At 71.1% G+C, this 57,284-nt stretch carries 52 protein-coding genes (2 of these 52 running past the window's edge); 26 read left to right on the top strand and 26 right to left on the bottom strand.

Annotation, left to right across the window (positions count from 1 at the left end; genetic code table 11):
* The 5 genes from DFR69_RS00515 to DFR69_RS00495 all read right to left on the bottom strand — a co-directional run.
* Positions 1-82: the beginning of a M56 family metallopeptidase gene (locus DFR69_RS00515; RefSeq protein ID WP_110035414.1), read on the bottom strand. 857 nt of this gene lie to the left of the window's left edge; the window shows 82 of its 939 coding nt (coding positions 1-82); it begins with the start codon at positions 80-82; its stop codon lies off the left edge, out of view.
* Between the two features lie 63 nt (positions 83-145).
* Positions 146-526: a BlaI/MecI/CopY family transcriptional regulator gene (locus tag DFR69_RS00510; RefSeq protein ID WP_110035413.1), complete on the bottom strand. Its 381-nt coding sequence runs from the start codon at positions 524-526 to the stop codon at positions 146-148.
* Between the two features lie 71 nt (positions 527-597).
* Positions 598-1,422: an ABC transporter ATP-binding protein gene (locus DFR69_RS00505; protein WP_110035412.1), complete on the bottom strand. Its 825-nt coding sequence runs from the start codon at positions 1,420-1,422 to the stop codon at positions 598-600.
* Positions 1,419-2,528: a FecCD family ABC transporter permease gene (locus DFR69_RS00500; protein ID WP_110035411.1), complete on the bottom strand. Its 1,110-nt coding sequence runs from the start codon at positions 2,526-2,528 to the stop codon at positions 1,419-1,421. Before DFR69_RS00500 ends, DFR69_RS00505 begins: the two co-directional genes overlap by 4 nt.
* Complete coding sequence (locus DFR69_RS00495; RefSeq protein ID WP_244198014.1) at positions 2,525-3,502, bottom strand: FecCD family ABC transporter permease; 978 nt, start codon at positions 3,500-3,502, stop codon at positions 2,525-2,527. The genes DFR69_RS00500 and DFR69_RS00495 overlap by 4 nt, the downstream gene beginning before the upstream one ends.
* 181 nt (positions 3,503-3,683) lie before the next feature.
* Here DFR69_RS00495 and DFR69_RS00490 point away from each other — a divergent pair, with 181 nt between their 5' ends.
* Entirely contained in the window at positions 3,684-4,394 is a 711-nt protein-coding gene (locus DFR69_RS00490; protein ID WP_110035409.1) for a hypothetical protein, read from the top strand.
* Here DFR69_RS00490 and DFR69_RS00485 read toward each other — a convergent pair.
* The 3 genes from DFR69_RS00485 to DFR69_RS00475 all read right to left on the bottom strand — a co-directional run bounded on the left by DFR69_RS00485 (position 4,391) and on the right by DFR69_RS00475 (position 9,283).
* A complete protein-coding gene (locus tag DFR69_RS00485; protein WP_110035408.1) occupies positions 4,391-5,821 on the bottom strand; it encodes a wax ester/triacylglycerol synthase family O-acyltransferase in 1,431 nt (476 codons plus the stop codon). The genes DFR69_RS00490 and DFR69_RS00485 overlap by 4 nt on opposite strands.
* Positions 5,818-6,855 (bottom strand): alpha/beta hydrolase, encoded by a 1,038-nt coding sequence (locus DFR69_RS00480; RefSeq protein WP_244198013.1) that lies wholly within the window; start codon positions 6,853-6,855, stop codon positions 5,818-5,820. Before DFR69_RS00480 ends, DFR69_RS00485 begins: the two co-directional genes overlap by 4 nt.
* Positions 6,856-8,881: 2,026 nt before the next feature.
* On the bottom strand, positions 8,882-9,283 hold the full coding sequence (locus DFR69_RS00475) for a MerR family transcriptional regulator (RefSeq protein WP_110035407.1): 402 nt from the start codon (positions 9,281-9,283) through the stop codon (positions 8,882-8,884).
* Positions 9,284-9,330: 47 nt separating this feature from the next.
* Between DFR69_RS00475 and DFR69_RS00470 the strand changes: the two genes are divergently transcribed.
* Positions 9,331-10,215 (top strand): NAD(P)-dependent oxidoreductase, encoded by an 885-nt coding sequence (locus tag DFR69_RS00470; protein ID WP_110035406.1) that lies wholly within the window; start codon positions 9,331-9,333, stop codon positions 10,213-10,215.
* Positions 10,216-10,378: 163 nt separating this feature from the next.
* On the opposite strand, the gene DFR69_RS00465 is transcribed toward DFR69_RS00470, so the two are convergent.
* Entirely contained in the window at positions 10,379-10,984 is a 606-nt protein-coding gene (locus DFR69_RS00465) for a maleylpyruvate isomerase family mycothiol-dependent enzyme (protein WP_110036043.1), read from the bottom strand.
* A 68-nt stretch (positions 10,985-11,052) separates the two neighbouring features.
* Here DFR69_RS00465 and DFR69_RS00460 point away from each other — a divergent pair, with 68 nt between their 5' ends.
* On the top strand, positions 11,053-12,036 hold the full coding sequence (locus DFR69_RS00460) for a MerR family transcriptional regulator (protein ID WP_110035405.1): 984 nt from the start codon (positions 11,053-11,055) through the stop codon (positions 12,034-12,036).
* On the opposite strand, the gene DFR69_RS00455 is transcribed toward DFR69_RS00460, so the two are convergent.
* A complete protein-coding gene (locus DFR69_RS00455; RefSeq protein WP_244198012.1) occupies positions 11,991-12,503 on the bottom strand; it encodes a L,D-transpeptidase in 513 nt (170 codons plus the stop codon). The two genes, DFR69_RS00460 and DFR69_RS00455, sit on opposite strands and share 46 nt — an antisense overlap.
* Positions 12,504-12,820: 317 nt before the next feature.
* Between DFR69_RS00455 and DFR69_RS00450 the strand changes: the two genes are divergently transcribed.
* The 5 genes from DFR69_RS00450 (at position 12,821) to DFR69_RS00430 (ending at position 17,124) form a co-directional block, all read left to right on the top strand.
* Positions 12,821-13,249, top strand: coding sequence for a PaaI family thioesterase (locus DFR69_RS00450; protein ID WP_110035403.1), 429 nt, complete (start codon positions 12,821-12,823; stop codon positions 13,247-13,249).
* Positions 13,250-13,462: 213 nt separating this feature from the next.
* Positions 13,463-14,614 (top strand): alpha/beta hydrolase, encoded by a 1,152-nt coding sequence (locus tag DFR69_RS00445; protein WP_167456119.1) that lies wholly within the window; start codon positions 13,463-13,465, stop codon positions 14,612-14,614.
* A gap of 153 nt (positions 14,615-14,767) precedes the next feature.
* Positions 14,768-15,070, top strand: a complete 303-nt coding sequence (locus DFR69_RS00440) for an urease subunit gamma (protein ID WP_110035401.1) — start codon at positions 14,768-14,770, stop codon at positions 15,068-15,070.
* A 9-nt stretch (positions 15,071-15,079) separates the two neighbouring features.
* Complete coding sequence (locus DFR69_RS00435; protein ID WP_110035400.1) at positions 15,080-15,406, top strand: urease subunit beta; 327 nt, start codon at positions 15,080-15,082, stop codon at positions 15,404-15,406.
* Positions 15,403-17,124, top strand: a complete 1,722-nt coding sequence (locus tag DFR69_RS00430) for an urease subunit alpha (protein WP_110035399.1) — start codon at positions 15,403-15,405, stop codon at positions 17,122-17,124. The genes DFR69_RS00435 and DFR69_RS00430 overlap by 4 nt, the downstream gene beginning before the upstream one ends.
* Positions 17,125-17,173: 49 nt before the next feature.
* Here the strand turns inward: DFR69_RS00430 and DFR69_RS00425 are convergent, their stop codons facing one another.
* A complete protein-coding gene (locus tag DFR69_RS00425) occupies positions 17,174-18,481 on the bottom strand; it encodes a lipase family protein (protein ID WP_110035398.1) in 1,308 nt (435 codons plus the stop codon).
* Between the two features lie 263 nt (positions 18,482-18,744).
* On the opposite strand from DFR69_RS00425, the gene DFR69_RS00420 reads away from it, so the two are divergent.
* The 14 genes from DFR69_RS00420 (at position 18,745) to DFR69_RS00355 (ending at position 40,268) form a co-directional block, all read left to right on the top strand.
* Positions 18,745-19,287: a YbaB/EbfC family nucleoid-associated protein gene (locus tag DFR69_RS00420; protein WP_110035397.1), complete on the top strand. Its 543-nt coding sequence runs from the start codon at positions 18,745-18,747 to the stop codon at positions 19,285-19,287.
* Between the two features lie 113 nt (positions 19,288-19,400).
* Positions 19,401-19,730: a type VII secretion target gene (locus DFR69_RS00415; RefSeq protein ID WP_146229173.1), complete on the top strand. Its 330-nt coding sequence runs from the start codon at positions 19,401-19,403 to the stop codon at positions 19,728-19,730.
* Positions 19,731-19,732: 2 nt separating this feature from the next.
* Positions 19,733-20,713 carry a WXG100 family type VII secretion target gene (locus tag DFR69_RS00410; RefSeq protein ID WP_110035395.1) on the top strand — a complete coding sequence of 327 codons (981 nt, stop codon included), beginning with the start codon at positions 19,733-19,735 and terminating at the stop codon, positions 20,711-20,713.
* A 27-nt stretch (positions 20,714-20,740) separates the two neighbouring features.
* Complete coding sequence (locus DFR69_RS00405) at positions 20,741-21,412, top strand: O-methyltransferase (RefSeq protein ID WP_110035394.1); 672 nt, start codon at positions 20,741-20,743, stop codon at positions 21,410-21,412.
* Positions 21,413-21,628: 216 nt separating this feature from the next.
* Positions 21,629-22,552, top strand: a complete 924-nt coding sequence (locus tag DFR69_RS00400) for a LysR family transcriptional regulator (RefSeq protein WP_110035393.1) — start codon at positions 21,629-21,631, stop codon at positions 22,550-22,552.
* An 87-nt stretch (positions 22,553-22,639) separates the two neighbouring features.
* Positions 22,640-24,304: an AMP-dependent synthetase/ligase gene (locus DFR69_RS00395; protein WP_341867790.1), complete on the top strand. Its 1,665-nt coding sequence runs from the start codon at positions 22,640-22,642 to the stop codon at positions 24,302-24,304.
* A gap of 142 nt (positions 24,305-24,446) precedes the next feature.
* Complete coding sequence (locus DFR69_RS00390; protein WP_110035391.1) at positions 24,447-25,697, top strand: NAD(P)/FAD-dependent oxidoreductase; 1,251 nt, start codon at positions 24,447-24,449, stop codon at positions 25,695-25,697.
* A complete protein-coding gene (locus DFR69_RS00385; protein ID WP_110035390.1) occupies positions 25,694-26,302 on the top strand; it encodes an SGNH/GDSL hydrolase family protein in 609 nt (202 codons plus the stop codon). The genes DFR69_RS00390 and DFR69_RS00385 overlap by 4 nt, the downstream gene beginning before the upstream one ends.
* Positions 26,303-26,314: 12 nt before the next feature.
* Positions 26,315-32,794 (top strand): type I polyketide synthase, encoded by a 6,480-nt coding sequence (locus DFR69_RS00380; RefSeq protein WP_110035389.1) that lies wholly within the window; start codon positions 26,315-26,317, stop codon positions 32,792-32,794.
* The gene (locus tag DFR69_RS00375; protein ID WP_244198011.1) at positions 32,791-35,016 is read left to right on the top strand and encodes a beta-ketoacyl synthase; all 2,226 of its coding nucleotides are present in this window, start codon (positions 32,791-32,793) and stop codon (positions 35,014-35,016) included. The genes DFR69_RS00380 and DFR69_RS00375 overlap by 4 nt, the downstream gene beginning before the upstream one ends.
* The gene (locus DFR69_RS00370) at positions 35,016-36,584 is read left to right on the top strand and encodes a PfaD family polyunsaturated fatty acid/polyketide biosynthesis protein (RefSeq protein WP_110035388.1); all 1,569 of its coding nucleotides are present in this window, start codon (positions 35,016-35,018) and stop codon (positions 36,582-36,584) included. The genes DFR69_RS00375 and DFR69_RS00370 overlap by 1 nt, the downstream gene beginning before the upstream one ends.
* Complete coding sequence (gene accD / locus DFR69_RS00365) at positions 36,581-38,275, top strand: acetyl-CoA carboxylase, carboxyltransferase subunit beta (RefSeq protein WP_110035387.1); 1,695 nt, start codon at positions 36,581-36,583, stop codon at positions 38,273-38,275. The genes DFR69_RS00370 and accD overlap by 4 nt, the downstream gene beginning before the upstream one ends.
* A 92-nt stretch (positions 38,276-38,367) precedes the next feature.
* Positions 38,368-38,907 carry an acetyl-CoA carboxylase biotin carboxyl carrier protein gene (locus tag DFR69_RS00360; protein ID WP_208643880.1) on the top strand — a complete coding sequence of 180 codons (540 nt, stop codon included), beginning with the start codon at positions 38,368-38,370 and terminating at the stop codon, positions 38,905-38,907.
* Positions 38,904-40,268, top strand: coding sequence for an acetyl-CoA carboxylase biotin carboxylase subunit (locus tag DFR69_RS00355; RefSeq protein ID WP_110035386.1), 1,365 nt, complete (start codon positions 38,904-38,906; stop codon positions 40,266-40,268). Before DFR69_RS00360 ends, DFR69_RS00355 begins: the two co-directional genes overlap by 4 nt.
* A 173-nt stretch (positions 40,269-40,441) precedes the next feature.
* Here DFR69_RS00355 and DFR69_RS00350 read toward each other — a convergent pair whose 3' ends face one another.
* The 11 genes from DFR69_RS00350 to DFR69_RS00300 form a co-directional block, all read right to left on the bottom strand.
* The gene (locus tag DFR69_RS00350; RefSeq protein WP_110035385.1) at positions 40,442-41,062 is read right to left on the bottom strand and encodes a hypothetical protein; all 621 of its coding nucleotides are present in this window, start codon (positions 41,060-41,062) and stop codon (positions 40,442-40,444) included.
* Positions 41,062-41,943, bottom strand: a complete 882-nt coding sequence (locus DFR69_RS00345; RefSeq protein ID WP_146229172.1) for a hypothetical protein — start codon at positions 41,941-41,943, stop codon at positions 41,062-41,064. Before DFR69_RS00345 ends, DFR69_RS00350 begins: the two co-directional genes overlap by 1 nt.
* Before the next feature lie 149 nt (positions 41,944-42,092).
* Positions 42,093-42,677: a hypothetical protein gene (locus tag DFR69_RS00340; RefSeq protein ID WP_110035383.1), complete on the bottom strand. Its 585-nt coding sequence runs from the start codon at positions 42,675-42,677 to the stop codon at positions 42,093-42,095.
* Positions 42,678-42,704: 27 nt separating this feature from the next.
* Positions 42,705-43,517, bottom strand: coding sequence for a carbohydrate ABC transporter permease (locus DFR69_RS00335; protein WP_110035382.1), 813 nt, complete (start codon positions 43,515-43,517; stop codon positions 42,705-42,707).
* Positions 43,507-44,460 carry a carbohydrate ABC transporter permease gene (locus DFR69_RS00330; RefSeq protein WP_186817401.1) on the bottom strand — a complete coding sequence of 318 codons (954 nt, stop codon included), beginning with the start codon at positions 44,458-44,460 and terminating at the stop codon, positions 43,507-43,509. Before DFR69_RS00330 ends, DFR69_RS00335 begins: the two co-directional genes overlap by 11 nt.
* 1 nt (position 44,461) lies before the next feature.
* Positions 44,462-45,319 carry a metallophosphoesterase gene (locus DFR69_RS00325; protein WP_186817402.1) on the bottom strand — a complete coding sequence of 286 codons (858 nt, stop codon included), beginning with the start codon at positions 45,317-45,319 and terminating at the stop codon, positions 44,462-44,464.
* Complete coding sequence (locus DFR69_RS00320) at positions 45,319-46,686, bottom strand: ABC transporter substrate-binding protein (protein WP_186817400.1); 1,368 nt, start codon at positions 46,684-46,686, stop codon at positions 45,319-45,321. Before DFR69_RS00320 ends, DFR69_RS00325 begins: the two co-directional genes overlap by 1 nt.
* A gap of 32 nt (positions 46,687-46,718) precedes the next feature.
* Positions 46,719-47,849, bottom strand: a complete 1,131-nt coding sequence (locus tag DFR69_RS00315) for an ABC transporter ATP-binding protein (protein WP_110035379.1) — start codon at positions 47,847-47,849, stop codon at positions 46,719-46,721.
* An 8-nt stretch (positions 47,850-47,857) separates the two neighbouring features.
* Positions 47,858-48,724, bottom strand: a complete 867-nt coding sequence (locus tag DFR69_RS00310) for an alpha/beta hydrolase family protein (RefSeq protein WP_244198010.1) — start codon at positions 48,722-48,724, stop codon at positions 47,858-47,860.
* Positions 48,721-49,245, bottom strand: coding sequence for a YiiD C-terminal domain-containing protein (locus DFR69_RS00305; RefSeq protein ID WP_110035377.1), 525 nt, complete (start codon positions 49,243-49,245; stop codon positions 48,721-48,723). Before DFR69_RS00305 ends, DFR69_RS00310 begins: the two co-directional genes overlap by 4 nt.
* Positions 49,246-49,257: 12 nt before the next feature.
* The gene (locus tag DFR69_RS00300; RefSeq protein WP_110035376.1) at positions 49,258-50,418 is read right to left on the bottom strand and encodes an acyl-CoA dehydrogenase family protein; all 1,161 of its coding nucleotides are present in this window, start codon (positions 50,416-50,418) and stop codon (positions 49,258-49,260) included.
* Positions 50,419-50,581: 163 nt separating this feature from the next.
* Here DFR69_RS00300 and DFR69_RS00295 point away from each other — a divergent pair, with 163 nt between their 5' ends.
* From DFR69_RS00295 to DFR69_RS00285, 3 genes are all read left to right on the top strand, one after another.
* Entirely contained in the window at positions 50,582-51,517 is a 936-nt protein-coding gene (locus DFR69_RS00295; RefSeq protein WP_244198009.1) for a PDR/VanB family oxidoreductase, read from the top strand.
* A 39-nt stretch (positions 51,518-51,556) separates the two neighbouring features.
* Positions 51,557-52,453, top strand: coding sequence for an aminoglycoside phosphotransferase family protein (locus DFR69_RS00290; RefSeq protein ID WP_110035374.1), 897 nt, complete (start codon positions 51,557-51,559; stop codon positions 52,451-52,453).
* A 342-nt stretch (positions 52,454-52,795) separates the two neighbouring features.
* Positions 52,796-53,494, top strand: a complete 699-nt coding sequence (locus tag DFR69_RS00285; protein WP_341867789.1) for a hypothetical protein — start codon at positions 52,796-52,798, stop codon at positions 53,492-53,494.
* An 18-nt stretch (positions 53,495-53,512) separates the two neighbouring features.
* Here DFR69_RS00285 and DFR69_RS00280 read toward each other — a convergent pair whose 3' ends face one another.
* Both DFR69_RS00280 and DFR69_RS00275 read right to left on the bottom strand, forming a co-directional pair.
* Positions 53,513-53,722 carry a hypothetical protein gene (locus DFR69_RS00280; protein WP_146229171.1) on the bottom strand — a complete coding sequence of 70 codons (210 nt, stop codon included), beginning with the start codon at positions 53,720-53,722 and terminating at the stop codon, positions 53,513-53,515.
* A gap of 271 nt (positions 53,723-53,993) precedes the next feature.
* Positions 53,994-55,220 (bottom strand): cytochrome P450 family protein, encoded by a 1,227-nt coding sequence (locus tag DFR69_RS00275; RefSeq protein ID WP_110035371.1) that lies wholly within the window; start codon positions 55,218-55,220, stop codon positions 53,994-53,996.
* Positions 55,221-55,372: 152 nt separating this feature from the next.
* Between DFR69_RS00275 and DFR69_RS00270 the strand changes: the two genes are divergently transcribed.
* Positions 55,373-55,840 (top strand): PaaI family thioesterase, encoded by a 468-nt coding sequence (locus tag DFR69_RS00270; RefSeq protein ID WP_110035370.1) that lies wholly within the window; start codon positions 55,373-55,375, stop codon positions 55,838-55,840.
* Between the two features lie 50 nt (positions 55,841-55,890).
* Here the strand turns inward: DFR69_RS00270 and DFR69_RS00265 are convergent, their stop codons facing one another.
* Positions 55,891-56,733, bottom strand: a complete 843-nt coding sequence (locus DFR69_RS00265) for an acyl-ACP desaturase (RefSeq protein ID WP_110035369.1) — start codon at positions 56,731-56,733, stop codon at positions 55,891-55,893.
* A 3-nt stretch (positions 56,734-56,736) separates the two neighbouring features.
* Positions 56,737-57,284, bottom strand: partial view of an SAM-dependent methyltransferase gene (locus DFR69_RS00260; RefSeq protein ID WP_110035368.1) — the 3' portion only. Its footprint extends 286 nt past the window's final position; only the last 548 of its 834 coding nucleotides appear in the window; the start codon falls outside the window, past its right edge — the gene reads right to left on this strand; the stop codon is at positions 56,737-56,739.

Raw genomic sequence — 57,284 nt, 5'->3', positions numbered from 1 at the left:
AGGTCGCGCGGCTGAGCAGTGCGGGCACCGGCCCTGCGAGAAGCAAGGCGAGACCTGCGAAGACTGCCGCGGTTGCGTTCATCGACTCTGCTCACTGCGTTGTGGGGCGAGGGGCGCTCACGTCGTTGTGAGAGCCGCCAGGAGTCTAGCTGCTCTGCTCGTCGGATTCGAGCTTGGCGAGGGCCTCCCGGAGGGCGTCGGCCTCGTCCTTGCCGACCTGTTCGACGAAGTGCACGAGCGCGGCGGCGCGGCTGCCCGCGGCGTCGGCCTGCTGCAACGCGTCGACCATCAAGCTCGCGACCAGTTCGTCACGGGTGTGCACCGGTGCGTATCGATGCGCGCGGTCATCGCGGCGCTGCACCACCAGATTCTTCTTCGCCAGTCGCTGCAGCACCGTCATGACCGTGGTGTACGCGAGCTCGCGCCGCGCGGCCAGTGCTTCGTGGACCTGCCGCACCGTCTGCGGTTCGTCGGCCGACCACAACTGGTCCATGACCGCTTTTTCGAGTTCGCCGAGTCCTGCCATTCCACAATTTTACGGACTCAACGACAAAGATGCGTACTACAGATTGTCGTAACGGGGGGTTTGCTGGTGTGTCATTCGTCATACCCGTCGGCGCCGTGCACGTGCCTGGTGCCGATCGGGACGATGAGCGGGCGCCCCGAGACCGGGTCGGTGAGCACGGTCGCCTCGAGCCCGAACACCTCGGCGAGCAGCTCGGCGGTGACGATCTCGGCGGGCTTGCCCTGCGCCACGATCCGGCCCTGCGCCATCACCACGAGCTCGTCGCTGTAGCGGATGGCGAGGTTGAGATCGTGCAGCACCATCACGACCGTGCGGCCGAGATCGGCGTGCAGGCGGTCGACGAGGTCGAGGACCTCGAGGCTGTGCGCGAGGTCGAGATAGGTGGTCGGCTCGTCGAGCAGCAGGATGTCGGTGCCCTGGGCCAGGGCCATCGAGATCCAGGCGCGCTGGCGCTGGCCGCCGGAGAGCTCGTCGAGGGTGCGGTCGGCCAGGTCGGCGATGCCGGTCTGGGCCAGCGCGGCCGCGACCTCGGTCTCGTCGTCGGCCGACCACTGCCGCAGCCAGGACTGGTGCGGGTGGCGGCCGCGGGCGACCAGGTCGGCGACGGTCAGGCCCTCCGGCGCCATCGGAGTCTGTGGGAGCATGCCGACGACCCTGGCCACGTCCTTGGTCTTCATCGTCGAGATGGCCTTGCCGTCGAGCACGACCTGGCCCGCGCGCGGGCGCAGCAGACGACCGAGCGACTTGAGCAGCGTGGACTTGCCGCAGCCGTTGGGCCCGATGACGGTGGTGACCACGCCGGGCGCGATGTCGAGGCTGAGCTCGTCGACGATCACCCGCTCGCCGTAGCCGAGGGAGACGCTGTCGGCGGCGAGGCGGTGGGCGGGGCTGGTCATGAGAGCGTGGCCTTCCGGTTCATGCGGACGAGCAGATAGAGCAGGAACGGTCCGCCGAGCGCGGCGGTGACGATACCGACCGGCAGCTCGACGGGCAGCAGCGTGCGCGAGACGATGTCGGCCCCGGCGACCAGCCCCGCGCCGGTGAGCGCGGACGCGATGAGCGGTTCGCCCGGCGTGCGCAGCGCCATCCGCGCGATCTGCGGCGCCGCCAGCGCCACGAAACCGACCGGCCCGACCGCCGCCGTCGCGACCGAGGCCGCCACCACCGACGCGCCGATCAGCAGCGCCTGCTGGGACTGGATCCGCACGCCGAGCACCCGCGTCGACTCCTCGCCGAGGCGCAGCGCCGCCAAGGTGCGGGCCGAGATCAGGGCCACCACGGTGACCACGGTGAGCGCGATCGCCGCGGGCACCACGCGCGCCGTGTCGGCGGCGGCGAGCGAGCCGTTGAGCCAGACCTGGGCCCTGGCGGCGTCGGTGAGGGTGGCCCGGGTCAGCAGCCAGCTGATCACCGACATGAGCACGGCGTTGACCCCGATGCCGATGAGCACGAGCCGGAACCCGGTGACACCCTGTTCCCCGGACCGGCCGCGTCCCCAGGCGAGCACATAGATGAGCACCGCGGTGAGCAGCCCGCCCAGCAGCGCGGCCAGCGGAGCGCCGACGGTCGCGATCAGCCCGGTGGTCACGCCACCGCTGCCGACCAGCACCGCGACCGCGCCCACGCTGGCGCCGGTGGTGATGCCGAGCACGTCCGGCCCGGCCAGGGGATTGTGCAGGATGGACTGCATCAGCGCGCCGGAGAGCCCGAGCGCGGCGCCGACCACCACGGCCGTGAGCGCGCGCGGCAGCCGGGATTCCATGATGATGAAGCGCTGCGATCGGGTGCCGCCGCCCCCGAGCACCTCGAGCACCCGGCCCAGCGGGATCCGGGTGTCGCCCACGGCGATGTCGAGGCAGAACAGGCCGAACACCAGCACCGCCAGTGCCAGGACCACGCCGAACAGCACAGGCCGCAGGACCAGCGACACCGGTCCCACCCGCAGCGCCGGTCGCACCCGGGCCAGGGTCTCCCCGGGCGGGTCGGTCTCGATCGTGCTCACAGACTCACCAACTTCTTGCGGCGTACGAGCGCGATGAAGAACGGGGCGCCGATCGCGGCCAGCATCACCCCGACCTGCAGCTCGCCCGGCCGGGCGACCACCCGTCCGGCGATGTCGGCCACCAGCAGCAACAGCCCGCCCAGCAGCGCCGAGTACGGGATCAGCCACCGATTGTCCGGTCCGGTGATCGTGCGCGCGAGATGGGGCACCACCAGACCCAGGAACGCGATCGGCCCGACCGCGGCGGTGGCCGCGCCGCTGAGCAGCACGATCGCGAACAGGCCGAAGGCGCGCGCCCGGCCCAGATCGACGCCGAGCCCGCGCGCGACGTCGTCACCGAGGCCGAGCAGGTTCAGGTTCGGCGCGGCCGCGACCGCCATCGCCATGCCGACGACGAGGAACGGCAGCACCTGCCAGAACACGTCGGCCTCGCGGCCGTTCACGGTGCCCACCACCCAGAAGCGGTAGGTGTCGAGGGCCGCGTTGTCGAGCACGACCACCGCGTTCGTCATGGCCTGCAGAAACGCGGTCAGGGCGGCGCCGGCGAGCACCAGGCTCAGCGGGCTGGCCTTGCCGCCGCCGATCGAGGACACGCCGAACACGACGACGCCCGCGATCGCCGATCCGGCGAAGGCGAACCAGATGTACTGGCTGGGCATCGTGAAGCCGAACAGATAGATGCTCAGCGCGGCCAGGAAGCCGGCACCGGCATTGAGTCCCAACAAACCGGCATCAGCGAGCGGATTCCGGGTATACCCCTGGATGAGCGCGCCCGCGCTGCCCAGCGCCATGCCGGTGATCAGGGCCAGTGCGGTGCGCGGTAGACGCAGCTCACGCACGATTTCCTCGGCGGTGGAGCCGGCCGCGCAGCGGAACGGGCCGCCGTCGCAGCCGAGAGCGTGCACGACGGCGTCTAGCACCGTGGTGGGTGCGAGCGAGCGGGTGCCGATGGCGACACTCGCGAGCACCGCCACGGCGAGCAGTACCGCGAGCAGAAGAAGCCCGGTCAGACGACGGCGTCTGACACTGCCAGGGTGGATCACGGCGACGAACTTCTCCTGCCTCGATACCGGACACGACTTGTGAAGTCTGGTAAGCCTAACCTATGTTTCGTGACATCATCGTCACGGGAGCCCCACCGTCCGAGGAGGTTCGATGCCCGAGCCCGTCACCACCACCGCCATGACCCGCACCACCGCCGCGTTCGACCGCGCGTGCGCCAGGTTGCAATCGCTGCAACCCGAACATCCGCGGGTCTATGCCGTGGCGGCGATGGCAGGTCAGGGCAAACGTCGCTGGTGGCACGTCCCCAACGGCCTGTCCGAGGGCCGCGTCGAACTCATGTACCGCAGGCACGCCGCGGAGATGATCAACGACGACATCGCCGCCGAGGTGGTCGCGACCGCGCTCATCCACGCCGTCGTCGGCCGGGTGACCGCCCTGTTCGTGCTCGACGCGCAGGCCTGGGATCCGGGCCGCGACAACCTGTGGATCCATCACGACAACGACGGCGGCATCGACTGGGCGGGCTTGTCCGACACCACGATTCGCGTCGTCGACGGTGATCCCGACGCCGCCGAACCCGGCACGCTCGCGCTGCCGTGCGAGGCCGCGATGGCGGTCTGGCTGGCCCAGCGGTGCGCCTCGGCGCTGATCCCGTTGCAGTCGGTGCTCACCCGCTGCTCCGGACTGCCCGCGCGCCGGTTCTGGTCGCTGGTCGGCGAATCCGTCATCGGCGCCGCGACCTATGTGCCCGACCTGGCCCGCGTCGACGGCGCCGCCGGGGCCCGTCGCGGCCAGCTGCTGCTCGGCGCGCTCACCGATCGCGGTCTCCCGGTCCGGCGCACCGGCTGCCTGCAACGCTAGGACGCCGGCGCGGGCACGTCCCGGCCCAGCGCCGCGGCGAGCTCGCGGAACGACCACACCAGCAGGTCGCCGTAGTGGTCCGGGTCCGGCATCATCGCGGCATCGGTCGTCACGGCGATCACGATCTCGTCGCCCTGTGAGGTGATCAGATGGCGCAGGCCGTCGCCGTCGAGGATCGGCAGCGAACCCACCACGCGCCGGATCGGCCGACCGAGGAAGACCAGGCTGTCGGTCACCGGCGGCACATTGCTGATGGTGGTGTTGCACAGCGGCACCGTCGCCGCGTCGTCGAAACGCCGCTGCGCCCTTGCCCATCCGGCGGCACGCAACAGCAGCGCGGGCGCCGTCTCGACCCGCCGATCGCCGCGCAACACAACCGGGTTCGCGGTGCGCTCCTTGGCCCGGCTCGCCGATCGCTTGATCGCCGCGAGCCGCTCGGCCGGGTCGGCGAGGTCGGTGTGCAGGTCGACGATCATCTGGGTGAGCTGATTGGCCGAATCCCAGTCGGCGACACCGCGCATCGACATCGGGACCATCGCGGCCAGGGAGCCGTCCGGGGTCTCGCCGCGTTCGGCGAGGTAGGCCGCGAGCGCGCCGGCGATCGTCGTCAGCATCAGGTCGTTGACGGTGACCCGGTACGGCGCCGCGGCTTTGGCGGCCAGCACCTCGGCCATCGGGATCGGTAGCAGGTGAAAGATCAACGCGGCGTGGACGTCCCGGTTGAACCGGGTCGCCGGGCGCAGCGCGACCGGTTCGTGGATCGTGCCCGCCTCCACCAGTTCCCGCAGCTCTTCGCCCGCCGCCGCGGCGCGGCGCAACCCGCCGACGAAGCGAAGGGGCGCGGCGAGGAACGCGCCGGTCGTCCGCACGGCGGCGTGCAGCGACGACGCCGGGTCGAGCCGGATCGCCGGCGCGGGATCGGTCCCGAACAGCTTGCTCTCGAGCGCACGGGTCGCCATGCCGTCTCCGGCACTGTGATGGAACTTGAGCACGATGACCGTGGCCGGGCCAGGCAGGGAGGGCACGCCGTCGACGCCGTCGAGGACATGGATCTCCCACGGCGGCCGGGTGAGATCCATCCGCGCCGCGGTGATCTCGGCGATCCGGGCACGCGCCGCCGCCCACGATCCGTCGCCGGGCCGGTCCAGGACGACGTGTTCGCGCACCGACAGTCCGGGGTCGGGCACCCACGAGGGCAGATCCAGGTCCAGCGGCGCCCGCCGCAGGGTCCGATGGAACAGGGCCGCGTGGCCGATGCTCGCGCGCGCCCAGTCCAGCACCTCGTCGCGGGTCAGCGGCTCCCGCCCCGACGCGTCGGCGATGTACACCGCGACCACGTTGGACAGGTGCCGGTCGGTCTCGTCGTAGACGAACACCGCGTCCCGCGGGTCCAGCCGCTCGGCGCCGACCCGGAGTTCGGCGCTCATATGCCGAGCGCCGTCGCCATCATCGGCCACGAGGCGTGCAGATCGTCCTCCCAGTAGCCCCACGAATGGGTGCCCGTCGGGCGGATGTTGTAGGTGATGTTCGTGCGGCCGAGTTCTCGCGTACGCTGCGCCAGATTCGCCGTGCAATACGCCGTCGCGGCCTCGATGCCGCCGCCGACGAGCATTTGATTCGTCAGAATGGAATTCGGATTCTTGCCGTTGATGTGCACCCGCGGATTCGACAAAGTGTCGTGCGGTCCCGGCAATCCGGTGCCCGCGGAAATATAGATCGGAACATCGGGCAAACGATGAGCTTGCACATAGGGGTCGTGCTCGCGCCAGGCGGCGTCGGTGGCCGGACCCCACATGTTCTCGACGTCGCCGCCGCCCATTCGCACGACCAGCGAGACGAACGCACGGCCGATCGGGTCGCTGGTCATCGCGCAGCCGCTGTAGGCGGAGACGCTGCGGTACAGCTCGGGCGCCTGGATCGCCAGATCCAGCACCGAGGTGCCCGCCATCGAGATGCCGGCCAGCGAGTTCACCCCGTTGGTGCCGAAGGTCGCGTCGATCACCGGCGGCAGCTCGCGGGTGAGGAACGTCGTCCACATGTTGTTGCCGTTGTTCTCGAGGTTCTTCGCCAGTCCGGCGTCGGGCCGCTGCCAGTCGGTGTAGTAACTGAACGCCCCCTCCATCGGGATGACGACGTTGACGTGCTTGTCCGCGAAGAACCCGCCCGCGTCGGTCTGCCCGGGCCAGTTGGCCGAATCCTCGCCGCCGCCCGCGCCGTTGAGCAGGTAGAGCGTCGGCGCCGGGGTCGCCGTATCGGTGGGCCGCAGGACTCGCAGCTTGATCGTGCGATCCATGGCGGGGGAGTACACGGTGATGTCGACGACCTGGCCGGACTGCGTCTGGCTCACCAGCCGGGCGCCGGGAGCGGCCGACGCGTGCGCGCCGTCGACGAACACGGGGGCCGAGGCGACGGCCAGGACGCAGACGGCCGACATGATGCCGCGGAGCATTTCGTTCTTCATGGTGGTGCGAGCCTGCTGACTTCTCGGGCGGGAACGGGGGCCGGCCGGACCACGGCCGACCCCCGGTCGCGCTGACCTACGTGCGCTGGGATTACTTGCCCGGGGTGGGCGTGCCGCCGCTGAGGCTGATCAGCGCCTGCACGAAGGGCAGCGCCGCGTTGCTGAGGCTGCCCGCGCCGGTCTCCAGCAGTTCGTAGAGGGAACCCATGTCTAACTCCTGATGGTGATGAGGTGGATCAGGCCCGGAATCGGGCCGAGGTGCCGTCGAGCACCGGGTCTACGGGAAGAAGGCCTCCACCGACCCCAGGAAGGCGGCGAGCAGGCCGTCGCCTTCGGCCGCGGAACCCAAGCCCGCGATCGCCGCCATCATCAGCTCGGTCAACGAACCCATGGTCTAACTCCTTGCTTGTCGAACACCGGCACAGTCCGATCACTACTGTGACGCCGGTAACATATCGCGTCCGCCACGGATGTGGCAAACGTGTGTTTCACTCAGTGAACAGGCTGGTCAGCCGCCGATGGGCGTGCCGCCACTGAGGGAGATCAGTGCCTGGACGAACGGCAGGGCGCCGTCGCCGAGGCTGGCCATGCCGGTCGCGAACATTTCGTAGAGCGATCCCACTTTTACTCCTTGGGGACGGGTGAATCAGCGTTTCGGCCGAATTCGAGGGGTGGTCGGCGGATTGAACTACGGGAAGAACGATTCGAGCGAGCCCAGGAAGGTCTCGAGCAGGAGGTCGCCCTGGTTCGCGGACGCCATTCCGCCCAGGATGCCGAGTAGTAGCTCATCGAACGAGCCCATGTTGTGTCTCCTTGCGCTTTTTCCGGAAGCAGTCATCACGATCGTGTAGCTGATGTGATGCCGGTAACGTAGCGCCGCCTCAGGAGAGTGGCAACCAGATGTTTCACTCACTCTGATTCGTTCATTTTTTTCTTTCCCGATGGAAGCTACTCGCCCGTTGCCGCCGCGTGTGACGGGACTACGTGTGACCTGTGGTTACTGCGACTGTCTGGTACGGCAAACCCGCCCGCAGGTGGTGAACGCGTGCGTTCGCGATGAGTCTGTCAATGGGTCTTGATATTCGGTCATAGCGTTCTGATCTGGGAACTTGCGTGGACATTCCTCGGGTTCGGTGCGTGAGGGGGTGGTGCACTTCGGAGCGTCCCGGCGCCCGTTGGGTCGTCACGACGGCGTGGCGCAGCGGGGTTCGCACTCCCTCGCTCGAAGTTCGCCCGACTCGTTGGATCGAGGGTCGGAGCGTGCTGAGAAATCCTCTTTATTCGTGGACGAAAATGATTCGAAATGATGCACAGGGGCTATGAATCTGCCGCGTTCCGGGCGGTGGAGTGTCCTGGGAAAACGAGTCAGGGGCGGACCTTCCGGTCCGCCCCCGACTGCGTGTGGCGCGTTTTACTTACCCGGCGTCGGCGTTCCGCCGCTGACCGTGATGAGCGCCTGAATGAAAGGCAGGACGGCCTCGCTGAGGCTGCTCGCGCCGGTCTGCATCAATTCGTAGAGAGATCCCATGTGCTTGCTCCTGGGGGGTGAGTGGCCTCGAACTCATCGACGAGTTCGAAGGGTGTCCGTGGTGGGTGAGGCGATTTACGGGAAGAAAGCCTCGACCGAGCCGAGGAAGACTGCCAGCAGGCCGTCACCCTCGACCGCGGAACCCAAGCCCGCGATAGCGGCCATCATTATCTCGGTCAGCGAACCCATGGTGAATCTCCTTGCATGATTGATGAACACCCGGCCGGAAAAGAGAATTCATCGGCCGCGGTGCGGATCACAATCAGATCTCTGTTGTGATGTGGGTAACGTAGCCCCGCTCATTTCCCCCGGCAAGGAAATCGCCCGATCGGCGCAATTCGGTCCGGCATCCTTCCCGGTGGAAGTACCAGCCGGTGTTGGTGTTCGTCACAACGGAGCGCGCCGTGACCTGTACGGATGTCCAGTCGCGTCAGCGCGACGGCGAACGCTCGCGTTCGCCGTCGGGAATGTCAATGCCCCTGGAGGTTGCTGCGCGGGTCAGGCCGGTATCGGCGCGGTCGGGCCGAAGGGGCCGTAGGTCTCGCCGCCGATGCGAGCGGCTTCATTGATGTAGTGCGCCAGTGCTTCTCGAGACCGCGACAGTGTCTCGAGCTGATCGTCCAGGCGCCGCAAGCGGGTTCGCATGGCCGTCAGCAGCTCGGGGCAGCCGAGGAGTTCGGGTGCCTCCCCGATCGCGCAGGGGAGCAGGTAGGCGATGTCGTCGGTGGACAGTCCGGCGTCGAGGAGATGGCGGATCTGCCGCACCTTGACGACATCGGCCTGGTCGTAGACCCGGTACCCGGCGGTGGTGCGGTGCGGTTCCAGCAGGCCCTGTGCTTCGTAGTACCGCAGCTGGTGCGCCTTGACCCCGCTCAGCCGGCTCAGTTCGCCGATGCGCACGGTTTCTCCTTGACCTTCATACCGGTGTGAACGTTGATGATGCTGCCATGTCCTCTTCTTCGACGAATTCTGATGTGACGGTGATCGGCCTGGGGCTCATGGGCGGCGCGCTGGCCGACGCCCTGCTGGCGGCCGGTCATCGGGTCACCGTGTGGAACCGAACTCCCGGCAAGGCGGCCGATCTGGTGTCCCGGGGAGCGCTGCTCGCCGACTCGGCCGACGCGGCGGTCACGGCGAGTCCGGTGACGCTCGCGTGCGTCTCCGACTACACCGCGTTGCGGCAGGTGCTCGACCCCGGCGCCCTCGACGGTCGTGTCCTGGTGAACCTCACCTCGGGCGACTCGGCGCAGGCCCGCGACACCGCCCGCTGGGTCGAGCGACCCGGAGCGGTCTATCTCGACGGCGCGATCATGGCGGTGCCTCCGGTCATCGGCACCCCCGAAGCGGTGATCCTGGTGAGTGGGCCACAGGCCGCCTTCGACACCCACCGCGCTCTGCTCGACGCGCTCGGTACCGCGACGTATCTCGGTGCGGACCAAGGGCTTTCGGCGCTGTACGACGTCGCGGGGTTGAGCATGATGTGGAGTGTGCTGAACGGCTGGCTGCAGGGCGTCGCGCTGCTGCGCACCGCCGGAGTCGACGCGTCGGTGTTCACGCCGTTCGCGACGCTCATGGCGCAGGGGACCGCGGGCTGGCTGGACGGCTACGCCGAGCAGGTCGACAGCAGGAAGTTCCCGCCCGACGACGCGACCCTGGCCACTCACGCGGGCGGCCTCGCCCATCTCGTCGAGGAGAGTGAGCGGCTCGGTGTGAACGCCGAACTCCCCAGGGTCTTCGCCGCACTGGTGGACCGCGCGGTCGCGGCGGGGCAGGAGGGCGAGAGTTACGCCGCATTGATCGACCAGTTCGCCCGGCCGTCCCGGTCGGCCTGACGAACCGGGCGGCACCCACCCTCCGGTGGTTCGACCGCCGCAGCGGAGTTCGGTCGTCGCGGCGCCGCTCCGCTGGGTTTGGCTGTCAGGCGCGCCGCGGCGACGACGAGCGTGGCTTCGCACGAGGCAGCGCAGGGGTCGCAGCACGATCGGCACGGAATGCTCAGGGCCGCAACGGCTCCCGGCCGGTGACGATCATCAGCAGTTCCGCGGCGGTCCCAATGACGGGTGACCCGGACCCCGCGGTCCAGCCGGTGTCGATCGCGGTGAGCGCGTAGCCGGCCAGGCGGCGCCGCGCGTGGAACGGCGCGCCCATCGTCCACACCCGTTCCAGCGACCACTGCGCCGCCTCGACCGGCATCACCCGGTCGAGGCCGAGGGGAACCGCGATGTCCTGGCCGTGCACCAGCAGGTCCATGAGCCGGTCGGTCGGGGTGGTGCCGATCGGGATCGCCCGCGAGTCGATGGTCGACCGCAGCTCGGCCAGCAGGTCGGCGGTCGGTGTCCGGTCGGCGAGCCGGACCGCGGTGTCGTGGATGAGCCGATCGGTGTTCCCCCTGGCGCGGAGCAGCTCGAGCAGCAGCGATCCCAGGGTCACCCTGGTGGCGATCACCAGGTGCGCCACCACATCCCGTACCCGCCAGCCGTCACAGAGCGAGGCGGTGTCCCAGGCCGATTCCGGCAGGTCGGCGAGCAGGTCGGCGAGGGTGGTCCGTTCCTCGGCCACCGCCCGCCAGACGCGGTCGGCGGTGACGTGCTGTTCGGTCATCGTGGTCTCCTTCACGTGGTCGTCGTGGGTACCGTAGGAACTCCACCGAGGTGGAGGTGCCAGCGACTGTGACCGACAGCACACGATGGACGATCGGCGAGCTCGCCGCGCGCACGGGCGTCGCGGTGCGCACGATCCGGTTCTATTGCGACGAAGGCCTGCTCGATGTCGGCCGCACCTCCGCCGGGCATCGGGTCTTCGATCCGGCCGCGGTGGACCGGCTCCTGTTGCTGCGGCGGCTGCGGTCCTTCGGCATCGGTCTGGCGGCCATCGGCGACGTGCTGGCGGGCGCCCGCTCGGTCGCGGAGGTCGTCGCGGCCGAGCGGGCCGCGCTCGATCTGGAGCTGGACGCGCTGGCGCGGCGCCGTTCCCTGCTGCGTGCCGTCGAAGAGGGCGCCCCGGAGCAGCTGAATCGTCTCGCCGCCGTGGCGGATCCGACGGTGGCCCGGACGGCGCTCGCGATCTTCTGGCGCCGTCTGCTCGCCCCGCTGCCGTCGGAGGTGATCGACGATTTCGTCGACATGAACGTCCCGGAACCGGCCGCCGACGCCGACCCCGAGAAGGTGCTCGCCTACGCGGAACTCGTTGCCGCCGTGGCAGATCCGTACTTCGGACCGGCCATGTCCGCCACCATCCGGCATCGCGGCACCCCCGGCGTCCGTGACCACCGCCGCCTGCTCCTCGACGTGGCCGACGCGTGCCTCGTCGCGGCGCCGCTGGTGGCCGCCGGTCGCGCGCCCGCGCCGGGACCCGCGCTCGATCGCTACGTCGAGGTCCACGCCGCGGCGCGCGATCGCGCCGACACCCCGTCCTTTCGTCGGCAGCTCCTGGCCGACGCCGGGGGAGTCGAGCCCGCGCGGCGTTACTGGCGGCTCACCGCGACCATCGCCGGCGACGCCGTGACCTCCGGCGCCGCGCACCTGTGGCTGTTCGACGCGCTCACCGTGTCGGCGAAAAGCGAAGGGGAGGCCGATGATCCGGCCTCCCCTGACTCACCGTGGCGAACTCACGGAACCACTTCGACGATGTCGCCCGGCTCCAGCCAGTCGTAGTGGGCCTTGGCGCCCTCGGGCGTCAGCCGGATGCAGCCGTGCGACTGCTCCTCGGTGGGCCCGATGTGATAAGCGATGTCGCCGTTGAAGAACACGGCGTACTCCATCGGGGCGTTGTGCAGGGTGCTCCAGTGGAACGGCTTCTTGAACGCCACCTTGAAGACGCCGGGCGGGGTCTCGTAACCGGGACGGCCGTGCGACATCGGGGTCGGCCCGAAGGTCACCTTGCCGTTGTCCATCAGCCAGGCGTTGTTGGTCGACAGCTGCAGGCAGGCCCTGGCCTTCTCGCTGCACGGTGCGACGACCGGCTCCGGCTCCGGCGCCGGGATGATGGCGGGGACGCCGGGAACATCGGGGCCGCCGGGCCACAGCGGTTCGGCCTGGACCGGCGCCGCGACGGCCGCGCCTGCCACGGCCGCGCACATCGCCGCCTGCGCGGCCCAGCGGGGGATACGACTACTACTCACGAAATCTTGCCTCTCTCGCCGCGCCCACCCCTGGCCGTCGTGCGCCCAGATCGTGAGCTTTCAACATCGACACAAGCCTCGGAACATAGAGGTAGCAGTGATCATGGAGTATTGCGATCCTGTTGAGCAAGCCCATCGCGACACGACGCTTGACCACTTAGGTAAGCCTGACCTATGCTCAATGTGGCGTATGGATGAGCCGGTGGTCCCGAGGGCTGCGGTCGACCCCCTCATTCCTGCCGCGGCGGGCCCGTCTCCGGACGGGTCCGCCGCATCGTCTCGTACCGGTCGGTCGGCGATGGTGTAAACCGGAACGCATGAGCGAAACCGCACAGTGGCGTGACGTCACGGCCGAGCAGATGACCAAGATGAGCGAAGGCACCTTCACCGACCTCATCGGGCTGCGCTACACCGAGGTCACCGCCGACCGGGTGCGCGGCGAATGGAAGGTGCGCCCGCAGCTGTTCCAGCCCGCGGGCATCCAGAACGGCGGCGTCTACTGCACCATCATCGAGACGCTGGCCAGCGTCGGCGGCAGCGTCTGGTTCGGTGACCGCGGCACCGTCGTCGGCGTCAACAACAACACCGACTTCCTGCGTGCCGTCAGCGACGGCGTCCTCACCGGCGAGGCCACCCCCATCCACCGCGGCCGCAGCCAGCAGCTGTGGGTCGTCGTGATCACCGACGCCGACGGCCGCACCATCGCCCGCGGCCAGGTCCGCCTCCAGAACCTCACCGCCGCCTGACTCCACGACGCTGAGCTCCACTCGCCGGCAGCCGACCGGCCGCCGGGTCATGCGAAGGCGACCGATCGCGTGCACCATGTCACCGCCGTCCGTCCGGCGGCGGCGCAGGGTCCTGGCTCACACGGAGCGCGCGCGGCGACGGTGACTGGCAGGATTTCGCCAAGTGTGGCGAGTGTGGCGGGTCGCGATGGTAGTCGCGATCGGTGCGGGTGGGTGGAAGTCCCACTCGACTACGCGGATCCGGGCGGCCGGGTCATCCAGGTCGCGATCTCACGGACCGAGGCGACGGGCGACCGCCTGGGGTCGGTGCTGTTCCTCCCCGGCGGACCGGGGCAGTCCGGGCTGTGGATGGCCAACGAGGCCACGGCGACACAGATCGCGCGGCGATTCGATCGGATCGGCATCGATCCGCGCGGAATCGGTGCCTCCCGGCCCGCCTTGTCGTGTCGTACCGCGCGCGAGATCGATGCCTGGCGAGCGCTGCCGCCCTCGGCGAACACCCCGGCGGGAATCGCTACCACCGAAGCCGAGTTCCGCGACTGCGCCGAGCTCTGCGCGCGGAACAACGGCACCGACCTGCTGGCGCATCTGGGCACCAGGGAAGCCGCACAGGACCCCCAGATCGCCGGGTTCCAGCATGCTTTCGATTCCTTCGCGACACACTGCGCCTGGGTGCGGTCCGAATGCGCCTTGGGCTATGACGAATACCTGGCTTCCGATGCGCTGCGGGAGTTGCTGGAGCCGTTGCTCACCGCCCCGGCGCCGACGACGGACCCGCGTGGCCTGAGCTACTCCGACGCGGTGGAAGCGGTGCTGTTCTCGCTGTATCACCAGAACGGGTGGGACGACCTCGCCACCGGACTGGCCGAACTGCGCGCGGGCCGGGGCGACACGCTGCTGTGGCTCGCCGACTGGTCGTGGGGCCGCCGCGAGGACGGCACCTACCCTCGCTCGTCCGACGCCCACGCCGCGATCCGCTGCGTCGACGGACCCCCGACGCACGATCGCGAGGCCGTCGCCCGGCTCGACGTCGACTACCGCCGTGCCGCGCCCTTTCTCGACGACGGGCGCGGCACCGGTGCGGCGCCGAAGGATCTGTGTGCGTTCTGGCCGGTCCCCAACACTCTGGAACCGCACCCGCTGTCGATCCCGGGACTTCCGCGCACCGTGGTGGTCTCGACGACCGGCGACCCGGCCACGCCCCACGAGGAGGGCATCGCCCTGGCCCGCCGGCTCGGCGCGGTCCTGCTCACCTATCGCGGCAATCAGCACACGGTCGCCTTCCAGGGGAACCGCTGTGTCGACTACGCGGTGGCCAGGTATCTGATCGACCTGGTCCCACCGCCGGACGAGTTCGTCTGCTGACGGTGCCGCACCACCGGCCGAACGGCCGCGCGGTCATCGCGGGCAGCGGCGACGACACAGCGGGGCTGTGTCCGAGCGCACTGTGCGGGCGGGTGACACGGCGACGTGCCAGAATGTCGCTCACCCGATCACGACCTGCCGAGGAGAGACCCGATGCGACTGTCGCCGCACGAGCAGGAACGGCTGCTGCTGAGTTACGCGGCCGAACTGGCGCGCCGCAGGCAGGCGCGGGGGCTCAAGCTGAATCATCCCGAGGCGGTCGCGCTGATCACCGACCACGTGCTCGAAGGGGCGCGGGACGGGCGCACCGTGGCCGAGCTGATGTCCTCGGGCCGCTCGGTGCTCACCCGCGACGACGTGATGGCGGGGGTGCCGGAGATGATCCACGACGTGCAGGTCGAGGCGACCTTTCCCGACGGCACCAAGCTCGTCACCGTGCACCACCCGATCGGATAGGTCACGCCCATGATTCCCGGTGAATACCTCTGTGCCGAGGGCACGATCACATTGAACGAGGGTGCGCCGCGCCTCGCCCTCGAGGTGGTGAACACCGGCGACCGGCCGGTCCAGGTCGGTTCGCACGTGCACTTCCCCCAGGCCAACGCCGCGCTCGACTTCGACCGCGCCGCCGCGCACGGCCACCGCCTCGACATCCCCGCCGGTACCGCCGTCCGGTTCGAACCCGGTCTGCCACAGCGTGTCTCGCTGGTCCCGCTCGGCGGCACCCGCGAGGTGTACGGCATCAGCGCGAGCGCGCCGGGGCGCCTGGACGAGACGAGAGAGAACCGATGACCGAACTGAGCCGCGCCCGCTACGCCGAACTGTTCGGGCCGACCACCGGTGACCGCATCCGCCTCGCCGACACCGACCTGATCATCGAGATCACCGAGGACCGCAGCGGCGGACCCGGACTGGCCGGTGAGGAAGCGGTGTTCGGCGGCGGCAAGGTGCTGCGCGAATCGATGGGCCAGTCCAGGGCCACCCGCGCCGACGGCGCCCCCGACACCGTCATCACCGGCGTCGTCATCGTCGACCACTGGGGCATCATCAAGGCCGACGTCGGCATCCGCGACGGCCGGATCTGCGGAATCGGCAAGGCGGGCAACCCCGACACCATGTCCGGCGTGCACCCGGACCTCGTGGTCGGCCCGTCGACGGAGATCATCGCGGGCAACGGGCGCATCCTCACCGCCGGCGCCATCGACTGCCACGTGCACTTCATCTGCCCGCAGCTGCTCGACGAGGCGCTCGGCGGCGGCATCACCACCCTGATCGGCGGCGGCACCGGCCCGGCCGAGGGCTCCAAGGCCACCACCGTCACCCCCGGCTCCTGGCACCTGGCCCGGATGCTGGAATCCCTGGACCACTGGCCGATGAACATCGTGCTGCTCGGCAAGGGCAACACGGTCAGCCAGGACTCCATGTGGGAGCAATTGCGCGGCGGCGCATCGGGATTCAAGCTGCACGAGGACTGGGGCTCCACGCCCGCCGCGATCGACGCCTGCCTGACCGTCGCCGACGCCGCCGGCGTGCAGGTGGCGCTGCACTCGGACACGTTGAACGAGGCCGGATTCGTCGAGGACACCCTCGCCGCCATCGCGGGTCGCGGCATCCACGCCTATCACACCGAGGGCGCGGGCGGCGGGCACGCGCCCGACATCATCACCGTCGCTTCGCATCTCAACGTGCTGCCCAGCTCGACGAACCCCACCCGGCCGCACACCGTGAACACCCTCGACGAGCATCTCGACATGCTCATGGTGTGCCATCACCTGAGCCCGTCGATCCCCGAGGACCTGGCCTTCGCCGAATCGCGGATCCGCCCGTCCACCATCGCCGCCGAGGACCTGCTGCACGACCTGGGCGCCATCTCCATGATCGGCTCCGACTCCCAGGCGATGGGCCGCATCGGCGAGGTCGTGATGCGCACCTGGCAGACCGCGCACGTGCTGAAACGCCGCCGCGGCGCGCTGCCGGGCGACGGCGCCGCCGACAACGCCCGCGTGCGGCGCTACATCGCGAAATACACCATCTGCCCGGCGATCGCGCACGGACTCGACGACGAGATCGGCTCGGTGGAGGTCGGCAAGCTCGCCGACCTGGTGCTGTGGGAGCCGGCGTTCTTCGGTGTGCGCCCGCACGCGGTCCTCAAGGGCGGCATGATCGCCTGGGCCGCCATGGGTGACGCGAACGCCTCCATTCCCACCCCGCAGCCGGTGCTGCCGCGCCCCATGTTCGGCGCCGCCGCCCCTGCCGCCGCGGCCACCTCGCTGCACTTCGTCTCCGAGCAGGCCATCGACGACGGGCTGGCCGATCGGCTCGACATCCGCCGGAAGCTGGCACCGGTCAAGAACGTGCGCGCGCTCACCAAGGCCGACATGCCGCACAACGACGCCATGCCGCGCATCGAGGTGGACCCCGACACCTTCACCGTCCGCGTCGACGGCGAGGTCTGGACCGAACAGCCGGCCACCGAACTGCCGATGGCGCAGCGCTACTTCCTGTTCTGACGGCGAAACCCCGCCGACCACGTTGTCGGCGGGGCCTCTCGCGCGGCGCTCAGTCGAACGAGCAGCCGCCGACCGGCTTGTCGGCAAGCCGGTCGAGCAGGTAGGTCACCGCGTTGTCGGGACCGAAGCCGTCGATGAGTTCCGGGCCGAAGTGGTTCGGGATGGTCGTGCCCGGCAGGATCGGCGGCAGTTCGTTGGTGCGGAAGGTGACGGTGGCGCCCTGGCCGCACCAGTCCTCGGCCAGGCGCCTGGCCTGCCCGTACGGGACGGTGTCGTCGTTGCGGCCGCTGGTGATCAACACCGGGGTGGCCGGTTTCGTGCTGCCGAGGCGCAGTTCGGCGAGCACGGGCGCGGCCTCGGGGATCTCGGCGAGGTGCTCGGTGAGCGAACGTCCGTCCACCGTCAGCGAATTCGTGCGCAGGAACGGGTGCCGGGTGATCAGGTCGGCGACGCAGGAATCGCTCAGCGTCGCGAGCATGTCGCGACCCGCGGGGCTGGTCACCCGGTCGACCGCGGCGTGGAGTTCGGGGTAGCGCGCGAGCATGCCGTTGACCGCGAACCCGATGGCGCCGCCGATCAGCGCGCCATCGATCGTGGTCAGGATCGCGGCCAGATCGGCCACCGGGCCGCCGGCCCAGGTGCCCTTCAGATTCAGCTCGGGCGCGTACTCCGGCTGCATCTCGGCCGCCGCGGCGGTGGCGCCGCCGCCCTGCGAGTAGCCCCACAGGATCAGTGGCGTCTCGGGGCCGACGCCGCCCAGCGCGTTGGCCGCCCTGGCGCCGTCGAGGACGGCGTGCCCGCTCTCGAAGCGGTTGGCGTAGGTGTGGATGCCCGGCGTGCCGAGGCCGATGTAGTCGGTGATCAGCACGCGCGCGCCGAGTGCGCTCCACACCGCCGAGGACGGCAGCTCCTGATTCGCCGAGAGGCCGAGCGGATCGGCGGTGACCGAGACGCCCGTCGAGAAGGCCACCGACATGGCGCACCGGTCGCCCTGCCCCGAGGTGCCGGGGCCGATCACCACGGTCGGGCGCGCGCCGGGGCCCTGCCAGGGGTTCTGCGGCTCGATGTAGGTGCCGGACACCGCGACAGGGGACCCGTCCTGCAGCCGGGAGGTGTAGAGGACGTGCTGTCCCTGCGTGGGCCAGCCCTTCGCGGTCGGCGGGGTCGCGAGCAGCGTCATCGGGGCGGTCCGCACGATCGAACCCGGGGCCTGCGGAATCTCCGCGGGCGGGGTGTAGAACGCGCTCATCGGCGCGCCCGCCGCCGGCGCCGCGCCGAGGCCAGGTCCCGCCACCGCCGCCAGACAGGCCGCCACGGTCAGCGCCGCGCGCCGCGTCAGCGATCGAGATTGCCGCATGCCATTCCTTCCCAACCACCTCCGCGCCGTCGCGGAGGTGTCCCGAGCCGCACCGGACATCGATCATGACCCACGTCACGATTCCGGCGGCGCGCAGACGGTAACACGGTTACCGGCGGAGGTCCACGCCCGGCCCGCCCACCCGGTCGCACGGCGGTGATCCGCGCGGCGCTAGTCTCGGCGCGATCCGATCGGGGGCGGATCGCTGGGCCGCCTCCGCCGCGCACGGCCGGAGTTTCCGGCAGGAGGGGAGAGCGACCGACATGGACGAGTTGACCGGCGCCGCCGACGAACTCACGCAGCGGGCCCGCGAGCTCGAGCGGCAAGCGACCCGCTATCAGGAACTGCGGGCGAGGATGACCGAGGTCAGCGTCAGCGAGACCTCGGCCGACGGCCGGATCGGCGTCACCGTCGACGTCAACGGCGCCACCACCGCGATCACCCTGGCCCCCGCCGTGCGCGGCATGGATCCTGCCGCCGTCGCGGCCGAACTGATGGCGTGCACCCGGCGCGCCCAGGCGCGGCTGCGCGGCACGGTCACCGGGCTGATCGGCGAAATCGTCGGTACGGACACCGCTGCCGACACCATCGTCGACCAGTACGCCGAGCGCTTCCCTGACCCCGCGCCCGCGCCGCCGGCCGCGCCGTCGCCCACCTCCGCGGCGCCGTGGCCGACCCCCACCGCTCCGGCGTACCTCGCGCCCGCGCCGCCCGCCACGCGCAAGCCGGATCGCGACCGGGTCGTGACCCCGGACGAGCCCGACGAGGACGACCTCTACTTCCAGCGCAGGTCCTGGCTCCAGTAGCCGCGGCGAATCCGGTTCCGCCGGACTGGGAACCGAATCGGGCGCGGGCGCGTCCAAGGAATTCGAGAAGGGGTGTGCGGGCAGCGGCCCGTGCCGACGAGGAGGAGGCGAGCATGACCGGTGCGGTGAATGTCGATGTGATGGCTGTCCGCGCCCACGCCGACGCGGTCCAGGAGGTCGCGAACGGGGTGGCGAAGGCGCAGGAAGCGGCCGCGTATCTGGCGCACGCCGACGACGCGTACGGGCTGTTCGTCAAGCCGTACGCGGTGAACACCCTCGGCCAGCTGCACGACGAGATCACCCGGCTCCTCGACCTGCTCACCACCCGGAGTGGACAGGTCCCCGGCACCCTGCGTACCGCCGCCGACACCTTCGAGGCGCAGGACGACGCGAGCGCCACTGCGCTGGTCGCCACCGCGGCCGAGATCATGGACGTGGCATAGCGATGGCCGAACAGACCGCCGTGGGCCGCTGGCTCAACGAGAACACCCTGCCCGTCCCCGGGACCATCGACACCTTCGACGACGCGGAGGCGCCGGAGAACGACCTGCTCAGCGAGGGGGTGGACTTCCGGCAGACCTACTACCAGGAGACCGCGACGCTGCTGCAGAACGTCGGCGTGCCGGATCTGGGCGCAGAGGAGCCCGACGCGGGGTTCTTCAAGGGCACACTGCACGGTGACGTCCTCGAGAACGGCGCGAGCGCGTACACGGCGATGACCGGTGGCGAGGTGATGGGCAAGGTCGACGCGATCTCCAAGGCCGGCGCCACCGCGCGCGATGTCGGCGACGCCGCGACGATGTTCGTCCAGGCCATCAAGGGCACCACCACGCTGCGCAAGTTCGATCCGTTCAACTTCCTCGGCTCCCAGCTGATGGGCTGGATGCTCGAGCACGTCGAACCGCTGCGCAAGGCGCTGGACTCGGTGAGCGGCAACCCCGACATGGTGCAGGCGTACTCCGACTCCTGGAAGGCCATCGGCGAACACCTCACCACGACGGCCGGACAGTTGGCCGCGGCCCTGGACTCCGGGATCGGGGCGTGGGCCGGGTCGGCCGCCGAGGCCTATCGGGCCAACGCCACCGAACTCGCGGGCAAGATCGCCGAACAGGGGGCGATCGCGCAGGTCCTCTCGGACTGCAACACGGGCATGAAACGCATCGTCGAGGCGGTCCGCGGCGTGATCGTCGAGATCCTGAGCAGCCTGGCCGGGATGCTCGCCGAGGCCACCGCGCTGTTGCTGATCTCCGGCGGCACCGCGACGCCCGCGTTGATCGCCCGCGCGCTGTTCGACATCGGGCTGGCCTCGGCCAAGGTGGGCACCCTGCTGATCGAGCTCGCCAAGGCGCTGGTCGAGGTGAAGACGCTGGCGTCCACGGCGGTGGCGGTGGTGCGGGGTGTCACCGAGGTCGAGACCGCGAAGTAGCCCGCGCCTGGTGGCACACTGGCGTCCATGACCGACTACAACTGGGCCGAGGTCGACCGATACGTCGTGGACACCCTCATCGGCGGCGAGGGCGCGCCCGCGCTCGCCGCCAACGCCGACGCGGGGCTGCCGCCGATCGACGTGTCCCCGCCGCAGGGCAAGTTCCTGCATCTGCTCGCCCGGGGCGCGGGCGCGCGGCGGGTGCTCGAGATCGGCACCCTCGGCGGCTACAGCACCGAATGGCTGGCGCGCGCGGTCGGCGCCGACGGCACCGTGGTCACCCTGGAATTCGAACCGCGGCACGCCAAGGTGGCGCGGGAGAACCTCGACCGCGCCGGCGTCGGCGCGCGGGTGGACATCCGGGTCGGGGCGGCGCTGGACACCCTGCCGCAGGTCGCCGAAGACCTCACCGAACCGTTCGACCTGGTGTTCATCGACGCCGACAAGGTCAACAACGCCAACTACGTGCAATGGGCGCTGCGGCTCACCCGCCCCGGGTCGGTGATCATCGTCGACAACGTCGTGCGCGGGGGCGCACTGGCCGACGAGCACTCCGACGACCCGAGCGTGCGCGCCGGCCGCGAACTGGTGGAACTGCTCGCCGCCGAGCCGAGCCTGGACGCGACCGTCATCCAGACCGTCGGATCCAAGGGCTGGGACGGCTTCGCCTACGCCGTGGTCACCGGTTCGCTCGCCTGATCGGCGGGCGGCCGGTAGAGTGTGCCGTTCGCCGCGGTGTAAGTCGTTGCGGTGCCCGGCCTTTCGCCGAGTCGCCCGGCGCGCCGCCGCGGGCCACGCCGGGACGCGACCGGGTTCACCCACCGGCAACGCGCACGGCAACTGCTGGGCGATCGCCATTCATCACCGGTTATCCGGCCTCGATAGCGTGGTGGTACTCGGAAGGAGCCCGGCGTCATGGAATTCCGACACCTCGTTTCGTTCATCACCATCGCCGAAGAGTTGCATTTCGGTCGCGCAGCGCAGCGCCTCCATCTGACCCAACCAAGTCTCAGTGCCCAGCTGCAGAAGCTGGAGAAATCGCTCGGCGTCCAGCTGGTCGCCCGGAACTCGCACGAGGTCCGGCTGACCCCCGCGGGGCGCGAGTTCGAGAACCAGGCCCGCCAGATCGTCGCCCAGCTCGACCGCGCCGCCCAGGCGGCCAAAGCCACCGCCGAGGGCAGGGCGGGCAGTCTCAACATCGGTTACAACCTGCCTGCCAGCAGGCATGTGCTGCCGGAGGCGCTCACCAGGATGACCGAACGACACCCCGACATCGTGGTGTCGCTGTGGGAGAAGCGGACCGGCCCCCAGCTGGCCGGTCTCGCCGACGGTTCCCTGGACGTGGCTCTGGTCTACGGTCACCCCAGTACCGCCGATTTCCGGTACCGCCGCCTCCTGCACCGGGTGCCGCTCGTCGCGGTCGTCGGCCGCCGACATCGGTGGGCCGACCGGCCCGGTGTCCCGTTCGCGGAACTACAGAGTCAGGACTGCGTGCTGTTCGCCCGCGAGCAGTGTCCGGCGATGTACGACACCATCCTGCGGTCGGCGGCCGAAACCAGGATCTCGCTCAATGTCACGCATTCGGCCGACGATCCCGGCGCCACCGCGCACATGGTCTCGGTGCGACCACTCGTCGGCTTCGCGTCGCTGCCGCGCGCGATTTCGATGGGAATGGGTGTGCCGGGCAGTAGTTCGGTGGCGGTGAAATTGTTCGATCCGGTGCCCACGCTGGATTTGCACGCCGTGTGGCGGGCCGACGAACCGAATCCCGCGGTCGCGTTGTTCCTGGAATGCGTCGAATCGGCACAACTCGATGATGTCCGCGCATTGTCGGCGTGAACCCGTCGATAGGCGATGACTTTCGCGCGGTAGGAACCGGGAGCGCGGCGGCGACGGGAATGGTTGGCGCCGTGAAGAATTCGATTCGTGAACACAGTGTCTGTCACCGCGAACGGATTCGTTCCGGCCGATTCGTCCAGTCTGTACGCGATTGTTTCCGACGCGGCGCGGCGTGACCCGGCCCGTCCCTCACTGTGTGCCGCCGACGGCACCCAGCTGACCACCGGCGAGCTCGACACCAGGGTCCGCGCGCTCGCCTCGGCCCTGCTCGACCGCGGGGTGGCCGCGGGGGACCGGGTCGCGGTGCTCGGTCGCACGAGCCTGGCGTGGGCGCTGCTCGACTGCGCGGCCATGGCCGTCGGCGCGGTGATCGTGCCGGTGTATCCGACCTCCTCACCCGCGCAGATCGCGCACATCCTGCGCGACAGCGGGAGCCGGTTCCACGCGGCCGAGACCGCCGCCGACGCCGCCCGCCTGACCGACGCGGGCGCGGCCGGCGCCGTGTGGTCCTTCGACGAACTCGGCGCGGGGGCCGAGGGCGGCGAGCACCCCGGCCTCGACGCGCGGATCGCCGCGGTGGGCGCCGCCGACCTGGCGATGATCGTCTACACCAGCGGCACCACCGGCCTGGCCAAGGGCTGCATGATCAGCCACCGCAACATGTATGTCACCGCCGCGAACACCGCCCGGCAGGTCGAGGGGATCTTCGACGGCACGACGGTGCTCGCGCTGCCGCTCTCGCACGTGTTCGGCCAGACGATCCTGTTCGCCTGCCTCTACGGCGGCAGCCGCACCCATCTGCTGCCCGGCGTGCCCGACCTGGTCCCGGCGCTGGCGACACTGCGCCCGACCTTCCTCGCGCTGATTCCCTACGCGCTGGAGAAGATTCGCAAGCACGTCCGCGCGCTGCTCCCCGAGGGACAGGAGGACGCGGCCGTCGCGCGTGGCCTGACACTGCTGGCCGAGGGTGCCGCGCCCACCGTCGCCGACGACGCCGTCGCGGCCGCGTTCGGCGGGCGGCTGCGCTACGTGATCTCCGGCGGCGCCTCCCTCGACGACACCACCGCGGGGTTCTACGCCGGATTCGGCGTGGTGATCCTGAACTGCTACGGCCTCACGGAGGCGGCCACCGCGGTCACCGTGAGTGCGCCGTCCACCAACCGGCTCGGCACCGTGGGCCGTCCCATTCCGGGGACCGAGGTGGGGATCGGCGCCGACGGCGAAGTGCTCGTGCGCGGCCCGCACGTCTCGCCCGGCTACTGGGGCGCGGCCGCCGACCAGCGGCCCGTCGACGCCGAGGGCTGGCTGCACACCGGTGACATCGGCGAACTCGACGACGGGCACCTGCGGATCACCGGGCGCAAGAAGGAGATCCTGGTGACCTCCGGCGGCAAGAACGTGGCACCGACCCCGCTCGAGGACCGGGTGCGGCTGCATCCGCTGGTGAGCAACTGCATGGTCGTCGGAGACGGGCGCCCGTTCGTGACGGCGCTGATCACCCTCGACGCCGAACGGTGCGCGAAGTGGCGCGCCGAGCATCCCGACGCCGATCCGGCCGAGGCGATCCAGGCCGCCGTGGACGACGCGAATTCGCTGGTGTCGCGGCCGGAATCCATTCGCGCATTCCGCGTCGTCGACGGGGATTTCACCGTCGACGCCGGCCTGCTCACCTCGTCGCTGAAATTGCGCAGGGCCGCGATCGCCGAAACCTATTCCGCCGAAATAGCTCAGCTCTACGTGTCGCGCGGGTAACGCGACGCGAAATTCTCGCACCGGTTCCGCCGACGATAGCCGGGACCGATCGGCCGATGAATTGCGGGACGCCCCAGTGGTTTCCGCATTCCACCGGCGACAGACTCGAAATCGGAATTCGACCACCGAAAGTGATCACATCATGTATGACGTCATCGTCGTCGGAACCCGGGTCGCGGGTTCGCCCCTGGCCATGCTGCTGGCCCGTCAGGGCCACCGCGTGCTCGCCGTGGATCGCGCGAGTTTTCCCAGTGACACCCCGTCCACGCACTACATCCACCAGGCCGGTCTCGGCTTTCTGAAGTCCTGGGGCCTGCTCGACGCCGTGGTCGCCACCGGCTGCCCGCCGATCCGGCACCTCAACTTCACCTACACCGACATCGAGATCCCGGGCATGGCCGATCCGTCGGCCGACGGCATCGACGCCGTCTACTGCCCGCGCCGCACCGTGCTGGACAAGATCCTGGTCGACGCGGCGGGCGAGTCCGGCGCCGAGGTGATCGAGGGCTTCACCGTCACCGGCCTGCTGCGTGAGGGCGACCGGGTCGCCGGTATCCGTGGCCGCGTCGGTGAGGGTCCCGAGCAGGAGTTCCGCGCGAAACTCGTCGTCGGCGCGGACGGTTCGAACTCGATCGTCGCCAAGGAGGTCGGCGCGGCCACCTACGAGGGTTCGCCCGCCGCCTGCTTCATCTACTACTCGTACTACGAGGGCGTGGACTGGGGCATGCACCACCGCACCGGTTTCGGCGAGCAGCAGTTCGCGTCCTGGCCGACCAACGACGGCCTGGCCCTGGTGGCCGTCATGCGCAAGCGCGACCGCTTCCGTGACTTCCGCACCGACCCCGACGCCGGCGTGCAGGAGATCGTCGACCAGATCGACCCGGAGATCGGCGCGCGGCTGCGCGAGACCGGCAAGCGCGTCGAGCCGTTCCGGCCGATGCTCTACCCCGACAACTACCGGCGCCAGTCCTTCGGTCCGGGCTGGGCGCTGGTCGGCGACGCCGGCTACCACAAGGACCCGTTCACCGGCTGGGGCATCACCGACGCCTTCAAGTACGGCCAGCTGCTGGCCGACCTGGTGCACGAAAGCCTCTCGGGCGCACGCCCGTTCGAGGAGACGCTGCCGGAGTACCAGCGTGAGCGCGACGCCCAGAGCGCCAGCACCTACGAGCTCACCCAGTCGATCTCCGAGCTCACCCTCACCCCGTACTACGACTCGGTGTTCCGCGCGGCCAGCCGCAGCGAGCACTACTCCAAGAAGTTCTTCGGACTCATCGCGGGCCTCTACCCGCCGGACAAGTTCTTCGGTGAGGCGGAGCTGACCGCGCTCTACGAAGAGGTGAACTTCCCCGTCGCCGACCGGCACGTGGTGAATACCGGGGTCTCGGCGTGATCGCGGCCGGCCTGACGGCGCTCGGAGACAGCTTCGTGGAGGGCCGTGGCGATCCCGCCGCGGCGGGTGGCTACCGGGGCTGGGTCTCCCGCCTCGGCGGTCAGCTCGGGTTGCGGCCCACCACGATTCGCAACTTCGGCACGCACGGCGCCACGACCGGCGATGTCGTCGCGAGCCAGCTCGCACCGGCGACCTCGTCGGCCCGGGCCGGCCTCTACGGCGTGGTTGTCGGCGTGAACGACCTGGTCAGCGCGTATGACGAGGCACGTTTCGCCGACAACCTGCACACCATCTTCGCCACCCTGCGAGCGCGGGAAGCCACCGTGTTCACCGCGAGCTATCCCGACATCCCCGCCCGCCTGCCGGTGCCGGACGGCTTCCGCGCCCTGCTGCGCGAGCGTTTCGCCACCGCCAACGACGTCCTCGCCCGGGTCACCGACGACACCGGCGCCCTGCTCCTCGATATCGCCGCCAGGCCCGAATGGGCCCGGCCCGAGGTGTGGACCGCCGACGGTCTGCACCCGAGTCCGGTGGGCCACCGCCTGTTCGCCGCCGCCGCGGCCGAACTGATCGCCTCGGCCACCGCCACCACCGTCGCCGCCTGAGAGGAACCTTCCGTGACAGACGAACGACGCCTGGCACGCGACCCGATCGCCATTGTCGGGATGTCGGGTCTGCTGCCCAAGGCACACACCCACCGCGAGTACTGGCAGAACATCATCGACGGCGTCGACTGCACCTCCGAGGTGCCCGCGTCGCGCTGGAGCCTGGACGACTACTACGACCCCGACCGCGCGGCGCCGGACAAGACCTATTCGCGCCGTGGCGCTTTCCTGCCCGACGTCGCGTTCGACCCGCTCGAGTTCGGGATGCCGCCGAACCAGCTCGAGGTCACCAGCACCATGCAGACCCTGAGCCTCGGGGTGGCGCGTGACCTGCTCGCCGACGCGGGCGCGACCGGTTCGCGGTGGTACGACCCCGCGCGCACCGGCGTGGTGCTCGGCACCACCGGTCCGGTGCCGCTGATGCATCCGCTGGCCGCGCGCCTGTCGACGCCGGTGCTGGCGGAGGCAGGCCGGTCGATGGGCCTGTCCGAGAGCGATGTCGCGGAGATCTCACGCCGGTTCGTCGCCGCGTTCGCGCCGTGGGAGGAGAACTCCTTCCCCGGCCTGCTCGCCAATGTGGTGGCGGGCCGGGTCGCGAACCGCCTCGGGCTCGGCGGCATCAACTGCACCGTCGACGCGGCCTGCGCGGCCTCGCTGGCCGCGATCCGCACCGCGATCGCGGAACTGCAGGACGGTCGCGCCGACATGATGATCACCGGCGGCGTCGACACCGAGAACTCGATCTTCATCTACCTGTGCTTCAGCAAGGTCGGCGCGCTCTCGCCGACCGGCCGGATCAGCCCGTTCTCCGCCGAGGCCGACGGCACGCTGCTGGGCGAGGGCATCACCATGCTGGCCCTGCGCCGCCTCGCCGACGCGCGCCGCGACGGCAACCGCGTCTACGCGGTGATCCGCGGTCTCGGTTCCTCCAGTGACGGCCGCTCCAAGAGCATCTACGCGCCCCGCGCGGAGGGCCAGCGGGTGGCGCTCGACCGCGCCTACGCCGACGCGGAATGCTCACCCGCCGACGTGGAGCTCATCGAGGCGCACGCGACCGGCACGGCCGTCGGCGACAAGACCGAGCTGACCGCGCTGAAAGGGCTGCTCGCCGAGGCGAGTTCGGAGACCGGGTTCGCGGCGCTGGGCAGCGTGAAGTCCCAGATCGGACACACCAAGGGCGCCGCGGGCACCGCCGGGGTGATGAAGCTGGCGCTGGCCCTGCACCAGAAGGTGCTGCCCGCCACGATCAACGTCGACGCGCCCAACAGCGAGATCGACGCCGCCCGGACGCCGTTCTACGTCAACACCAGGACCCGCCCCTGGGTGCGTGACCCGCAGCGCCCGGTGCGCAGGGCCGCCGCCTCGGCCATGGGCTTCGGCGGCACCAACTTCCACATCGTGCTCGAGGAAGCCGACCAGACGCGCGGCCCGGTGTTGCACCGGGTGCCGCGCGCGCACGTCTGGCACGCCCCCGATGTCGCCGCGCTGATCGACGTCGTGCGCAGCACCCCCGGCACCGACGGCGGTGACATTCCGGCCGCGCACGCCAGGATCGGCTTCGTCTCCGTCGACGAGGACACCGCCGCGGATCTGCGCTCGCTCGCCGTCGACGAGCTGGTGCGCCGGCCCGACGCGGCGCACTGGGACCACCCCGAGGGCGTCTACTTCCGCGCGGCCGCCGTCCCCGACCCCAAGGTGGGCGTGCTGTTCGCGGGGCAGGGCAGCCAGTACGTGGACATGGGCCTGGACACGGCGCTGAACAATCCGCCCGTCGGAGCCGCTTTCGACGCGGCCAACGCCGCGTTCGTCGGCGCCGAGCAGCGGCTGGGCGCGGTGGTGTTCCCGCCGCCGGCGTTCACCGAGCAGACCCGCGCCGAGCAGGAATCCGCGTTGCGCCGTACCGAATTCGCGCAGCCCGCGATCGGCGCGCTCGCGGCCGGGCAGTTCCGGGTGCTCACCGAATTCGGGCTCAGGGCCGACGGTTACCTCGGCCACAGCTTCGGTGAGCTGACCGCGCTGTGGGCCTCCGGCGCGCTGAGCACCGCGGACTTCTTCGGTCTGGCCAGGGCGCGTGGCGCGGCGATGACGGTCGCCGACGACGCGGAGGCGGGCACGATGGTGGCCGTCAACGCGGCCCGCGAGGAGGTCGCCGAGGTCATCGCCGATCTCGACGACGTGTGGATCTGCAATCACAACGCGCCCGACCAGATCGTCGTCGGCGGTGGACCCGACGGCATCAGCGCCTTCACCGCGCGCAGTGCCGAGAACGGCTGGGCCACCAGGGATCTGCCCGTGGCCGCCGCGTTCCACACCCCGTACGTGGCCCACGCGGTGACCGAATTCGGCGCCGCCGTAGCCGAAGTCGACATCGCCGAGCCGGACGCGCCGGTCTACGCCGACACCGCGGGTGCCTCCTACGGCGCCGACGTCGCCGCCAACCGGGCGACCCTGACCGCGCAGCTGAGCCAGCCGGTCGAGTTCGTCGACGCGCTGCGGGCCATGCACGCCGACGGCTGCACGATCTTCGTCGAATGCGGTCCGAAGCAGGTGCTCACCTCGCTGGTGCGCCGCACCCTGGGCGACGACGTGATCGCCTTCGCCACCGACTCCGGCCCGATCGGCAACGGTGACGTGGCACTCAAGCGGGCGGCCGTCCGTCTCGCCGTCCTCGGTGTCGAGATCTCCGGGATCAACCGCTACGCCGCCACCCCCGACGCGCCGACCACCCCGGCGGCCGGCCGGATGACCGTGACGCTCTCGGCCCCCGAATACGTCCCCGACGCCCGCCGCGCCGCCTACGCCGAGGCGTTGTCGGGTGACTACCGCGTCCAGCTCGCGGCGCCGCACGCCCTCGCCGGCCCGGAAGCGGGGCCCGCACCCGTTGATGCACCCGCTGGGCTCTCGCCGCACGGATCGGCGCTGCCCGATCTCGCGACGACCGTTCCCGGGTCGGCCGTGGCGGGCTCGCGCGCCGTGGCCGACGGCCGGGCCGACTCGCCCTCGCACCCGCTCGCCGAATCACCTGCCGTGTCCGAACTCTCGCACCGCCCCTCGGTGCCCCCGCTCGTGGAGGAACAGCTCGTGACCATCCCCGTCGATCCGCTCGACACCGCACTCACCCAGCATCTGGACACGCACCGGCAGTACCTCGACGGCCAGCTCGACCTGGCCCGCGGGCTGGCGGGCGCGTTGAGCGCCGGTGCCGTCGACGACCACCTGCTGCGCGCCATCGAAGCCGTGAAGGACCACGGTGTCGCCATCAGCGAAAGCCACTCGCGGGCAAGCGATGTGCTCGCCCAGCTGGCCGAGCTGGAAAGCGGAGCCACGGGCCCGCGCACGGTGACCAGCTACCGGACCGCCCCCGCCTCGGTGCCCGCGCCCGCACCCACCCGGGCCCTGCCCGCCGCGCCCACTCCGAGCAACGGGTCCCCGGGGGTGCCCGCGAACGGCCATCTGCCCGCCCCCGCGCCCGAACCGGCGACACCCACAGGAAACGGCACTGCCTATCCGACCGGCGTGCCGGCCGCGAGTGCCGACCCCGCCGCGGAATCGCAGGCTGCCCCGGCGGCTGACACGCTCGGCGGCGAAGCGATCCGCGCAGCCCTGCGCGAAGTGGTCGCCGACAAGACCGGCTATCCGGTCGAGATGGTCGATCCGACCATGGATCTCGAGGCCGATCTCGGCGTCGACTCGATCAAGCGCGTGCAGGTGATCGGCGCGCTGCAGGAGCGCTTCCCGTCGCTGCCGAGCCTCGGCCCCGAGCAGCTCGGAACCTTGCGCACCCTCGATCAGATCGCCGATCTGCTCGCCGCCGACGGCGCGGCAACGACTGGCGCGGCGGGCGATTCCGCCACGCCGGCCGACGCCGCGGACACGGACGAGGTCGCCTCGGTGGACGCGGGTCTCACGCCCACCGCCGAGACCCTGCGGCAGGCGCTGCGGGAAGTGGTCGCCGACAAAACCGGTTACCCGGTCGAGATGGTCGATCCGACGATGGATCTGGAAGCGGATCTGGGGGTCGATTCGATCAAGCGGGTCCAGGTGATCGGCGCTCTGCAGGAACGGTTCCCGACGCTCCCCAGTCTCGGGCCCGAGCAACTCGGCACGCTGCGCTCCCTCGATCAGATCGTGGGCGAGCTGGCCGGGGGTGATGTCCACCCAAAAGCTGAGGCCGCGGCCGAAACGCCGCGGCACGTCGTCGAACTCGTCGAGCTCGCCCCGGTCGACCTGGCGGTGGACCCGTACCGGCCTGCCGGCCGGGCACTGATCGTGTGCCTGGACGAGTCCGCGGAAACCGACGCGGAGGCGATCGAGGAGGCGCTGCGCGCGCTCAGCTGGACGGTGCGCCGGGCCCGCCCCGACGACGAGGTGGCGGCCGCCGACCTGTGCGTGGTCGTGGCGGGTGTCGCCACGGAGTGGGCGCAGGCCGAGCGGATCCTGACCGAGGCGATCCTGGTCACCGGCCGCGTGGCGCCCGCGCTGCGGGGCGCGACCGGCCGGGCCGGATTCGTCACCGTCACCCGGCTCGACGGCCACCTCGGCCTGCTCGGGGACGCCGAGCCGATCCCCGCGCTGCTCGGCGGCCTCGGTGGCCTGGTGAAAACCCTTGCCGCCGAGGAACCCACCCTGTTCTGCCGCGCGCTCGACATCGCGCCCGCGGCGACGCCGGCCCGGGTGGCGCAGATCGTGCTCGAGGAACTGTGCGACGCGGCGATCGACACCGTCGAGGTCGGCGTCGACATCTCGGGACAGCGCCGCACGCCGGTGCCGAGCGGGCACAAGCCCGCCGTCACCACCGAGATCGTCAGCACGGCGACGGACCTCGCCCCGTCGGTCCTCACCGACGACGACCTGCTGCTGGTGACCGGCGGCGCCAGGGGAGTGACGGCGACGTGCGTGCTCGCGCTCGCCCGGCACAGCGCGGCGCGGTTCCTGCTGCTCGGCCGCACCACCCTCGCCGAGGAACCCACCTGGGCGCACGGCCTTCCCGACAGTGAGCTCAAGCCCGCCGCCGTACGCGCGCTGGCCGGAACCGGCGCGCGGCCCAGAGACATCGAGCGGGCCTGCGGTGACGTCCGCGCCGTCCGCGAGATCCGCTCCACCCTGGCCGCGCTCGGTGACCGCGCCGACTACCTGAGCGTCGACGCCACCGACGCGACGGCGCTCGCCGAGGCCGTCGCGCCCTGGCGCGACCGGATCACCGGTGTCGTGCACGGCGCCGGGGTGCTGGCCGACTCGATGATCCCGGACAAGACCGCCGACTCGATCGCTCGTGTGTTGCGCCCGAAGCTCGGCGGTCTGGCCGCCGTCCTCGCCGCGGTGGGGGAGCCGAGGGACCTGGTCCTGTTCACCTCGGTGGCCGGCCTCTTCGGCAACGCGGGCCAGGCCGACTACGCCGCGGCGAACGAGGCCCTGTGCCGGTTCGCGGTGAGCTGGCGGCGCAGGCATCCCGGACATCGCGTCACCGCGATCGACTGGGGCGCCTGGGACGGCGGCATGGTCACCGCCGACCTGCGCGCGCACTTCCGGGCCCGCGGCATCCCGCTGCTGGCCCCCGCCGCGGGCGTGGCCGCCTTCACCACCCAGTTCACCGCGAACCGCAGGCCCGAACCGGTCCTGCTGGTCGGCGCCGCCACCGCCCTGTCGACCGGTGACCGCGCCGCGGCCACGGTGCGCGCCCGCCGCGACATCGCCGGCTTGATCGACGAACCCGTGATCGAGGCCCACCGGATCGGCGAGCACATCGTGCTGCCCGCCACCTTCGGCCTCGGCGCGATGATCCATCTCGCCGAACGCACCGCGCCGGGCCACACCGTCGTGGGCGTCCGCGACTACCAGGTGCTCAAGGGACTCGTCTTCGACCACCCGGTCACCGCAGTGGAGATCGAGCTCGTCCCGAGCGCCGACGTGGACGGCCGGATCGCGGTGCGCGCCACCGTCTTCGACGGCAAGATCGCGCACTTCCGCGCGACCCTGCTGCTCGCCGCCGCCCCGGACAGCGGTGTCCGGCAAGCGGTTCCCGCGGGACCCGGCACCTCCGCCGACCGGATCTACCGGGACGCCGTGCAGTTCCACGCCCCCGCGCTCCAGGGCCTGCGCGCGATCCGGGCCGAGAGCGACACCGCGATCGTCCTGGATTGCCACCTGCCCACCGGCCCGGTCGCAGGCGGCGCCTACGCGGGCCGTCTGCACGACCCGGTCGCCGCCGACCTGATCCTGCAGGGCCCACCCGTCCTCGGCCACCGCCTCCTCGGCACGGCCTGCCTGCCCCTCGGCGTCGGCCGCATCGACTACCACCACCCGCTCCCGACTGCCGAACCTTTCGTGCTGGTGGTCGACAACCCGCGCGCGAGCAGGCTCGAAGCCCGCATCGACGCCACCGCACTGTCCACCGACGGCACAGTGCTGCAACGTTTCTCGGACGTCACCGTCCTCACGACGCCCGACCTGACGGACAAGTTCCAGACCTCGGTGAGGAAGTGGACCCGATGACAGCCCTCGACTTCGACGGCATCGCCTTCGACCCGACCGGCGTGACCCCGGCCCAGCCCGCCCCGGGCGTGCTGCCGCAGGCCGCGCGGCCGGGCGGACCAGCGCACGACACGGTGCCGCAGGCGCTCACACCCGCGCCGGCAGGGGTCCCCGCCGGACCCGCCGTGGCACCCGCCGGGGACACGGCGGAGTCGACTCGGCGGTCAGACGAGGCGGCGGCCCTCCCGGCGCAGGACCGTTCCACACGCCCGGTGGAAACGACCGCGACCGCTCGGACGAGGGCGGCGAGCGCCGGTGCGTCACGCGGCGTGATCGCCGAGCTCCGCACCGGCGTCACCACCGCCCACCGCGCCGCCCTGACCGCGCAGGTGGCCCTGCAGCGCGCGCTCTGGGCCCGAGCGGTAGGCATACCCTTGTCCAGCAAGGCATTTCGCGACGGCTCGGCGGACTTCGCCGCCGTTGCCGGCGAACTGCGATCGGCGGGTTCCACGGTAGTTCCCGTCGATCGGGGTGCCTCCTCCGCGCTCCACCATGTGTCCGGTGGCGAAGCGCCCGTACGGGAAGGCGCGTTCAAGCCGCTGGCGCGGACCGCGCGTACCTCCCTGGACCGGGCGGCGCTGGAATCGTTGACGACCGGTGCGATCGCGGAGGTGTTCGGGCCGGGACACCGGCGCGACGGTGTCGAGGTCGCGGCGCGGCTGGCCGCCGGAGAGCCGTTGGCGCTCACCGCGATCGAGGCGATCGAGCTCTACGGCGGTACCGGTGACGGCCGGATCGTCGCCCGGTACGAGGGCGCGCCCGAGGCCGCCGCGCGCCAGGCCGCCGAGGTGTTCGCGCTCTTCACCGGCATGCACCTGTGCCTGTCCGGCAGCACCCTGACCGGGGGAGCGGTGGCCACCGCCGGCACACCCCGGGACACGATCGGTGCCGCCGCCGGAAACGGCGCGGCCCAGGGCACGCTGGAGCTCGTCGTCACCGACCTGGACCTCGTTCCCCGCCCGCACGTCCTGGGCACGGCGCACTTCGCCGGTGGGGGGAGCCTGTCCGTCGAGGTCACCGTCACCGAGGCGCCCGGCGCGGGCATCGGTCCCGGCCAGGCCGTGCCGACCCTGCTGCTCAACGAATTCCACATGACCCACCTGGCGCGCGGCGACCAGGCGATCGCCATGGGCCCGGAATTCGCGGAGTACACCGGCGTCCGCGCGACGCGGCTGCCCACCGGCGGTCTGCTCCTCGTCGACCGCGTCCGCGAATTCGACGGTGCGCGAGGCACTCTCGACCACGCGGCCTACACCACCGAATACGATTCGCCCGCCGACTCCTGGTACTACGCCGACACCGCCAACGACTCCATGCCGCACTTCGTGTACATGGAGACCTCCCTGCAGGCGGCCCTGCTCATGGGCTACTACGCGGGACCCACGCTGACCCAGCCCGGCACCACCCTGAGCCTGCGCAATCTCGGCGGCACGGCGACGGTGCTGCGCCAGGTCGACCTGCGCGACCGCACCATCGAACAGTCCTCGCGGATGCTGTCGACCACGATCCTGCCCGGCTCCTCCCTGCAGACCTTCGACTACACGCTCAGCGTCGACGGCGCGCCGTTCTACACCGGCGAGACCATGTTCGGGTACTTCAGCGACGAGGCCCTCGCCAACCAGACCGGGCTCGACGCCGGACGGCCCGCACCGTCCTGGCTGGCCGAGAACCCGACCGCCCAGGTCCGGACGATCGACGTGGCCGCCCGCCGCGCCGACCCCGCCTCGCCGCTGTGCTCGCGCCGGACGCTGGCGCTCATCGACCGGGTCGAGGTGGTCGACGGCGGCGGGAAACACGGTGCGGGATACCTGCATTCACTGCGGCCCATCGACCCGGCGGACTGGTTCTTCGCCCGCCACTTCCACCTCGACCCGGTCATCCCCGGCTCACTCGGCGTCGAATCGGTGATCCACGCCGTCCAGGAATGGCTCGTGGACGCGGGCCACGCCGCGGACATGGCCGACCCGGTGTTCCGCATCCCCGCCGACATCCCCTTCAGCTGGCGCTACCGCGGCCAGTTCCTGCCCACCGACGGCACCGTCGAGCTCGAGGCCCACATCAAGGCGTTGCGCCGCGGGCCGCGCGGCGTGACCGCGGTGGTGGACGGTTCGCTGTGGAAGCCGGGCCTGCGTATCTACGAGGTGACCGACCTGGCCGTCGAACTCGTCGATCGGAGCGCGTGATGACCACGATGCGCACCGTGGCGCTCGCCACTGCTACCGAGGCCATCACCGCCCTGCTGCTCGATCTGGACTCGCCGGTCTGGATCGTCCGTGCCGACGGACAGGTCGGCGCCACCGCCGACGAGACCGTCGCCGCCCGCGCCCAGGTGCTCGCCGCGGTCGTGCCGCTGCCGCCGGAACGCCTCGGCGACAGCGCCTTCCGCGCGGCCCACGGTGTCCGCGCCGCCTATGCCGCCGGTGCGATGGCCAACGGCATCGCCTCGCCCGCCCTGGTGAAGGCCATGGCGCGGCACGGCTACCTGGCCGCCTACGGCGCGGCGGGCGTCGCGCCCGCCACGGTGGACGCGGCACTGGGCGAGCTCGCCGCCGACCTGGGCGCGCAGCCGTTCGCCTGCAACCTCATCCACAGTCCGAGCGAACCCGCCCTGGAACGCGCGATCGTCGACGCCTGCCTGCGCCACGATGTCCGCTGCGTGGAGGCCTCGGCCTTCATGGACCTGACCGCCGAGGTCGTGCGCTATCGCGCCCTCGGTCTGCGCGTCGACCGGCGCGGCGGCATCGAGATCGGGCACCGGGTGATCGCCAAGGTCTCCCGCGTCGAGGTGGCCGAGCTGTTCCTGCGGCCCGCGCCCGCCCGGCTGCTGCGCGAACTCGTGGCGGCGGGCCGGATCACCGCCGAGCAGGCCCGGCTCGCCGAGCAGGTGCCGATGGCCGACGACATCACCGCCGAAGCCGACTCCGGCGGCCACACCGACCGCAGGCCGCTGACGGTGCTGCTGCCGGAACTGATCGCGGCCAGGGACCGGCTCGGCGCCACCGTGCCCGGCGCCGAGCGTGTGCGGATCGGCGCGGCAGGCGGGCTCGGCACACCCGACGCCGTCGCCGCCGCCTTCGGGCTCGGCGCGGCCTACGTGGTGACGGGGTCGGTCAACCAGTCGGCCGTCGAGGCGGCGCAATGCGGCGCCACCAAGACCTTGCTGGCGCGGGCCGAATTCGCCGACTGCGCCATGTCGCCGTCCTCGGACATGTTCGAGCTCGGCGTGCAGGTGCAGGTGCTGCGCCGGGGCACGATGTTCGCGGCCCGCGCGCAGAAGCTCTACGACACCTACCGCGCCTACCCCGGGCTCGACGCGCTGCCGACCGCGCTGCGCGCCGAGCTGGAATCCACCCTGTTCCGCAGGCCGCTCGACGAGGTGTGGCAGGAGTGCGTCCGGTACTTCACCGAGCGCGACCCGGCCCAGCTGAGCGGGGCCGAGCGGGACCCGAAAGCCAAGATGGCGTTGGTCTTCCGCTGGTACCTCGGCCTGTCCTCGGGCTGGAGCATCCGCGGCGAGGCCGATCGGGTCGCCGACTACCAGATCTGGTGCGGCCCCGCGATGGGCGCCTTCAACACCTGGACGGCGGGCACCCATCTCGCCGCACCGGAGAACCGCGCGGTCGCCGAGATCGCCGCGCAGCTGCTGTTCGGCGCCGCCTACCTCACCCGCGTCGCCCACCTGCGCACCGCGGGGGTGCGCCTGCCCGCGGCCTGCGCCCGCTACGTCCCACGCCCGCTGGAGGACCGATGACCGTCGTCGACACCACCGCGACCACCGGCACGGCCTGGCTGCTGTGCCCCCTCTGCGACACGATGATCTACCGCAAACGCTACGAGCGGGCGAGCCGGGTGTGCCCGGAATGCGACGGCCACGGCATGCTCACCGCCGACCAGCGCGTCGACCAGCTCCTCGACGCCGACTCGGCCAAGCCGATCGCCACCGCGGCCACCGTCGCCGACCCGCTCGGCTTCACCGACACCCGCGCCTACCCCGAGCGGATCAGGCAGGCGCGGGAGAGCACCGACCTGCCGGAGGCGATCCGCTGCGTGCGCGGCACCGTCGACGGCACCCCGATCGTGCTGGCGGTCATGGACTTCCGCTTCCTCGGCGGCAGCCTCGGCAGCGCCGTCGGCGAGGCCGTCACCGCCGCGGCGGAGGCGGCGCTGGCCGACCGGGCGCCGCTGGTGCTCGTGACCGCCTCCGGCGGGGCCAGGATGCAGGAGGGCATCGTCGCGCTCATACAGATGGCCAAGACCAGCCGGGCGCTGCGCCGCCTCGACGACGCAGGCGTGCTGACGATCTCGATCATCAGCGACCCCACCTACGGCGGCGTCGCGGCGTCCTTCGCCACCGCCACCGACATCATCATCGCCGAACCCGGTGCGCGCCTGGGCTTCGCGGGGCCCCGGGTGATCCGGCAGACCATCGGCCAGACCCTGCCCGAGGGCTTCCAGACCGCGGAATTCCTGCTCGAACACGGCATCGTCGACATGATCTGCCACCGTTGGGCGCTGCGCACCCGGCTCTCCCGGCTGGTCGCGATGACCGAGCGGCCACCGCTGCGCACCGAACCCGGTGACCCCGACGCGCTCGTCACCGACCCCGCCGCGCTCAGCGTGGGCGAGTCCTGGGACCGCGTGCGCGCGGCCCGGCGGCTCGACCGGCCGACCACCCTGGACTACCTCGCCGCCGCTTTCGACGATTTCGTCGAACTGCACGGCGACCGCATGTCGGCCGACTGCCCCGCCATGATCGCGGGCCTGGCCCGCCTCGACGGACTGCCGGTTGTCGTGCTCGGCACCCAGAAGGGCCACACCGGACCCGAACTCACCGAGCGCAACTACGGGATGCCCACTCCGGCGGGCTATCGCAAGGCGGTCCGGGCGCTGCGCCTGGCCGCGAAACTCGGCAGGCCCGTCGTCGCGCTGGTGGACACGGCGGGCGCCTACCCCGGCATCGAGGCCGAGGAGCAGGGCCAGGCGGTGGCCATTGCCGAATCGCTGAAACTGCTGGCCGGTCTGCCTGTTCCGGTGGTCACCGTGATCACCGGCGAGGGCGGCAGCGGCGGCGCGCTCGCGCTGGCGCTGGCCGATCGGGTGCTGGTGTGCGAGAACGCGATCTACTCGGTGATCAGTCCCGAGGGCTGCGCCGCCATCCTGTGGAAGGACCCGGCCGCCGCGCCCCGTGCGGCCGCCGCGCTGCGGGTCGACGCGGTCGCCCTGCTCGAGCTCGGCATCGCCGACGCCGTCGTCCCCGAACCCGAGGGCGGCGCCGACCGCGATCCCGTCGGCGCGGCGGCACTGCTGCGGCGGGCGGTGCGCCAAGCGGTGCACGAGCTGCGGGCCTGGCCGACCGCCGACCTGATCGCCCAGCGGCACAGTCGTTTCCGTGGCTACGGCCTGGCCCGCGACCTCACGGAGACCTCGTGGTCGACTTCCTGATCCGCCACCCGCTGACCGTCCTGCGGCAGAGTCTGCAGCGCACCGACCCGTCCGCCACCGAACACCCGCACCGAGCTTCAGGAGCAGCCCCGATGACCGAGTCCGTGACCAGCGACCCCGCCGCGCGGGCGGTCAGCCCGACCGAAGCGGACCACAGCCTCGCGGTGCTCAGCCGTCACGCCATGAGTGTGCGCGCCACCGGGTCCGCCCCGACCTCGGTGACGGTCGCCAATGGTCCGGTGTCCCTGCGCATCACCTGGGACGAGCGCCCCGCTGCGACGCCCGCCGAGAACGGGGAGCCGGCGGGGCACCTGGTGCTCGTCCCGGCCGACCCCGCCGCCGGGACGGTGGCGACGGCGGATCGGTCCGCCGACACCGGCGCCGCGACGACCTTCCCCCTCACCGCCGAGACCGTCGGCGTGTTCTATCGCGCGCCCGAACCCGGCGCCGCGCCGTTCGTCGCGGTGGGCGACCCCGTTCGCGCCGGTCAGCAGGTGGGCATCATCGAGGCGATGAAGCTGATGATCCCGGTCACCGCCGCGCGGGAGGGCGTGGTGGCGGAGATCCTCGTCGACAACGGCGACGCCGTGGAGCACGGCCAGGCCCTGATCGTGTTCGAGGCGCTGCGGTGACGCGCCCCTTCCACAAGGTCCTGGTCGCCAACCGCGGGGAGATCGCGGTCAGGGTGATCCGGACCTGCCGCGAACTGGGCATCGCCACGGTGGCGGTGCACTCGGCCGCGGACCGCGACTCCGCGGCGGTGCGCCTGGCCGACGAACACGTCCAGATCGGCCCGGCCCCGGCCAAACGCAGCTACCTGTCGATCCCCGCGATCATCGAGGCGGCGCGCGCCACCGGGGCCGACGCGATCCATCCGGGGTACGGATTCCTCTCGGAGGACCCGGATTTCGCCGAGGTGTGCCAGGCCGAGGGCTTCGTGTTCGTCGGCGCCCCGCCCGCGGTCATGGCCCGCCTCGGTGACAAGTCGACCGCTCGCGCGCTGATGGCCGACGCGGGCCTGCCCCTGCTGCCCGGCAGCCGCGACGCCATCGACGATCCCGACGGGGCGCGCGCCCTGGCCGACGAGATCGGCTACCCGGTGATCATCAAGGCTGTCGCGGGTGGCGGCGGCCGCGGGATGCGGGTGGTGCGTGACGGCGAGGAGTTCGCCACGGCCTGGCAGCACACCAGGGCCGCGGCCGCCGCCGTCTTCGGCGACGGCAGGCTCTATGTCGAGCGGTACCTGGAATCGGCCAGGCACGTGGAGGTCCAGATCCTCGCCGACACCCATGGCACCGTCCGGCACCTGGGTCTGCGGGACTGTTCGCTGCAGCGCAGGCATCAGAAGCTGGTCGAGGAATCGCCGGCGCCGGGCCTGTCGCCGGAGCTCGCCGACCGCATCGGCGCCGCGGCCGTCCGCGGCTGCGAGGCGGCCGGTTACGTCGGCGCGGGCACCGTGGAGTTCCTGCTCGCGCCCGACGGCCGTTTCTACTTCATGGAAGTCAACTGCCGCCTCCAGGTGGAGCACCCCGTCACCGAGATGGTCACCGGCGTCGACCTGGTCGCCGAACAGCTGCGCATCGCGGCGGGCGACCCGCTGACCCTCGGCGATCGCGCGCCGTACGGTGTCGCCATCGAATGCCGCCTCAATGCCGAAGACCCGGAACGCGCGTTCGCGCCCGCCCCCGGCACGCTCGTCGAGTGCGCGCTCCCCGCCGGCCCGTTCGTGCGCGTGGACACCCAGGTGGCGCAGGGCTATGCCATTCCGCCACATTATGATTCACTCCTCGCGAAGGTCATCGTCTGGGCGCCGGACCGGCCGACGGCCATCGCCCGCATGCGCCGCGCGCTCGCCGAGACCACGATCACCGGCCCCGGCGTGGCCACCACCACCGACTTCCTCCACGACATCCTCGACCACCCGCGCTTCCGGGCCGCCACCCACGACACGGCCCTCATCGGCGCCCTGAACGAACCGGCCGCCGTGCGGTAGGCGTTGGCGTGCGCCCGGCCGTCCTGCGCCGAGCATCGCCGCGCTGGTGCTTCGCGCCCGACCACCGAGCATCCGGTGCAGTTGCGGCCTGGCACTTCCTTGGTGCGTCCGAGCGCATCTCAACGGTCACGGCGGAAGCGTGCAGCTCGGCCGGGGCGCGCACACTGCGTGCGCTAGGTGGACGTGCGTCGGCCGGGCTGCCCGCCGGGGCGGCCGGTCGCGATGAGCGGGAACGGTCTGCGGAGGTCGACCATCCGCGCGGTCGGGATCTCGCGCTGCCGCTCGATGATCGTCCCGACCGAGGCGGTGCCGACCGAGACGGAGACGGTGCAGTCGCCGGGGCCGAGGGCGACGAGGTGCGCGTCGCGGACGGTCGCCGCCAGCGGCTGTACTTCCAGCGCGAGCACGAGTTCCACGGTGAGCGAGCCCGACGAGTGCCCGTCCACGAGGATCTCGAGGCTCGGCCGGTAGGTGTGGGTGAGTTCGTGCGCGAGCAGTTCGACGTTCTCCTCGGGACCGGTGCGGGTGCGCTGGGCGGCGCCACGGAGCCGGTCGTACCCGCGCCAGCCGGCCAGCGCCGCGTCACCGACGCTGATGTCGAGCAGGCCGTCCAGCGCCGCCGCGATCTTCGGCAGGGCCAGCTCGCGCACGAGCGGCCCGAGTGCCGGCGCGGCCAGCCGCAGCTGGCGATCGACGCCGAGTTCGCGCAGCCGGGCCGTCAGCTCGGCGCGACCGACCTCGTGGGAACCGTTGTCGTACAGCACCGCTCGCGCGGTGAGCGCCTCAGGGAACATCAGCGGACCTCTCGCACGGTGATGAACGGTTCCGGCCGGTGCGTCCTGATCTCTACGGTCGGCACCCGGGCGGGCACGGTCCTGAAGTCGAGCCGCGGTCGCGGATCGGCGTGGACGCGCACGCTCACCTCGGGCTCCCGCTGCTCGGGCGGGACGCGGACACCGACCGGGGGTCGCCCCGGGTCGGGTGGGCGCGATCGGCCGCGGACGGCGAGCGCGATGGCCCCGCCGACGAGCAGCAGCCCGACGAGCCCGGCCGGGCCCGCCGACGGCGACCCCGAGGATCCGTCCGGGCCGTGCGCGTCCGCGGTCGGCGGCACCGGGTCGACGACGGCCGGCTCCTCGGTGACGACGGGTTCGGTGCTGATCGGTGCGGTGCTGATCGGGACCGTGGTGGTCACCGGAACGGCGAGAATCCGGACCGACACGGAGTCGGTGATATCGGGATCGGCGGTGCAGCTGACCCACAGCGTGCTCGCGCCCAGCGCCGCCGTCTTCGGGACCGGCACCGACGCGGCGAACGTGTAGTCGCCCCCGACCTTCGCGCTGACGATGCCGGTCTGCGCGGTCTCATCGACCGCCGAGGTCGGTGTGGCGGCCCAGTTCGGGACGATCGAGACCTGATCGCACAGCCAATTCGTCCCGTGCACCGCCATCGCGCTTCCGCGCATCGCCGAAACGGGCGCCCGCAGTGTCGGCGTGAACCCGTCACCGGTACCGCTGCCGTCCCCGGACCGTGAGGTCGTGGTCGTGGCAGGGGGAGGCGAGGTCGACGACGGCAGCGCCATCGCCCAACCCACTCCGAACGCCCCCGCGAACGAGACAACGCCGACGAGCACCCCCAGCCCGCTCCACAGCCGAACCGCCGACCCCACCGTCATCGCACTCCGCACCCCGCGAAATCAGCATCGGCACAACGGGATCCGTTGCGCCTCAACCATAATCCGCCCTATGCCCCCCGGCAAGACCCGTCAACCCGGCTGAATCGGCCCCGGCGCTGTGACGCCTCCGTGGCAGGCCGGAGCGCGCTTCAGCACCAAGACGGTGGCTCCGCGGCCGGATCATCGCGCACGGCGTCGATGCGAGGATCGGCCACAAGACGATCGATCGCCTCCGCGGCGGCACCGATCGAGGCGAAGTGCGGATCGACATCGTCGGTGACGCACCACGCGCGGTCCGCGGGCCAGATGAACGCGGGATCGGGGCAGTCGCCGAACGGCCATCGTGCGCTGTCGCCGCTGTTCCAGTCCGCGAAGTCCGCGAGTGCGCCACGGAGCAGCCAGTAGTCGCGGTGGGGAATCCGCAGCGTGGGCGCCGTGTCGATGGTGATCGTGCTCCACCCGTTCCACACGGCGAAATAGCAGGTCTCGGGTGTGGTCGTGGACCGCGCCAGGGTTTCCAGCGCGATACCGATCTGCTGCTTCTCCGACAGTTCCGGCTGGTCGAAGCGGACGTCGTTCAGCCTTTGCCCGGGAAAGCGAGGGTCGGGCGCGAACCTGAGCCGCGCATACCTCTGATACCCGGCGGGGCCGCGCGCGGCGAGCCGATGCCATGGCAGCTCCTGGTGGAGCAGCCAGTCAGCGGCTGCCGCGTCACGGCACAGTGCGAATGTCACCCGACCATTGTGGAGGGCGCGCCGATCTCACTTGAGGCCCGAGCGGACGAAGGCGTTGACGATGTGGCGTTGGAGGACCAGGTAGAGGAGGAGGACGGGAAGGCAGGCGAGGCTGGCCAGGGCCATCATGGGGCCCCATTGGTCGCCTTCGGTGCCCATGAAGCTGCGCAGGCCCAGCTGGAGGACGTCGTTGGACTGGCGCAGAACCACGGCGGGCCAGAAATATTCGTTCCAGGCGTTGATGAACAGCAGGATGCCGAGGGCGGCCAGGGCGGGGCGCAGGTTGGGGACGACCACGGTCCACAGGATGGCCCAGGAGGAGCGGCCGTCCATCTTCGCGGCCGCGATGAGCTCCTTCGGGAACGCCGTCATGTGCTGGCGCAGCAGCAGCACTCCCAGCGCCGAGCACAGCGTCGGCACGACGCAGCCGATGAGCGTGTTGATCAGGCCCAGCTCGTTGAGCAGGATGTAGTTGGGCAGCATGGTCACCTGGAACGGCACCAGCCAGACGCCGACGAACGCCAGATACATCAGCCGCTGCAGCGGGAAGGTGTACATCGCGAACGCGTACGACGCGAGCAGCGCCACCAGCAGCTGCCCGGCCGCGGACAGGATCGCCACGAAGAACGTGTTGGCGATCAGCCCGGCGACATCCACCTTCTGCGCCGCGTCGAGATAGTTCTCGATCGACAGCGGCCACGGCAGCGGGGTCAGCGAGGTGACGTCCTCGGGACGGCGCAGTGCCGTCGCGAACAGCCAGTAGATGGGGAACACGCACAGCAGCGCCGTGGCGGCGAGCAGCAGATGGCTGCCCGCCGCGCGCAGACGGTCAATCATCATGAACAGCAACCTTTTCCGAGATCCAGACCAGCACCGCGGCCAGCGCGCCGAAACCGACGAACAGCAACACCCCCGCCGCGGCGCTGAGCCCGGCGTCGAAGCTGTGGAACGCGTAGTCCCAGAGCAGGTAGTAGATGTTGGTGGTGGCCTGCGACGGCCCGCCCTGGGTCATCGAGTCGATCAGCGGGAACGACAGGGTGGGGCTGAGCAGCACGGTGGTGAGCACGAGGAACAGCAGCGTGGGGGACAGCAGCGGCAGGGTGATCCAGCGCCGGATCTGCCCCGGGGTGGCCCCGTCGACCCGCGCGGCCTCGCTGTAGTCGCCGCTGATCCCGGCCAGCCCGGCCCACACCACCAGCGTCGCGAAACCGAGCAGCTGCCACCCCGTGATCATGATGATCACCGCCTGCGCGGTCGAGGCGTCGTAGACCCAGTTGTGGCCGGTGCCGAGCAGCTGATCGACGAAGCCGCTGCCCGGATGCAGCAGCCACCGCCACACCGCCGCCGCGGCGACCGGCGCCACGAGGAACGGCGCGAACACCAGCGCCTGATAGACGGTCCTGGCCCGGCCGTGCACGCGCCGGCTCGCCAGCGCGATGAGCACCGGCAACAGCACCGTGAACGGGAGCAATCCCAGGATCAGGGTCGCGGTGCGGCCCAGCGATCCCCAGAACGCCGGAAGATCCAGCAGCCGTTCGTAATTGGCCGTACCGACCGGCTTCATCGGCGCGGTCGGCAGCAGGTTCCACGAATAGGTGGACAGCTCGACGGCCTGGGCCAGCGGCTGATAGGTCCACACCACCAGCAGCACCAGCGCGGGCGCGAGGTACAGGTAGGGCGCGATCAGCCGGGTCAGCGCGCGACGGGTGAACCGGCGCGGACCCGGCGCCGCGGTGCTGGGCACCGCCTGCGCCGGGTCCTGCCGTTCGTCGATGACGAACATGTCACCGCGTCCGCGCGGCGATCGCCGCCAGCTGCTCGAGCACCTCGGCCTCGGGCCGGTCGTAGACCGCGACCGCCGGGGTGGCCTCGATGGCCGTCGCGAGCATCGTCTCGCCGACGAGATCGATCCGGCTGTAGCCGAATCCGGCCAGCCCGCGATGCCTGCCCACCGGCGCCATCGGGTCGATCCGGTACGACAGCGCCGGACCGATCCACACCGGGATCCCCGCCACCGCCGCCGCGGCGGTCAGATGGTTGTGCCCGCACAGGATCATCCGCACGTCGGAGCCCGCGAGCACCTCGGCCAGCCGGTCGGCGTCCTCGAGCTTGAGGAAATCGGCGGTGGCCACCGGCGAGGGAATCGGCGGATGATGCAGCACCAGCAGGGTGCCGCGCGGCGCGGGCACCCGCAGCTGCTCGCCCAACCAGGCCAGCTGCTCGAGTTCGAGCCTGCCCTCGTGCCGCAGCGGCGTCGTGCTGTCGAGCGCGATGACGCGCAGGCCGGCGATCTCGACGCAGGAATCGTGCGGCAGCGCGGGATCGACCGACCCGGGCGCCCGATCGAGGAGTTCCTCGCCGAAGGCCGACCGCTCGTCGTGATTGCCCATCACGTAGACGATCTCGGCGCCGAGTTCGGCCGCGACCGGCTCCACGGCCGCCCGCAGCCGCCGGTACGCCTCGGGTGACCCGTTGTCGGACAGGTCACCCGAGAGCACCAGGGCATCCACGTGCTGCCCGGCCGCGCGCAGCTGGGTGAGCACCCGCGCGAGGTTCGCGTCGGTGTCGACGACACCGTGGACGAGCTCACCGGTCGGCCGCAGGTGGGTGTCGGTGAGCTGGACGATGGTCAGATCACTCATCATGCCGCCGGGATGAGCTTGGCGCCCTCGGCCTGCGCGGCGGTCAGGGTCGACTGCGGATCCTTGCCCTGGAACACGATCGCCTCGACCGCGTCCATCATGCCGTCGCGCATCTGCAGATAGTTGTTGCCGGGCATGGAGACCCACGGTTCCATGGTGCCCAGCTGGGCGACGTTCGGCTTCAGCAGCGGGTTCTTCGCGGCCCAGTCCTTCAGGCCGTCGGGCTGGTCGAGCAGGCCGGTGCGCAGCGGCAGGTAGCCGATGTTCTGCGCGATCTTGATGTAGGACTCCTCACTGGTGAGGAACTTGATCAGTTCCCACGCGGCGCGCTGCTTGGCCGGATCGTTGGACAGGATGTGCAGGCCCGCACCGGAATTGGTCGGCACCGTCGGCTTGTCGCCGAACGCGGGCATCGCGGCCGAGCGCAGATCCCACTTGTCCTTGGCGCCGGTGACGAAGGTGCCCTGGATGGCGCTGGTCTCGAGGATCATGCCGATCTCGCCGCGCGCGAACGCCTCGTAGCCCTGCTTCTGGTTGAGCTTGGGCATGCTGCCCGAGTTCACCAGGTTCTGCGCCATCTGCGTCACCTCGACGGCGGGCGCGTCGGCGTAGGTGAGGGTGCGCCGGTCCTGGGAGATCACCCGGCCGCCGTTGGAACGCACCATCGACTGGAAGCACCAGTCCTTGGCGGTCTTGGTCAGGCAGTCGATGTACACCCCGCCCTTGCCGGTGCGGTCGGCGATCTGCTTGGCCGCGGTGGCGACCTCGGCCCAGGTGGCCGGGGGCTTGGCCGGATCGAGCCCGGCTTCGGCGAACAGCGAGGCGTTGAGATACAGCACCGGGGTGGAGAAGACGAACGGCACGCCGTAGGTGTGGCCGTTCCAGTCGTCGAGGACGCGGGCGCGCGGCGCGTAGGCGTGGCGGCCGTCGAAGTTGCGGGCCACCTCCTGCTTGCCGACGAGGGTGTCGAGCGGCTTGGCCTGCAGCTGATTGATGGTGAAGTCCAGATCGGAGAAACCGAGCTGGGCGACATCGGGCGGGGTGCCCGCGACCATCTGGTTCTGGATGCTGGAGATGGTGTCGGTGGCCGGGTTCGGGCTGTTGCCCTGCGGCTTCTGCGCGGTCACCTTGATATTGGGGTACTTCTTGCCGAAGTCGGCGATCAGCGCGTTGAACGTGTCGGTCCAGGCACCGGCGAGACCGTAGTTGTAAGACTCGAAGGTGATCGAGACCTGCTGCTCGGGCTTCAGCTCCGGGATCTGCGCGGTCGAAGTGGTGTCCGAGGACACGGTGCCGCCCAGACCGCAGCCGCTCAACGCGACGGCGGTGGTGAACACCACGCCCAGGAGGGGCAGGGTGCGTTTCATGGTGGTTCTCCTCATCGAGTGGTGCGGGGAAATCAGGGGACCGGCACGGCCGCCGCGTCCACGGCCTTCGGCGGATCCGGTTGCGGCGCACGCCAGGTCAACCGCAGGCCGGTGTCGGGGTCGAACAGGTGGATGTCGGCGGGATCCACCCGCAGGGTGATGTCCTCGCCCGCGGCGACCCCGGCCGGGCGCGCGGCGCGCACGCACAGGCTGGTCGCGCCCGCGTCGAGGTGCACCAGTTCCTCGCTGCCGAGGTTCTCGACCATGCGCACCGTCCCGCGGACGTCGTTGGCCGCGGGATCGATGCGCAGGCGCTCGGGCCGGATGCCCGCGATCACCGGGGTGGCGGTGTCGAGTTCGTCGGTGATGGCCAGGGCCGCGTCGACGCCGTCGGCGGTCACCCGCAGCGCGCCTCCGGTCGCGGTGACGACGGCGGGGAACAGGTTCATCGGTGGCGCGCCGAGGAATCCGGCGACGAAGGTCGAGCGGGGCTGGTCGTAGAGCTCGGCGGGGGTGCCGCACTGTTCGACCCGGCCCTCGTTGAGCAGCGCGATGCGCGAGGCCATGGTCATCGCCTCGACCTGGTCGTGGGTGACGTAGAGGAACGTCGCCCCCAATCGCTGGTGCAGGGCGATCAGTTCGGCGCGCGTCGCGCTGCGCAGTTTGGCGTCGAGATTCGACAGCGGCTCGTCCATGAGGAACGCGCCGGGATCGCGAACCATGGCGCGCGCCAACGCGACTCGCTGCCGCTGTCCGCCCGAGAGTGCCACCGGGCGCCGGTCCAGCAGCGCCGACAGCTCCAGGGTGGCCGACACTTCGGCGACCCGCTGGGTGATCTCCGCGCGGGGCCTGCGCCGGGCGCGCAGCGGGAAGCCGATGTTCTTGGCCACCGACAGGTGCGGGTAGAGCGCGTAGCTCTGGAACACCATCGCCAGGTCGCGCCGTTGCGGCGCGGCGTCGGTGACGTCGGTGCCGCCCACCAGGATCCGGCCCTCGCTGGGTTCTTCCAGTCCGGCGATCATCCGCAGCAGGGTGGATTTGCCGCAGCCGCTGGGGCCGAGCAGCACCATGAATTCGCCGTCGGCGATGTCGAGGCTCACCTCGCGCACCGCGTAGTCGGTGTCGAACTTCTTCGACACCGCCTGGATCTGCAGTCGTGCCACGTCTCTCCTCAGGCCGGCGCGGAGCCGGTGGTGATCCAGCGCGACACCTCGGTCGCGATCGCGGGCGAATCCTTCAACCAGGCGAAGTGATCGCGGTGCTCGACGGCGGAGTCCGCGTCGATGTGCCACTGGGTGACGCGCGCGGCGGGCATCCGCGACACCAGGAAGTCGACATTGGACTTCGGGCCGAGCACGTCCTCGGACAGCGAGATCGCCAGCACCGGCAGCGTCATCTGCGCCAGCAGCGTGTTGTAGCGGCGGGTGGTGCCGCGCGGGCGGTAGTAGCTGGTCAGCGAGTGGATGGACCAGTCGACCATCACCCCGCCCGGCATGGGCGCCGGGATCAGCACCCCGCCCGGCCAGTGCCCCTTGACCCGGGCGACCAGACCGATCCACTGGATCTGGCTCAGCGCCTCGAACCAGCGGCGCGGACCGAAGGCCCACCAGAACACGGTGCCGGTGCCGATCACGGTGACCCCGGCGACCCGCTCGGGTTCGGCGGCGGCGAACAGCAGGGCCAGCTGACCGCCCAGGCTGTGCCCGAACAGGTGCAGCGGCGCCTGCGGGAACCGGTCCTCGACGGCGGAAACGATGGCGGGCAGGTCGATTTCGAGCATCTCGCGGTAGCCGAAGTCGGTGTGCTCGCCGAGCGCGGGCTCGGCCTCGCCGTGCGCGCGCAGATCGACCGACGCCACCGACAGGCCGGTGGCGTGCAGGGCCTTGGCCAGTGCCTGGTAGTTGCGGGCCTTCATCGCCATCGCGGGCAGGATCAGCACGACGGGGGCGGTGGGGTCGGCGGCGGCCAGCCAGCGCACGGTGAACCGCACACCGTCGACGGTCTCGACCGTGCTGGTGTCGGGCGTGGTCGCGGTCATGCGGGATCCGTTCCGGCGATGCGGACATCGCATACGTAGTCGAAGGTGAATTCGGCCGTGAGCACGTCGTTGTCGTCGAGCAGCTCGGCCCGGCCGGACAGGCCGAACCGGGTGGACTCGGTGGCGGCCAGGATCATGGCGAGCTCGGTGGCGTCGACGGTGGCGACCGCCCGGATACGGCCACGCGCCGGCTTGCGGTAGGCGGCGGTGCCGCCGCGCAGGACCAGCCGGTCGATGGTGTGCAGGCGGTGCGCGGCCGCGCCGACGAACGCCGCGGCGCCCGCGATGTCGGCGGCGGTGAACAGCGCGCCCGCGTGGACGGTGCCCATGTGGTTGCACATCACCGGTTCGGCGGGGATCTCCACCACCGAGCGGGCGGGGGAGATCTCGGTGATCACGGTGCCGACGTGCGCGCCGAACGGCACCAGCGCCTGCGAGGCGTCGCGCAGGTAGCCGAAGTCGACGGCGTCGGGGTCGAGGGCGGGGTAGGCGGCGCCGAATCCGGCGATGCTGCGGGTCATCTCGTCGTCCTCTCAGCGCGGTCCGCGCAGGACGCGCCGCGCGATCGACCAGCGCAGCACCTCCGACGGACCCTCGTAGATGCGGAAAGCCCTTGCCTCCACCAGGAACCGGGCCACCAGGTGGTCCTCGCAGACCCCGAGCCCGCCGTGCAGCTGCACCGCGCGGTCGAGCACCCGCCACACCGCCTCGGAGACGAAGGTCTTGGTGATGGAGGCCTCGTGCCTGGCCTGCCCGGACGCGGCGCCGTGCTCGTCGATGGTGGCCGCGGTGGTGCGGATCAGCCCGCGGGCGGCGGCGATGTCGATCTCGTTGTCGGCGATCAAGCCCTGGGCCAGCCCGTGATCGGCGATCGGCACGCCGAAGGAGGTGCGGCCGCTGATGTGCTCGATGGTGAGCTGCTGGGCGCGCACGGCCAGGCCGAGCCAGTTCATGCAGAACACCAGGCGCGAGGGCGCCAACCGGACCTGCGCCAGATCGAGGCCGCGGCCGACCGTGCCCAGGATCGCCGTCTCGGGGACCTCGCAATCGGTGAACTCGACCTCGCAATGTCCACCGGGCGCGCTGGTGTGATCCAGCGTCGGCATCCGGCGGCCCACGCGCAGGCCCGGGTTGTCCTGGTCGACCAGGAACATCGTCGGCCCGTCGACCGTGGTGGCGACGCAGATGGTGAACGCGGCGCCCTGGGCGCCGGTGGTGAAGTGCTTGCGGCCGTTGATAACCCAGCCGGTGTCGGTCTCCTCGGCGACGGTGGCCAGCATCCGCGGGTCCGAGCCGGCGCCGGGAGCGGGTTCGGTCATCGCGATCGCGGAGCGGACCTCGCCGGCGGCGAGCGGAGCCAGGTAGCGGTGCCGCTGCTCGGGATTCGCGACCGCGGCGAGCAGGTGGATGTTGCCGTCGTCGGGCGCCCACGCGTTGACCGCCAGCGGCCCGAGCAGGCTCGCGCCCGCCGCCTCGAGCACCTCGGCCTGCGCCCTGGTGTCGAGGCCGAGACCGCCGTACTCGGGATCGGAGAGCGGGCCGAACACCCCGGCCTCCTTGGCCTTCTTCTGCAGGTCCAGGCGCAGGGCGTCGTCGGTGACCCGGCCACCGACCACGACCTCGCGTTCCACCGGGATCACGTGGTCTGCCACGAACTGTCTGGTCTTGTCGACCAGTTCCGCCACTGGAGTCATGGGGTCAGTGTCGGGCGGGCCCGCTGTCTGCTGCCGGGGCGATAGTGAATGTCGATCGGTCCAATCGACTCGGTGTTTCGCCCCAGCACGCCCGCCGCGTCGCGATCACGGTGAAGGGGACGACTTCGCCGCAGAGGTGGCCGGACTGTGGAAGGGCACGAGCGTGACCGAGTTGAGCGTGCGGGTGATCGAACGAACCGACGAAGCCGACGCGGTGTTCGCGCTGGTGCTGGCGGCGGCCGACGGCGGGGACCTGCCGTCGTGGACGCCGGGGGCCCACATCGACGTGGCGGTCGGGGAGTCGGGTGTGCGCCAGTACTCGCTGTGCGGTGACCCGGCCGAGCGCGATCGCTGGCGGATCGCGATCCTGCACGAACCCACGGGGCGAGGCGGATCGGCGTACCTGCACCGGACCGCGCTGCCCGGCAGCACGTTGTCGGTGTCGTTGCCCCGCAACAACTTCGAGCTGGGCAGTGCGCCCGAGTACACCTTCGTCGCCGGCGGCATCGGGATCACCCCGATCCTGCCGATGATCGCCGCCGCCGACCGCGCGGGCGCGCGCTGGACCCTGCACTACGGTGCCCGCACGAAGGCGCACATGGCCTTCGCGGACGCGCTCCTCGGCCGGTATCCCGCGGTGAACCTGGTTCCCCAGGACGTGTCCGGCCTGCTGCCGATCGCCGACATCCTCGCCGCGAGCCCCGGCGCCGCGGTGTACTGCTGCGGCCCCGAACCCCTGCTGGCCGCCGTCGAAGCCGAGGGCCAACGTCAGGGCATGACGATGCGCACCGAACGCTTCGTCCCGCGCGCCGTCGACCGCACCGGCCCCGACGCCGCCTTCGAGATCCAGCTGGCCCAGTCCGGCCGCACCCTGCGCATCGCCGCCGACCGCTCCATCGTCGACGTCCTCGAATCAGCGGGCGTCCCGGTCATCACCTCCTGCCGCGAAGGCACCTGCGGCAGCTGCGAAACCCCCGTCCTCGACGGCGAGATCGACCACCGCGACTCCCTCCTCACCCCCGAGGAACGCGACTCCGGCAAAACCATGATGCTCTGCGTCTCCCGAGCCCACTCCGAAGTCCTCGTCCTCGACCTCTGAGAACACCTGGCCCGCAGCGGAATCGGTACAGTGCCGTCCATGACCGCAGGCGAGATCGAGATCACCGCGGACCTGGTCCGTGACCTGCTGCGAGAACAACACCCCGACCTCGCCGAGCTGACGATCAGCGAGGTGGCGGGTGGCTGGGGCAATCAGATGTGGCGCCTCGGGGACGAGCTGGCCGTGCGCATGCAGCGCATGGACCTCACCCCGGAGCTTCAGCTGAAGGAGCGCCGGTGGCTCCCCGTGCTGGCCCCGCGCTTGCCGCTGCCGGTGCCGATCCCGGTGCGGGAGGGCGCGCCGTCCGCGCGGTTCCCCAAGCACTGGACCGTGATGACGTGGGTTCCCGGCAAGCCGATGGACGACGCCACGATCAGCCGAGGTGGACACGCGGCCGACACGCTGGCCGGGTTCCTCCGGGCTCTTCATGTGGACGCTCCCGTCGAAGCGCCGACCGCGACGGACCGGGGAGCCCACCCCCGTGACTGCGCCGAGGGCTTCGAGCACTACTTCGAGTCCGTCGCTCCCGCCGACCTCGCCGCCGACGTCCGCGCCGTCTGGGACGAGGCCGTCGCGGCCGACGAGTGGCGAGGCAGGCCGGTGTGGGTGCACGGCGATCTCCATCCGGCGAATGTCGTCGTCGCGGACGGGACGCTCGCGGGCGTGGTCGACTTCGGTGACCTGTTCGCCGGCGATCCCGCCTGGGACCTGGCGGCCGCCTGGGTATTGCTGCCCGCGGGCACGGCCGCACGCTTCTTCGACGCCTACGCGCGGGCGGACGACGCGGCTATCCGGCGCGCCCGCGGACTGGCCGCGTTGAAGAGTCTCTTCCTGATGCTCATGGGGCAGAACGGCGACCGGGGCCTCCCCGGCGGCAAGCCGCACTGGGGCCCGGTGGGCCGGGCGGCGCTCGAGCGCGTGCTGGACGGTGTGTGAAGCGAGCGGGCGAAGCGGCTGCTCGGCACCGGATTCCCGGGCTGTGTGAGCGCGACCCGATCGACGGCACGGGTCGACTGTCCGGCGCGGGGACAGCGGCACGGTTCCGGTAGGTTCGGCGGGATGACCGTGGGATCTGGGGCTTTGTATTGCGGGACACGGTGGGATGAGCAGGGGCGGTGGAGTTATGAGCTGATCCGGGCGGACGGGACGACGGAATTGCTGCCGGGGGTCGGGACGCGGTTGGCGTTTCGGGTGGACGGGGGTGAGCGGTATTGCCTGGGGTATCACGGGTTCGGGGGTGGGCGGCGGGGGCGGCAGGTGTGTCCGCGGCGGGCGCGGGTGGACAGCGGTAAGCAGTGTGCGCAGTGCCGGATCACCGAGGGGTGGGCGGTGGTGCACAGTCATCGGGGGACGCTGTCGGGGTTGCCCGAGCAGATCCGCGAGTATGTGGCGCAGCCGCATCACCTGTACATCGCCTACTTCGGTGACGGGATGACGAAGGTGGGGACGGCCTCGGCGGTGCGGCGGCAGCGGCGGCTCTACGAGCAGGGCGCGCTGGTGGCGCGGTTCATCACCGATTCGCCGGACGGGTTGCATGTGCGGGAACTGGAGCGGGCGGTGTCGGAACGCGCGGGGTTCCGGCAGGCCGTCCCCGGCGTCACCAAGACCAGGATCCTGACCAAACCGTTGCGGCCGTGGGCGGCGGTGGAGGCCGCTGTCGCGGACGCGGCCGAGCACGCGGCGGGCGTTCTGCCCGCGGCGACGGCCCGCACCGACACCGCGTGGTCGGGCGGCCGGGACTTCTACGACATCTTGCACACGCGCGGCCGATACCCGGACGCGCTGGAGTTCACCGAGGACTCCGGCGAGTACGTCCTCGACGCCGTCACCGCCCACGGGCACACCATCGCCTGCGCGGACGACGCGGGCGACGGTGAGTTGTTGCTGGTCAACGACTCGCGGTTGATCGGCCGCCGGATCGTGCTCGACCCCGCCATCACGGCCACCGCGGCACCGGTGCAGACCAGCCTGTTCTAGCGGCCGGCGCCGGCTGTCTCAGGTGTCACAGCCCTGCGACGGGTCACCCGAGGCCGACGGCGGCAGCTGGACCAGGCAGGCGAGCAGGTCGAGGAACGCCGCGGGCAGTTCGGCGGAACCGGTGGACACCGGTTCCGCCGAGGGCGCGGCGGCGACCGCGGGTGCCGCCGACAGCGGGAGGGTCAGCGCCGCGGTGGCGAGCAGAACGGACGCGAGCTTCGTGGACATGGTCACCTCTGGCCGTAGGCAGCTGAGTCGAGGCCCGATGCTACGCCGCCGTCCTGACACAGTCGCCGGGCCGACTCCGCCCACCGGTGGACAGCGCGGTGGTCACGCTGCGGTCGGCGGGCGGTCCGGCCCGCGCGGTCCCCATCGTGCTGTGCACCGCGCTCGCGGACGTCGATCGGCGCGCCGCGGTGATGGATCGGCGACATCGCGCAACCCGCCGCCCCAGGCGACGATGCTCAGCCGCCGCGACCCGGCTGGCGCGTGATCCGGTTCAGCCCAACCGGACCGGGAGTTCGAGCAGCCCACGGATGAGCGTGCTGGTCTGCCAGCCGAGGGAGTCGGCGGCGGGGGCCAGGCGCAGATCGGGGAAGCGGGTGAGCAGCGTGGTGAAGGCGATCTCGGCTTCGAGCCGGGCCAAGGGCGCGCCGACGCAGAAGTGGATGCCGTGGCCGAAGGCGAGGTGCCCGGTGGGATGACCGTCGACGGCCAGGCTGTCCGGGTCGGCGAAGCGGGCGGGGTCGCGGTTGGCGGCCGCGAGCGAGACGTAGACCAGTTCGTTCGCGGGGATCTCGACGCCGCCCAGGGTGACCGGCTCGGTCGTGTACCGCACCGTCGCCATGCCGACCGGCCCGTCGTAGCGCAGGAACTCCTCGATCGCCGCGGGCACGCCCGCCGGGTCGGCGCACAGCGCCTGCCACTGCGCGCGATCGCGCAGCAGGGCGTTGACGCCGTTGGCGATGAGGTTGACGGTGGTCTCGTGCCCGGCGACCAGCAGCAGGAACGCCATCGAGACCAGTTCCCGGTCGGTGAGGCGGTCGCCGTCGTCGTCGGCCAGCACCAGTTGGGACAGCAGGTCGTCGGCGGGATCGGCCTGCTTGGCCCGCACCAGGTTCGCCAGGTAGCCGACCATCGCCGCCGACGCGGCCGGGCGCTCGGTGTCCTCGCCCTCCCCGACGACGGTGACCAGAGCCCGCGTCCACGCCTGGAAGTCGGCGCGATCGGCGTAAGGCACGCCGAGCAGCTCACAGATCACCGTCACCGGAAGGGGATTGGCGAACTCCGCCAGCAGATCCACCTCCTCGCGCTCGGCGACGGCGTCGAGCAGCGAGGTGGTGATCTGCTCGATCCGGGGGCGCAGCGCGGCGACCTGCTTGGCGGTGAACGCCTTGTTCACCAGCTTGCGCAGGCGGGTGTGCGCGGGCGGGTCGGTGCTGAGCATGTGGCTGAGCAGGGTCAGCGCGTTCGGGTCCGACGGGGTGGAGTCGCGCTTGTCGTGCAGGATCGCGTCGACCCGCACGACATCCTTGGCCAGGCGCGGATCGGCCAGTGCCTGGCGGGCTTCGGCGTAGCCGACGATCACCCAGCGGATGACGTCGTCGGGGAAGCGGACCCGGTGCACCGGGGCCTCGGCGCGCCAGCGCCGGTAGTGGGCGTGCGGATCGTCGAAGAAGTCGGCGCCGATGGACGCGACGGGGGCGGCTGCGGTGATGTCGGCCATCCCGCGACGGTACCGGCGCCCGGTGAACGACTCACCGAACTCGGGTGATCTCGATCAGGCGATCGGAGGTCGGGATGGAATGGCTTGCGGCAAGACGGAATTCACCACGCGCTGGTCGAATGGCGGAGGAATCGTCCGCAGGGAGGAAAACCATGACCAGTACTGATGTCGACGTCGACGCGACCGCGGCCCGGCGCGTCGCCGAACTGACCGCGGTGTTCGAACGCGGACTGCAGGAGAAGCTGGGGGTCGGCGATTCGCTCGGCATCCGCCTGGAGAGCGCGGCCAAGGGACGCACCCGCTACTACCTCGACCCGAACCCGGCGACCATCAACGCCATGTTCACCGTGCACGGCGGCGTGCTCGCCACGCTGCTCGACACCGCCATGGGCAGCGCGGTCTTCACCGAGCTCGCCGACGGCGTCGCCTACACCACCCTCGAGCTGAAGGTGAACTTCATCCGCGCCGTCACCCTCGACGGCAGCCGCCTGACCTGCGAGGCCACCGCCGTCCACGTCGGCAGGCGCACCGCCACCGCCGAGGGCCGCATCACCGACGCCGCGGGCAAGCTCATCGCCCACGGCAGCACCACGATTCTCGTGCTGGCCCAGAGCAACTGACGCGCACGAGTACGGCCCCGCTCGCCAGGAGCGGGGCCGTACTCGTGTACTCAGGCGACGGTGCGGCAGCTCTCGACGAAGGCGATGAGCTCGTCGACCGGCTCGGTGCGGGTGTCCACCGCCCGGTCGATCACCTTCACCAGGTGTTCGTAGGCGGCGGTGTGGTCGTAGTCGGCGACCTCGGCGATACGCAGCGCCCACCGCCAGTAGCCGCGCAGCGTGTCCGACAGCGGCATCCGGAAATGGGCGATGACGTCGCGGATCGGCGCCACCACCGCGTCACCGTCGTGGCGCAGGTACCGGGTCACCACCTCGGCCATGAAACTGAAATGCCTCGCCTCGTCGCGGGACAGCCGCGTGAGCACCGCCGCCAGCACCGGATCGGTGACGACGTCGCGCAGCTGCTGGTAGTACATCTGCGTCGCCTTCTCCTGCACCAGCGCGTAGGCGAAGAACTGCACGGGATGGTCGTAGGGCAGGTCGAACGGCTTGTGCCCCTCTACCGCCAGTTCCGCACGCAGCGTCGACCTTTCGGCCATGCCCGCCGCCTCCTGATAGCGGGCCAGCGCCCTGGCGTGGGTGTCCTCCTCGAGCGCCCAGCGCACCGTGAAGTGGTAGAGCTCCCGATTGTGTTCGAAGGTCGGCAGGTCCACGCTGTCGTCGACCGGGAAGTGCCGGTGGTAGACGTCGAAATAGCCGGGCAGGTGGTCTTCGATGAGGGTGACGAACTGGACCGCGGAGCGCTGCCCCTCGGTGAGCCTGCCCGCGTCGGCGGCGGCCCAGTCGAAGGCGGTCTCCACGTCCCAGGCGCGGGTCGCGGGGGAGGCGGCGAGGAAGCCGTCGACCGCGGCGGTCAGCTCGGTGACGGGCAGCAGCCCCGGTGTGCTGATCATGTCCTACCTGGCATTCCGGCAGACCAGCGCGTAGTGCTTGGTGGTGTAACCCCAGCCCGCGTTGGCGATCTCGAGATAGTGGCGCAGCTTGGCCGCCAGGCCGGCGCCGTGCGCGTCGATGCGGTCGGCGGCGGCGTCGACATTGGCGATCCAGTCCTCGATCGTGCGCCGGTAGTTCTCGGTGAGATCGTCGACCGAGATCACCGAGAATCCGGCGTTCTCGGCGGCCGCGACCAGCTCCGAGAGCGGGCGCAGCTCACCGAAGCCGAAGATGTCCTCACGGACGAATCCGGTGCCGTCGCGATCGTCGAACGCGGCGCGGGTGGCCGCGTTGCGGAAGCAGCTCTCCGACACGTAGAGGGTGCCGCCGCGCCGCAGCACCGCCTTGGCGCGGCGGAAGACCTCGTCGGGATCGGGCATGTGCACGATCGAGCCGAGCAGGGTGACCGCGTCGAAGCCACGCGCGGGCAGGTCGAGCTGCTCGAAGTGCCCGACGCGGGTGCGCACCAGCTCGCTCACCCCGCGGGCGGCGGCCTGCGCGGCGATGTAGT

Origin of the sequence: Nocardia neocaledoniensis (assembly GCF_003182135.1) — a bacterium.
Taxonomy (GTDB): Bacteria; Actinomycetota; Actinomycetes; order Mycobacteriales; family Mycobacteriaceae; genus Nocardia; species Nocardia neocaledoniensis.
The sequence above is the reverse complement of the archived record's forward strand: the minus strand, read 5'-3'. Positions and strand labels throughout refer to the sequence as shown.

What these genes read in the sequence shown, in the direction of transcription:
- DFR69_RS00510 (WP_110035413.1), bottom strand. Translation starts at nt 526, where the DNA reads ATGGCAGGACTCGGCGAACTCGAAAAAGCGGTCATGGACCAGTTGTGG.
- DFR69_RS00505 (WP_110035412.1), bottom strand. Translation starts at nt 1,422, where the DNA reads ATGACCAGCCCCGCCCACCGCCTCGCCGCCGACAGCGTCTCCCTCGGC.
- DFR69_RS00490 (WP_110035409.1), top strand. Translation starts at nt 3,684, where the DNA reads ATGCCCGAGCCCGTCACCACCACCGCCATGACCCGCACCACCGCCGCG.
- DFR69_RS00485 (WP_110035408.1), bottom strand. Translation starts at nt 5,821, where the DNA reads ATGAGCGCCGAACTCCGGGTCGGCGCCGAGCGGCTGGACCCGCGGGAC.
- DFR69_RS00480 (WP_244198013.1), bottom strand. Translation starts at nt 6,855, where the DNA reads ATGAAGAACGAAATGCTCCGCGGCATCATGTCGGCCGTCTGCGTCCTG.
- DFR69_RS00470 (WP_110035406.1), top strand. Translation starts at nt 9,331, where the DNA reads ATGTCCTCTTCTTCGACGAATTCTGATGTGACGGTGATCGGCCTGGGG.
- DFR69_RS00465 (WP_110036043.1), bottom strand. Translation starts at nt 10,984, where the DNA reads ATGACCGAACAGCACGTCACCGCCGACCGCGTCTGGCGGGCGGTGGCC.
- DFR69_RS00450 (WP_110035403.1), top strand. Translation starts at nt 12,821, where the DNA reads ATGAGCGAAACCGCACAGTGGCGTGACGTCACGGCCGAGCAGATGACC.
- DFR69_RS00440 (WP_110035401.1), top strand. Translation starts at nt 14,768, where the DNA reads ATGCGACTGTCGCCGCACGAGCAGGAACGGCTGCTGCTGAGTTACGCG.
- DFR69_RS00435 (WP_110035400.1), top strand. Translation starts at nt 15,080, where the DNA reads ATGATTCCCGGTGAATACCTCTGTGCCGAGGGCACGATCACATTGAAC.
- DFR69_RS00430 (WP_110035399.1), top strand. Translation starts at nt 15,403, where the DNA reads ATGACCGAACTGAGCCGCGCCCGCTACGCCGAACTGTTCGGGCCGACC.
- DFR69_RS00425 (WP_110035398.1), bottom strand. Translation starts at nt 18,481, where the DNA reads ATGCGGCAATCTCGATCGCTGACGCGGCGCGCGGCGCTGACCGTGGCG.
- DFR69_RS00420 (WP_110035397.1), top strand. Translation starts at nt 18,745, where the DNA reads ATGGACGAGTTGACCGGCGCCGCCGACGAACTCACGCAGCGGGCCCGC.
- DFR69_RS00415 (WP_146229173.1), top strand. Translation starts at nt 19,401, where the DNA reads ATGACCGGTGCGGTGAATGTCGATGTGATGGCTGTCCGCGCCCACGCC.
- DFR69_RS00410 (WP_110035395.1), top strand. Translation starts at nt 19,733, where the DNA reads ATGGCCGAACAGACCGCCGTGGGCCGCTGGCTCAACGAGAACACCCTG.
- DFR69_RS00405 (WP_110035394.1), top strand. Translation starts at nt 20,741, where the DNA reads ATGACCGACTACAACTGGGCCGAGGTCGACCGATACGTCGTGGACACC.
- DFR69_RS00400 (WP_110035393.1), top strand. Translation starts at nt 21,629, where the DNA reads ATGGAATTCCGACACCTCGTTTCGTTCATCACCATCGCCGAAGAGTTG.
- DFR69_RS00390 (WP_110035391.1), top strand. Translation starts at nt 24,447, where the DNA reads ATGTATGACGTCATCGTCGTCGGAACCCGGGTCGCGGGTTCGCCCCTG.
- DFR69_RS00375 (WP_244198011.1), top strand. Translation starts at nt 32,791, where the DNA reads ATGACAGCCCTCGACTTCGACGGCATCGCCTTCGACCCGACCGGCGTG.
- DFR69_RS00370 (WP_110035388.1), top strand. Translation starts at nt 35,016, where the DNA reads ATGACCACGATGCGCACCGTGGCGCTCGCCACTGCTACCGAGGCCATC.
- accD (WP_110035387.1), top strand. Translation starts at nt 36,581, where the DNA reads ATGACCGTCGTCGACACCACCGCGACCACCGGCACGGCCTGGCTGCTG.
- DFR69_RS00360 (WP_208643880.1), top strand. Translation starts at nt 38,368, where the DNA reads ATGACCGAGTCCGTGACCAGCGACCCCGCCGCGCGGGCGGTCAGCCCG.
- DFR69_RS00350 (WP_110035385.1), bottom strand. Translation starts at nt 41,062, where the DNA reads ATGTTCCCTGAGGCGCTCACCGCGCGAGCGGTGCTGTACGACAACGGT.
- DFR69_RS00345 (WP_146229172.1), bottom strand. Translation starts at nt 41,943, where the DNA reads ATGACGGTGGGGTCGGCGGTTCGGCTGTGGAGCGGGCTGGGGGTGCTC.
- DFR69_RS00335 (WP_110035382.1), bottom strand. Translation starts at nt 43,517, where the DNA reads ATGATGATTGACCGTCTGCGCGCGGCGGGCAGCCATCTGCTGCTCGCC.
- DFR69_RS00330 (WP_186817401.1), bottom strand. Translation starts at nt 44,460, where the DNA reads ATGTTCGTCATCGACGAACGGCAGGACCCGGCGCAGGCGGTGCCCAGC.
- DFR69_RS00325 (WP_186817402.1), bottom strand. Translation starts at nt 45,319, where the DNA reads ATGAGTGATCTGACCATCGTCCAGCTCACCGACACCCACCTGCGGCCG.
- DFR69_RS00320 (WP_186817400.1), bottom strand. Translation starts at nt 46,686, where the DNA reads ATGAAACGCACCCTGCCCCTCCTGGGCGTGGTGTTCACCACCGCCGTC.
- DFR69_RS00310 (WP_244198010.1), bottom strand. Translation starts at nt 48,724, where the DNA reads ATGACCGCGACCACGCCCGACACCAGCACGGTCGAGACCGTCGACGGT.
- DFR69_RS00305 (WP_110035377.1), bottom strand. Translation starts at nt 49,245, where the DNA reads ATGACCCGCAGCATCGCCGGATTCGGCGCCGCCTACCCCGCCCTCGAC.
- DFR69_RS00300 (WP_110035376.1), bottom strand. Translation starts at nt 50,418, where the DNA reads ATGACTCCAGTGGCGGAACTGGTCGACAAGACCAGACAGTTCGTGGCA.
- DFR69_RS00290 (WP_110035374.1), top strand. Translation starts at nt 51,557, where the DNA reads ATGACCGCAGGCGAGATCGAGATCACCGCGGACCTGGTCCGTGACCTG.
- DFR69_RS00280 (WP_146229171.1), bottom strand. Translation starts at nt 53,722, where the DNA reads ATGTCCACGAAGCTCGCGTCCGTTCTGCTCGCCACCGCGGCGCTGACC.
- DFR69_RS00275 (WP_110035371.1), bottom strand. Translation starts at nt 55,220, where the DNA reads ATGGCCGACATCACCGCAGCCGCCCCCGTCGCGTCCATCGGCGCCGAC.
- DFR69_RS00270 (WP_110035370.1), top strand. Translation starts at nt 55,373, where the DNA reads ATGACCAGTACTGATGTCGACGTCGACGCGACCGCGGCCCGGCGCGTC.
- DFR69_RS00265 (WP_110035369.1), bottom strand. Translation starts at nt 56,733, where the DNA reads ATGATCAGCACACCGGGGCTGCTGCCCGTCACCGAGCTGACCGCCGCG.